50 protein-coding genes and 2 pseudogenes (2 of these 52 cut by a window edge) are annotated in these 57,204 nt (G+C 72.3%); 32 read left to right on the top strand and 20 right to left on the bottom strand.

Translation table 11 applies throughout. The features are described 5' to 3' along the window. Positions 1-226, top strand: the end of a protein-coding gene (locus ACZ6CV_RS07670; protein ID WP_469250024.1) for a DUF4132 domain-containing protein. The gene continues 2,348 nt to the left of window position 1, outside the view; 226 of the gene's 2,574 nt are visible here — the last part of the coding sequence; its start codon lies off the left edge, out of view; it ends in the stop codon at positions 224-226. Between the two features lie 39 nt (positions 227-265). Here the strand turns inward: ACZ6CV_RS07670 and ACZ6CV_RS07665 are convergent, their stop codons facing one another. The 7 genes from ACZ6CV_RS07665 to ACZ6CV_RS07635 all read right to left on the bottom strand — a co-directional run bounded on the left by ACZ6CV_RS07665 (position 266) and on the right by ACZ6CV_RS07635 (position 5,586). Next, entirely contained in the window at positions 266-676 is a 411-nt protein-coding gene (locus ACZ6CV_RS07665; protein WP_469250304.1) for a VOC family protein, read from the bottom strand. Positions 677-823: 147 nt separating this feature from the next. Then, positions 824-1,180, bottom strand: coding sequence for a hypothetical protein (locus ACZ6CV_RS07660; RefSeq protein ID WP_469250023.1), 357 nt, complete (start codon positions 1,178-1,180; stop codon positions 824-826). Positions 1,181-1,369: 189 nt separating this feature from the next. Further along, on the bottom strand, positions 1,370-2,140 hold the full coding sequence (locus ACZ6CV_RS07655; RefSeq protein WP_355803623.1) for a succinate dehydrogenase iron-sulfur subunit: 771 nt from the start codon (positions 2,138-2,140) through the stop codon (positions 1,370-1,372). Continuing rightward, positions 2,140-3,894, bottom strand: coding sequence for a succinate dehydrogenase flavoprotein subunit (gene sdhA / locus ACZ6CV_RS07650; protein ID WP_469250022.1), 1,755 nt, complete (start codon positions 3,892-3,894; stop codon positions 2,140-2,142). The genes ACZ6CV_RS07655 and sdhA overlap by 1 nt, the downstream gene beginning before the upstream one ends. A 16-nt stretch (positions 3,895-3,910) precedes the next feature. After that, positions 3,911-4,405: a succinate dehydrogenase hydrophobic membrane anchor subunit gene (locus tag ACZ6CV_RS07645; RefSeq protein WP_469250021.1), complete on the bottom strand. Its 495-nt coding sequence runs from the start codon at positions 4,403-4,405 to the stop codon at positions 3,911-3,913. Positions 4,406-4,413: 8 nt separating this feature from the next. Then, a complete protein-coding gene (gene sdhC / locus ACZ6CV_RS07640) occupies positions 4,414-4,794 on the bottom strand; it encodes a succinate dehydrogenase, cytochrome b556 subunit (protein WP_362363744.1) in 381 nt (126 codons plus the stop codon). 147 nt (positions 4,795-4,941) lie between these two features. Then, positions 4,942-5,586 (bottom strand): 2-oxo-4-hydroxy-4-carboxy-5-ureidoimidazoline decarboxylase, encoded by a 645-nt coding sequence (locus tag ACZ6CV_RS07635; protein WP_469250303.1) that lies wholly within the window; start codon positions 5,584-5,586, stop codon positions 4,942-4,944. A 284-nt stretch (positions 5,587-5,870) separates the two neighbouring features. Between ACZ6CV_RS07635 and ACZ6CV_RS07630 the strand changes: the two genes are divergently transcribed. The 4 genes from ACZ6CV_RS07630 to ACZ6CV_RS07615 all read left to right on the top strand — a co-directional run bounded on the left by ACZ6CV_RS07630 (position 5,871) and on the right by ACZ6CV_RS07615 (position 9,636). Further along, positions 5,871-7,481 (top strand): beta-N-acetylhexosaminidase, encoded by a 1,611-nt coding sequence (locus ACZ6CV_RS07630; protein ID WP_469250020.1) that lies wholly within the window; start codon positions 5,871-5,873, stop codon positions 7,479-7,481. A 77-nt stretch (positions 7,482-7,558) separates the two neighbouring features. Continuing rightward, on the top strand, positions 7,559-8,305 hold the full coding sequence (locus ACZ6CV_RS07625) for a DUF4328 domain-containing protein (protein WP_469250019.1): 747 nt from the start codon (positions 7,559-7,561) through the stop codon (positions 8,303-8,305). A gap of 102 nt (positions 8,306-8,407) precedes the next feature. Next, positions 8,408-8,914, top strand: coding sequence for a hypothetical protein (locus tag ACZ6CV_RS07620; protein ID WP_469250018.1), 507 nt, complete (start codon positions 8,408-8,410; stop codon positions 8,912-8,914). An 86-nt stretch (positions 8,915-9,000) separates the two neighbouring features. Continuing rightward, entirely contained in the window at positions 9,001-9,636 is a 636-nt protein-coding gene (locus tag ACZ6CV_RS07615) for a hypothetical protein (protein ID WP_469250017.1), read from the top strand. 31 nt (positions 9,637-9,667) lie between these two features. Here ACZ6CV_RS07615 and ACZ6CV_RS07610 read toward each other — a convergent pair whose 3' ends face one another. Then, positions 9,668-10,003 (bottom strand): hypothetical protein, encoded by a 336-nt coding sequence (locus tag ACZ6CV_RS07610; RefSeq protein ID WP_469250016.1) that lies wholly within the window; start codon positions 10,001-10,003, stop codon positions 9,668-9,670. Positions 10,004-10,246: 243 nt separating this feature from the next. Between ACZ6CV_RS07610 and ACZ6CV_RS07605 the strand changes: the two genes are divergently transcribed. The 4 genes and pseudogenes from ACZ6CV_RS07605 to ACZ6CV_RS07590 all read left to right on the top strand — a co-directional run bounded on the left by ACZ6CV_RS07605 (position 10,247) and on the right by ACZ6CV_RS07590 (position 15,638). Then, positions 10,247-10,684 (top strand): hypothetical protein, encoded by a 438-nt coding sequence (locus tag ACZ6CV_RS07605; protein ID WP_469250015.1) that lies wholly within the window; start codon positions 10,247-10,249, stop codon positions 10,682-10,684. A 148-nt stretch (positions 10,685-10,832) separates the two neighbouring features. Then, a pseudogene (locus tag ACZ6CV_RS07600) lies at positions 10,833-11,423 on the top strand (RNA polymerase sigma factor); the annotation flags it as partial. A 315-nt stretch (positions 11,424-11,738) separates the two neighbouring features. Further along, entirely contained in the window at positions 11,739-13,949 is a 2,211-nt protein-coding gene (locus tag ACZ6CV_RS07595; protein ID WP_469250014.1) for a hypothetical protein, read from the top strand. A 90-nt stretch (positions 13,950-14,039) separates the two neighbouring features. Continuing rightward, on the top strand, positions 14,040-15,638 hold the full coding sequence (locus ACZ6CV_RS07590) for a type 1 periplasmic-binding domain-containing protein (RefSeq protein ID WP_469250013.1): 1,599 nt from the start codon (positions 14,040-14,042) through the stop codon (positions 15,636-15,638). An 85-nt stretch (positions 15,639-15,723) separates the two neighbouring features. Here ACZ6CV_RS07590 and ACZ6CV_RS07585 read toward each other — a convergent pair whose 3' ends face one another. Next, on the bottom strand, positions 15,724-18,357 hold the full coding sequence (locus ACZ6CV_RS07585) for an FG-GAP-like repeat-containing protein (RefSeq protein WP_469250012.1): 2,634 nt from the start codon (positions 18,355-18,357) through the stop codon (positions 15,724-15,726). 305 nt (positions 18,358-18,662) lie between these two features. Between ACZ6CV_RS07585 and ACZ6CV_RS07580 the strand changes: the two genes are divergently transcribed. Next, positions 18,663-19,496, top strand: a complete 834-nt coding sequence (locus ACZ6CV_RS07580; protein WP_469250011.1) for a hypothetical protein — start codon at positions 18,663-18,665, stop codon at positions 19,494-19,496. Between the two features lie 48 nt (positions 19,497-19,544). On the opposite strand, the pseudogene ACZ6CV_RS07575 reads toward ACZ6CV_RS07580, so the two are convergent. Continuing rightward, positions 19,545-20,125: pseudogene (locus ACZ6CV_RS07575) on the bottom strand (Uma2 family endonuclease). 315 nt (positions 20,126-20,440) lie between these two features. Between ACZ6CV_RS07575 and ACZ6CV_RS07570 the strand changes: the two are divergent. Both ACZ6CV_RS07570 and ACZ6CV_RS07565 read left to right on the top strand, forming a co-directional pair. Continuing rightward, positions 20,441-21,106 (top strand): RNA polymerase sigma factor, encoded by a 666-nt coding sequence (locus tag ACZ6CV_RS07570; RefSeq protein ID WP_355803598.1) that lies wholly within the window; start codon positions 20,441-20,443, stop codon positions 21,104-21,106. After that, the gene (locus ACZ6CV_RS07565) at positions 21,106-22,377 is read left to right on the top strand and encodes a hypothetical protein (RefSeq protein WP_469250010.1); all 1,272 of its coding nucleotides are present in this window, start codon (positions 21,106-21,108) and stop codon (positions 22,375-22,377) included. The genes ACZ6CV_RS07570 and ACZ6CV_RS07565 overlap by 1 nt, the downstream gene beginning before the upstream one ends. A 289-nt stretch (positions 22,378-22,666) precedes the next feature. On the opposite strand, the gene ACZ6CV_RS07560 is transcribed toward ACZ6CV_RS07565, so the two are convergent. After that, complete coding sequence (locus tag ACZ6CV_RS07560) at positions 22,667-23,560, bottom strand: L,D-transpeptidase family protein (protein ID WP_469250009.1); 894 nt, start codon at positions 23,558-23,560, stop codon at positions 22,667-22,669. Between the two features lie 62 nt (positions 23,561-23,622). Here ACZ6CV_RS07560 and ACZ6CV_RS07555 point away from each other — a divergent pair, with 62 nt between their 5' ends. The 3 genes from ACZ6CV_RS07555 (at position 23,623) to leuE (ending at position 26,608) form a co-directional block, all read left to right on the top strand. Beyond that, a complete protein-coding gene (locus ACZ6CV_RS07555) occupies positions 23,623-25,203 on the top strand; it encodes an acyl-CoA mutase large subunit family protein (protein WP_469250008.1) in 1,581 nt (526 codons plus the stop codon). Between the two features lie 95 nt (positions 25,204-25,298). Beyond that, entirely contained in the window at positions 25,299-25,877 is a 579-nt protein-coding gene (locus tag ACZ6CV_RS07550; RefSeq protein ID WP_469250007.1) for a Uma2 family endonuclease, read from the top strand. 77 nt (positions 25,878-25,954) lie between these two features. Next, positions 25,955-26,608, top strand: coding sequence for a leucine efflux protein LeuE (gene leuE / locus ACZ6CV_RS07545; protein WP_469250006.1), 654 nt, complete (start codon positions 25,955-25,957; stop codon positions 26,606-26,608). A gap of 38 nt (positions 26,609-26,646) precedes the next feature. Here the strand turns inward: leuE and ACZ6CV_RS07540 are convergent, their stop codons facing one another. Together ACZ6CV_RS07540 and ACZ6CV_RS07535 are read right to left on the bottom strand one after the other, a co-directional pair. Then, entirely contained in the window at positions 26,647-27,528 is an 882-nt protein-coding gene (locus ACZ6CV_RS07540; protein ID WP_469250005.1) for an SDR family oxidoreductase, read from the bottom strand. Between the two features lie 89 nt (positions 27,529-27,617). Further along, complete coding sequence (locus ACZ6CV_RS07535) at positions 27,618-29,105, bottom strand: FAD-dependent monooxygenase (protein WP_469250004.1); 1,488 nt, start codon at positions 29,103-29,105, stop codon at positions 27,618-27,620. A gap of 38 nt (positions 29,106-29,143) precedes the next feature. Here ACZ6CV_RS07535 and ACZ6CV_RS07530 point away from each other — a divergent pair, with 38 nt between their 5' ends. Beyond that, positions 29,144-29,785 (top strand): TetR/AcrR family transcriptional regulator C-terminal domain-containing protein, encoded by a 642-nt coding sequence (locus ACZ6CV_RS07530; protein ID WP_469250003.1) that lies wholly within the window; start codon positions 29,144-29,146, stop codon positions 29,783-29,785. A gap of 69 nt (positions 29,786-29,854) precedes the next feature. On the opposite strand, the gene ACZ6CV_RS07525 is transcribed toward ACZ6CV_RS07530, so the two are convergent. The 3 genes from ACZ6CV_RS07525 to ACZ6CV_RS07515 are packed head-to-tail and all read right to left on the bottom strand — an operon-like array spanning position 29,855 to position 33,365. Continuing rightward, positions 29,855-31,009 carry an acyltransferase family protein gene (locus tag ACZ6CV_RS07525; RefSeq protein WP_469250002.1) on the bottom strand — a complete coding sequence of 385 codons (1,155 nt, stop codon included), beginning with the start codon at positions 31,007-31,009 and terminating at the stop codon, positions 29,855-29,857. Next, a complete protein-coding gene (locus ACZ6CV_RS07520) occupies positions 31,006-32,391 on the bottom strand; it encodes a polysialyltransferase family glycosyltransferase (RefSeq protein ID WP_469250001.1) in 1,386 nt (461 codons plus the stop codon). The genes ACZ6CV_RS07525 and ACZ6CV_RS07520 overlap by 4 nt, the downstream gene beginning before the upstream one ends. Then, positions 32,388-33,365, bottom strand: coding sequence for a glycosyltransferase family 2 protein (locus ACZ6CV_RS07515; protein WP_362363801.1), 978 nt, complete (start codon positions 33,363-33,365; stop codon positions 32,388-32,390). The genes ACZ6CV_RS07520 and ACZ6CV_RS07515 overlap by 4 nt, the downstream gene beginning before the upstream one ends. Before the next feature lie 198 nt (positions 33,366-33,563). On the opposite strand from ACZ6CV_RS07515, the gene ACZ6CV_RS07510 reads away from it, so the two are divergent. Genes ACZ6CV_RS07510 through ACZ6CV_RS07495 form a run of 4 tightly spaced genes read left to right on the top strand, consistent with a single transcriptional unit; the run spans position 33,564 to position 38,438 of the window. Further along, the gene (locus ACZ6CV_RS07510) at positions 33,564-34,913 is read left to right on the top strand and encodes a DUF6716 putative glycosyltransferase (RefSeq protein ID WP_469250000.1); all 1,350 of its coding nucleotides are present in this window, start codon (positions 33,564-33,566) and stop codon (positions 34,911-34,913) included. 26 nt (positions 34,914-34,939) lie between these two features. Beyond that, complete coding sequence (locus ACZ6CV_RS07505; RefSeq protein WP_469249999.1) at positions 34,940-36,316, top strand: cytidylyltransferase domain-containing protein; 1,377 nt, start codon at positions 34,940-34,942, stop codon at positions 36,314-36,316. 14 nt (positions 36,317-36,330) lie between these two features. Continuing rightward, positions 36,331-37,290 (top strand): N-acetylneuraminate synthase family protein, encoded by a 960-nt coding sequence (locus tag ACZ6CV_RS07500; RefSeq protein WP_469249998.1) that lies wholly within the window; start codon positions 36,331-36,333, stop codon positions 37,288-37,290. A 38-nt stretch (positions 37,291-37,328) separates the two neighbouring features. Then, positions 37,329-38,438 (top strand): hypothetical protein, encoded by a 1,110-nt coding sequence (locus ACZ6CV_RS07495; RefSeq protein ID WP_469249997.1) that lies wholly within the window; start codon positions 37,329-37,331, stop codon positions 38,436-38,438. 20 nt (positions 38,439-38,458) lie between these two features. Here the strand turns inward: ACZ6CV_RS07495 and ACZ6CV_RS07490 are convergent, their stop codons facing one another. Both ACZ6CV_RS07490 and ACZ6CV_RS07485 read right to left on the bottom strand, forming a co-directional pair. Further along, a complete protein-coding gene (locus ACZ6CV_RS07490) occupies positions 38,459-38,905 on the bottom strand; it encodes a protein-tyrosine phosphatase family protein (protein WP_469249996.1) in 447 nt (148 codons plus the stop codon). Positions 38,906-40,639: 1,734 nt separating this feature from the next. Next, positions 40,640-41,839: a serine hydrolase domain-containing protein gene (locus ACZ6CV_RS07485; RefSeq protein WP_469249995.1), complete on the bottom strand. Its 1,200-nt coding sequence runs from the start codon at positions 41,837-41,839 to the stop codon at positions 40,640-40,642. Between the two features lie 245 nt (positions 41,840-42,084). Here ACZ6CV_RS07485 and ACZ6CV_RS07480 point away from each other — a divergent pair, with 245 nt between their 5' ends. From ACZ6CV_RS07480 to ACZ6CV_RS07430, 11 genes are all read left to right on the top strand, one after another. Beyond that, positions 42,085-42,630 carry a hypothetical protein gene (locus ACZ6CV_RS07480; protein ID WP_469249994.1) on the top strand — a complete coding sequence of 182 codons (546 nt, stop codon included), beginning with the start codon at positions 42,085-42,087 and terminating at the stop codon, positions 42,628-42,630. A 131-nt stretch (positions 42,631-42,761) separates the two neighbouring features. Further along, on the top strand, positions 42,762-44,012 hold the full coding sequence (locus ACZ6CV_RS07475) for a M20 family metallopeptidase (protein WP_362365132.1): 1,251 nt from the start codon (positions 42,762-42,764) through the stop codon (positions 44,010-44,012). Between the two features lie 260 nt (positions 44,013-44,272). Continuing rightward, positions 44,273-45,355, top strand: a complete 1,083-nt coding sequence (locus ACZ6CV_RS07470; protein ID WP_469250302.1) for a BMP family lipoprotein — start codon at positions 44,273-44,275, stop codon at positions 45,353-45,355. A 284-nt stretch (positions 45,356-45,639) separates the two neighbouring features. Then, on the top strand, positions 45,640-46,692 hold the full coding sequence (locus tag ACZ6CV_RS07465) for a BMP family lipoprotein (protein ID WP_362363819.1): 1,053 nt from the start codon (positions 45,640-45,642) through the stop codon (positions 46,690-46,692). A gap of 256 nt (positions 46,693-46,948) precedes the next feature. Beyond that, on the top strand, positions 46,949-48,559 hold the full coding sequence (locus ACZ6CV_RS07460; protein WP_469250301.1) for an ABC transporter ATP-binding protein: 1,611 nt from the start codon (positions 46,949-46,951) through the stop codon (positions 48,557-48,559). Next, positions 48,556-49,698: an ABC transporter permease gene (locus tag ACZ6CV_RS07455; RefSeq protein ID WP_469249993.1), complete on the top strand. Its 1,143-nt coding sequence runs from the start codon at positions 48,556-48,558 to the stop codon at positions 49,696-49,698. The genes ACZ6CV_RS07460 and ACZ6CV_RS07455 overlap by 4 nt, the downstream gene beginning before the upstream one ends. Next, entirely contained in the window at positions 49,695-50,960 is a 1,266-nt protein-coding gene (locus ACZ6CV_RS07450) for an ABC transporter permease (protein WP_469249992.1), read from the top strand. The genes ACZ6CV_RS07455 and ACZ6CV_RS07450 overlap by 4 nt, the downstream gene beginning before the upstream one ends. Next, positions 50,957-51,394, top strand: a complete 438-nt coding sequence (locus ACZ6CV_RS07445; protein ID WP_469249991.1) for a cytidine deaminase — start codon at positions 50,957-50,959, stop codon at positions 51,392-51,394. The genes ACZ6CV_RS07450 and ACZ6CV_RS07445 overlap by 4 nt, the downstream gene beginning before the upstream one ends. Before the next feature lie 120 nt (positions 51,395-51,514). Beyond that, entirely contained in the window at positions 51,515-52,792 is a 1,278-nt protein-coding gene (locus ACZ6CV_RS07440; RefSeq protein WP_469249990.1) for a thymidine phosphorylase, read from the top strand. A gap of 139 nt (positions 52,793-52,931) precedes the next feature. Beyond that, complete coding sequence (locus ACZ6CV_RS07435; RefSeq protein ID WP_469249989.1) at positions 52,932-53,516, top strand: Uma2 family endonuclease; 585 nt, start codon at positions 52,932-52,934, stop codon at positions 53,514-53,516. 66 nt (positions 53,517-53,582) lie between these two features. Continuing rightward, complete coding sequence (locus ACZ6CV_RS07430) at positions 53,583-53,963, top strand: STAS domain-containing protein (protein ID WP_469249988.1); 381 nt, start codon at positions 53,583-53,585, stop codon at positions 53,961-53,963. On the opposite strand, the gene ACZ6CV_RS07425 is transcribed toward ACZ6CV_RS07430, so the two are convergent. Then, complete coding sequence (locus ACZ6CV_RS07425) at positions 53,874-54,857, bottom strand: sigma-70 family RNA polymerase sigma factor (RefSeq protein ID WP_362363839.1); 984 nt, start codon at positions 54,855-54,857, stop codon at positions 53,874-53,876. The genes ACZ6CV_RS07430 and ACZ6CV_RS07425 overlap by 90 nt on opposite strands. Before the next feature lie 215 nt (positions 54,858-55,072). Further along, positions 55,073-56,356, bottom strand: coding sequence for an MFS transporter (locus ACZ6CV_RS07420; protein ID WP_469249987.1), 1,284 nt, complete (start codon positions 56,354-56,356; stop codon positions 55,073-55,075). Positions 56,357-56,418: 62 nt separating this feature from the next. Between ACZ6CV_RS07420 and ACZ6CV_RS07415 the strand changes: the two genes are divergently transcribed. Beyond that, on the top strand, positions 56,419-57,204 hold the 5' portion of the coding sequence (locus ACZ6CV_RS07415) for a LysR family transcriptional regulator (RefSeq protein WP_469249986.1). It continues 186 nt past the right edge of the window; only the first 786 of its 972 coding nucleotides appear in the window; it begins with the start codon at positions 56,419-56,421; the stop codon falls past the right edge of the window.

The raw sequence follows: 57,204 nt of genomic DNA, 5'->3' as shown, positions 1-57,204 counted from the left end.
CGTCCTGCGCACGCCGTCGGATCAGTACGTCTGCATCGTCCCGTCGGCCGGAGGCGGGTCGGCCGGAGGCGGGCCGGCGGGAGGTGCGTCGTCGGCGGGTGGGGCGGCCGCGCCCGGCTATCTGCCCTTCGAGGGCGACCGCACGCTGGCGGTCGTCCTCAGCAAGGCGATGATGCTGGCCAAGGACAAGGAGATAACGGACCCGACGATCCGAAGCCAGCTCTGACGCCACGCCACCCCGCGCCCCTCCCGAACCGGGCCGCGCTCAGGCACTCCGGGCCAGCTCCGGCCGCTTCAGGTAGTCCGTGAAGCCGACGACGTTCCCCCACGGGTCGGCGATCTCCACGGTCCAGCCGGTGGCCACCGAGAAGGGCTCGGCCAGCAGGGGGACTCCCGCCGCCGTCAGGGCCCGGCCCTTCGCGCGGGCGTCGCGGACCTCCAGCCAGATGCGGGGCGAGGGCCACGGCGGCGTGCGCGGGATGATGCCCTCCTCCACGCGCAGCAGCACGCCCGGGGTCTCCTCGCCCACCTTCAGGATGGCGAGGCCGATCTCGTCGAGCCGGAACGTGACCGGGAAGCCGGCCCGCTCGTAGAACTCGACGGCCGCGCCGAGGTCGCCGACGGGAAACAGGACGTTGTCGAAGCCGAGCAGCGCCGCGGACGGGTCGTCGAGCAGCGCGGTGGACTGGTCAGCCGACAGGCCGACCGACTGGTTGTCTGACATTCCGTCAGGGTAGGCCGGGGCCCGCCACGTGGGGGCAGGCGCGCGTGCGCCCGTGCGGCGCGGGTGCGATTCTTCGTCCGTACGGCGGCCCGGGCGTCGTCACCGGCTGACCGGCCGGACCTTCGCGAGGAAGACGCGGACTTCGCCGAGGGTCGTGCGCCACTCCGAGATCTCGTTGCCGTCCTCGTCGACCGTGCCGCGCGGCTCCATCGAGCGCCACGGCTGCGCCGGACGGAACTCCTCGGCGAGTTCGCCGAGGAAGATGACCGAGTTCTGGACGTACACGTCCGTGCCACGCCGATGGAGCGGCCAGCCGAAGACGAAGTTCGCGGTCGCCGGATCCGTGATCGAGGTGACCAGGTACGAGTCGACCTCGTCCCGCGCCGCCTCCACGCGGCGCAGAGCGCGCACCCAGCTCTCCCGGTAGTCGTCGGCGCTCCAGTAGGACAGATCCATCGGAAAGTCCTCCGAGAAATCGCCCACCGTGATCCTGCCGACGGCCTCCGCCGCCGACGGCTCCGCCACCACCTGGACCGAGAAGACGTCACACCCCCCATGGCACCCACGTCACAAGAGCCCCCAAGCCCGTGGGCCCCGCTCCGGTCCGGAGCGGGGCCCACGAGTACGTGCAGGCAAGAAACCCGATCAGAAGCGGCGCGTGATCAGCGCTCGCTTCACTTCCTGGATCGCCTTCGTGACCTCGATGCCACGCGGGCACGCGTCCGTGCAGTTGAACGTCGTGCGGCAACGCCACACGCCGTCCTTGTCGTTCAGGATCTCCAGGCGCTGCTCGCCCGCCTCGTCACGGCTGTCGAAGATGAAGCGGTGCGCGTTGACGATCGCGGCCGGGCCGAAGTACTGGCCGTCGTTCCAGAAGACCGGGCACGAGGACGTGCACGCGGCGCACAGGATGCACTTGGTCGTGTCGTCGAAGCGCTCGCGGTCCTCGGCGGACTGCAGACGCTCGCGCGTCGGCTCGTTGCCCGTCGTCACCAGGAACGGCATGACGTCGCGGTAGGCCTGGAAGAACGGGTCCATGTCGACGACCAGGTCCTTCAGGACCGTCAGACCCTTGATCGGCTCGACCGTGATCGGCTTGGCCGGGTTGATGTCCTTGATCAGGGTCTTGCAGGCGAGGCGGTTCTTGCCGTTGATCCGCATGGCGTCCGAGCCGCAGATGCCGTGCGCGCAGGAGCGGCGGAACGTCAGCGTGCCGTCCAGCTCCCACTTGACCTTGTGGAGGGCGTCGAGGACACGCTCCTTGGGGTCGATCTCCAGCTGGAAGTCCTCCCACGTGGCGTCCGCCGAGACCTCGGGGTTGAAGCGGCGCACCCGCAGGGTGATCGTGATGTACGGGGAGTCGGCGAAGCCCGCCTCGGGCTTGGCGTCTTCCTTGTCGAGGGTCGGGGTAGCCATCAGTACTTACGCTCCATCGGCTGGTAGCGGGTCTGGACGACCGGCTTGTAGTCGAGACGGATCGTCTCCGTGCCGTCGTCGCCGACCTCGCGGTACGCCATGGTGTGGCGCATGAAGTTGACGTCGTCGCGGTTCGGGAAGTCCTCGCGGTAGTGACCGCCGCGCGACTCCTTGCGGGCGAGCGCGGACTGCGCCATGACCTCGGCCAGGTCGAGCAGGTTGCCCAGCTCGATGGCCTCCAGGAGGTCGGTGTTGAACCGCTTGCCCTTGTCCTGGATCGAGACGTTGAGGTAGCGCTCGCGGAGCTCCGCGATCTTCTCCACCGCCGTCTTGATCGTCTGCTCCGTGCGGAACACCATGACGTTGGCGTCCATGGTCTCCTGCAGCTCCTTGCGGAGCTCGTGGACCCGCTCGGTGCCCGTGGCGTCGCGCAGCCGCTCGACCTGGGAGACGACGAGCTCCTCGGCGTTCTCGGGGAGCTCGACGAAGTCGTTCTTCGCCGAGTACTCCGCCGCCGCGATGCCCGCACGCCGTCCGAAGACGTTGATGTCCAGGAGCGAGTTGGTGCCCAGGCGGTTGGCGCCGTGCACGGAGACGCAGGCGACCTCGCCCGCCGCGTACAGGCCCGGGACGACGGTGGTGTTGTCCGCGAGGACCTCACCCTCGACGTTGGTCGGGATGCCGCCCATGGCGTAGTGCGCGGTCGGCTGGATCGGGATCGGGTCCGTGTAGGGCTCGATGCCGAGGTACGTGCGCGCGAACTCCGTGATGTCCGGGAGCTTGGCGTCCAGCTGCTCCGGCGGCAGGTGCGTGAGGTCGAGGTAGACGTGGTCGCCCTCGGGACCGCAGCCGCGGCCCTCACGGATCTCCGTGTAGATGGAGCGCGAGACGACGTCACGGGACGCGAGGTCCTTCATGACCGGCGCGTACTTCTCCATGAAGCGCTCGCCGTCCTTGTTGCGGAGGATGCCGCCCTCACCGCGGGCGCCCTCCGTGAGAAGGATGCCCATGCGCCAGATGCCGGTCGGGTGGAACTGGAAGAACTCCATGTCCTCCAGCGGCAGTCCGCGCCGGTAGCAGGCCGCCTGGCCGTCACCGGTGAGCGTGTGCGCGTTCGAGGTCACCTTGAAGAACTTGCCGGTGCCGCCGGACGCGTAGATCACGGACTTGGCCTGGAAGATGTGGATCTCGCCGGTGGCCAGCTCGTACGCGACGACGCCCGCGCTCTTCTTGACGCCGTCGACCTCGACGATGATCTGGTCGAGGACGTAGAACTCGTTGAAGAACTCCACACCCTCCTTGACGCAGTTCTGGTACAGCGTCTGGAGGATCATGTGGCCGGTGCGGTCCGCGGCGTAGCAGGAGCGGCGCACGGCGGCCTCGCCGTGGTTACGGGTGTGACCGCCGAAGCGGCGCTGGTCGATGGTGCCGTTCGGGGTGCGGTTGAACGGCAGGCCCATCTTCTCGAGGTCGAGGACCGCGTCGATGGCCTCCTTCGCCAGGATCTCGGCGGCGTCCTGGTCGACCAGGTAGTCGCCGCCCTTGATCGTGTCGAAGGTGTGCCACTCCCAGTTGTCCTCCTCCACGTTGGCGAGCGCGGCGGCCATGCCGCCCTGCGCCGCGCCCGTGTGGGAACGCGTGGGGTAGAGCTTGGTGAGCACGGCGGTGCGGCTGCGCTTCGTCGCCTCGATGGCGGCGCGCATGCCGGCGCCGCCCGCGCCGACGATGACGGTGTCGTACTTGTGAATCTTCACTGGGGTCGCCTCGGCTTTAGCGGATGTTCGGGTCGAAGGTGAAGATCACCAGCGTGCCCAGAAGGATGGTGAACACCGTGGCGGTGTACAGCAGGCCCTTGAGCCACAGACGCGTGTTCGGGCGCTCCGCGTAGTCGTTGATGACCGTGCGCAGGCCGTTGGCGCCGTGCAGCATCGCGAGCCACAGCATCAGCAGGTCCCAGACCTGCCAGAACGGCGAGGCCCAGCGGCCGGCGACGAACGCGAAGCCGATCTTCGAGACACCGCCGTCGAGCACCAGCTGGATCAGCAGGTGGCCGAGGACGAGGACGACCAGGACGACGCCGGACAGGCGCATGAAGAGCCATGCGGCCATCTCGAAGTTGCCGCGGGTCGAGCGCGGGGTCTTGGCGGTGCGCTTGCGGGGCGCCTCGATGACCGGGGCCGGGTGGTCGGAGTCGTAGAGCGAGGCGCCCTCGACGGGGCCGATCCCGGACGTTCCGGACTTCTCAAGCGTGGTGTCAGCAGACATGTCTGGCGTCAGCTCCCGAAGAGTTCGCGGACGGCGTGGCCGAGGACGGGGTAGATCGCCCCGACCATCAGGACGAGCCAGATGCCGACGACGGTCCAGAGCATCTGCTTCTGGTAGCGGGGACCCTTCGACCAGAAGTCGACGGCGATGACGCGCAGGCCGTTGAGAGCGTGGAAGAGGATGGCGGCGACCAGGCCGTACTCGAGGAGTCCGACGATCGGCGTCTTGTAGGTGCTGACGACATCGTCGTACGCCTCCGGGGAGACGCGGACGAGAGCGGTGTCGAGCACATGCACGAACAGGAAGAAGAAGATGAGGACGCCGGTGACTCGATGAGCCACCCAGGACCACATTCCTTCCCGGCCGCGGTACAGCGTTCCAGCCGGCACGGAAGAACCCTCCGGGAGCGGGGATTGGGGCCGGCCGGCTTCTTGTCGGACGAGCCCGGCCGGGTACGGTCCACCGGCCGCTCGTCATCGTATCGACGAGTTGTCGGTGTCCTCGCCCCGGGTCCACAGGTGTGATCAAACAGGCAATCAAACAGGCACGTACGGGCTATCGGGGCGCGATTGCGGGCGACTCTCCCGGGCGGCGTGTTGCGGGGCCGGTGGGGCGGCGTTCTCGGCGGCCTGGCACAGGGTGAGCCGGGTGAGTCGGCCCCGGGCGAGGCGGCGCAGTTCGTCGGCGGCGACGGCGCGCTCGTCCTCAGGATCGTTGCCGAGGCGTGACCGGATGCCGGAGAGCAGCTGGTCCAGCGCCTCGTCCGGAGCGACGTCGTCGAGGCAGATCACGAAGGAGTGCCCGAAGCGGCTCTCGTACGCGGCGTGGGCGGCGCGCAGCGCGGTGTGGGCCGCGGTGTACGTGGTGTGCCCGGCGCCCCGGTGCGGTCCGGGGGGACCAAGGGGGCCAAGGGGGTCAAGGGGGCCAAGGGGTTCGCAGGCCAGCGCCTCGGCGAGGTCGGCGGGCGAGAGGTCGTACGTCGCCTCGTCGGACGCCGCGAGCAGCGCGTCGAGGTCGGGGTAGGGCCGGTGGGCGGCGACCCGGCGGGCCCAGCGGCGGCTGCCGCAGCAGGTGAGCAGGTCGGCCTCGGCCGCTGCCGGGGTGGCGGTGTTCAGCCGGTGCGGCGCGAGGGTGGCGCGCGCGGCGGAACGGACGGGACTGGGAAGACGGTGCGGGAACAGCGTGCGCTCCTGGGCAGGGGGCGGCAGGGGTGGGCACAGCGGTGTGGGGGTGGCGCCACGCTACCGAGGGGCGGGATGAGCTGTCCGATGGATGAGCGAATTTCACTCGAATGGGAGAGTTTGGCCTTGTTTTGTGGACGCACCGTCCGAGGTGCCGCCCGCCGATCCGCCCGACGCGCCGTCGCGGAGAGGCCGTCGTAGCGTGGCGGTATGGCTCTGGCTCTGACTGCAGGTGCGGACGTCGCCCCCGCGCGGCGAGGTGACCGAATACCGCGAGGTGACCGGTGAGGCGCGGCCCGGTGGCCGCCGCGGGCGGCGTCGCCGTCGCGGGGGCCGTGGTGCTTACCGTCGGACTCTGGCCCGGCGGGGACGGCGCCGGGCCCTCGGGCGCCTCGACCGCGGACGGCACGTCCGCGTCGGCCGCCGCGCCCAGGCCCTCGAAGAGCTACCCGCTGTCGAAGGCCCCGGAGACCGTCCCCGCCGTACGCGAGCACAGCGCCGCCCGCGGCCCCGGCTGGCGCCCCGCCGAGGGCAAGGGGCGCGTGGTCGTCCGCGACAAGGACCTGGCGGACGAGGGACGGCTGCTCGCCGGCGAGCTGAAACTGGACTACGGGGGCGACGCCCGCCCGAAGAAGGGTGACGTGGAGCTTGCGCTCACGGACCCGAAGGACAAGGGCGGCGAGAAGGGTGGCGGCGGCGCGGAGTCGTACACGCTGACCGTCAAGGGCGAGCAGGTGCGGATAGCCGCGCCCGCCGAGGCCGGTGTCTTCTACGGGACCCGCACCCTCAAGCAGGAGGTCAGCGGCGGCCGGACCGCCCCCGAGGGCGAGGTCAGGGACCGCCCGGCCAAACCGCAGCGCGGCTTCATGATCGACATAGCCCGCAAGCACTACGACGAGAAGTGGCTCGAGGACCGCGTACGCGAGCTCGGCGACCTCAAGTACAACCAGCTCGGCCTGCACTTCTCCGACGACCAGGCGTTCCGGATCGAGTCGGAGTCGCACCCCGAGATCGTCTCCTCCGACCACCTCACCAAGGACCAGGTCCGCCGCCTGGTGAAGCTGGCCGAGAGCCGGCACATCACCGTCGTGCCCGAGATCGACTCGCCGGGACACCTCGGCGCCGTCATCGCGAAGCACCCCTCGCTGCAGCTCCGCAACACCGCCGGCAGCGCCACCCGCGGCGCCGTCGACATCTCCGAGCCCGAGGCGGCGAAGATCGTCGACGACCTGCTCAAGGAGTACGCCGAGCTCTTCCCCGGCCGCTACTGGAACCTCGGCGCCGACGAGTACCAGGCCCTCACGGTGAAGGACCCCGAGGCCTCCTTCCCGCAGCTGGCCGCCGCGGCCCGCGAGCGCTACGGCGCCGGCGCCCGCGTCCAGGACCTCGCCACGGGCTGGCTCAACGACCGGGCCGACACCGTGCGCCCGCTCGGCAAGAAGCTGAAGGCCTGGAACGACGGGTTCTTCGCGGGCGGCACCGCCAAGGCGGCCGACGACCTGGAGGTCGCGTACTGGACGGGCAAGGAGATCGGCGCCCGCGAACCCGACGCGTACCTGAAGGAGGGCCGCGAGCTGACCAACTACAACGACGAGTTCCTCTACTACGTCCTCGGCCAGCCCAACGACTTCCGCTATCCGACCGGGCAGCGCATCTACGAGAGCTGGACCCCGCTGGTGGTGCGCGGCACCCGGCCGGTGAGCGAGAAGTACGACGACCAGATCCTCGGCGGCACGTTCGCCGTGTGGGGCGACATCGCGGGGGCGCAGACCCAGGAGCAGGTGGCGCGGGGCATCCGGCTTCCGCTGGCCGCCACCGTGCAGAAGCTCTGGGACCCCGAGAAGCCCACCCGGTCCTGGAGCGACTTCGTCAAACTCGCTGATAGCGTCCGTTAGCCGCCGTCGCGCCCTGGGGAGGGACGCGGGCGGATCCGCTCGTCCGTCGAGAACCACCCGTGGGGGGTCGCGCCATCATGCTGTCCAAGGATCATCCGCCGCCGCACGTTCCGGCGGGCCGCCCGGCCCACCTGCGCTCGCCGGTCGGCCTCAGCCGCGCCGTCATCGCGCTGCTCGCCGTCGCCGTCGCCGCCGACCTGTACTCGCTGTGGGCGGGCACGGTGATGCGCGGGGTGATGGACGACCTGATCTCCGGCGACTACGGCGCCGGGATCGAGCGCGAGGCGGACCGCGCCGACACGCTGTACGCCGCCTCCGGCTTCCTGCAGACCGGGGCGCTGCTCGCGACCTGCGTCGTGTTCCTCGTATGGTTCCACCGGGTGCGCGTGAACGCCGAGGTGTTCGAACCGTTCATCCACCGCAAGACGCGCGGCTGGGCGGTCGGCGGCTGGTTCGTGCCGGTGGTGAACCTCTGGATCCCGCGGCGGATCGCCCTGGACATCTGGGACGCGAGCGGCCCGCGCTCGGTGGCCCTCGACCGCACCATGACCCTCGACGCGCGGGCGGGTGCCGTGCCGCACCGGCTGCTCAACGCCTGGTGGACGCTGTGGGTGGTGAACCTCCTCGCCGGGCGGTGGTCCACCCAGTCGTACTGGCGGGCCGAGGAGCCCCGCGAGATCAGGGACGCCGTCGGCAACCTGATGTTCTCCGACGTCGTCGACATCGCATCGGCCGTCCTCGCCGTGGTCTTCGTGCACCGCCTCACCCGCCTCCAGGACGACAAGGCCAGGTCGGGCCCGCCGCGGGACCCCGCCCTGCCGTAACCGCGCACCCCTGCGTGATTTCGGCTTTTTGGTGGCGAAACCACCGATGTCTGTGGTGTATTCGGCCTCGAAGTCCAGTACGAGCACACGGGGGGACGCGCCATGGGTTACTGGGGGTACTACGTCGTCGGCAAGAGCGAGCAGCCGCTCGCGGAGCTCTCCGCGGTGGCCGCCGTACGGGACGAGCTGTCCCTCCTCGACCGCAGGTCCGACGGCTGGCAGGTGTGGGAGGTGCCGGGCGGCGAGGGCGCGCGGGACGTCGGGAACATGAACGCGCTGGCCGAGGAGACGGGCGCGCCCGCCCTCTTCGGCTATGTGATGGACAGCGACTGCGTGGTCGTCGAGGCGGCCGCCCCCGAGAGCGGGGCGTGGACGACCTGCCTGGACCGCGCCGCCATGGCCGGCTACCTCGGCGACGCCGAACTGACCGTGGAGGACTACTTCCTGGAGCCCCGCGACGCGGCGCGGCGCGCGGTGGCCTGGGCGGCGGAGTCGGGCCGTACGGTCACGGCGGGGCCCCTGTTCGACGTCCTGAACGCGGACGCCGAGCCCTCGGCCGAGGAACTCTTCTTCCGCTTCCTCGACCGCCTCGGCGTGGTCCCGCAGTGACGTTCCGGGGCCGCCGCACGCAGTAAGGGTCAGTGCGGGGCCCGTGCGGGGCCGGTGCAGGGTCCGTGACGGGGGAGACGTACAGCATGAGCCTGGTGGAGCTGATCGCGCAGGCCGACGAGAGAGGCCTCGCGGCGAGCGGGCTCGCCTGCCTCGACCGGTGCGTGCCGGTGCTCGGCGGCGACGACGACCTGTTGCGCCCGCTGTGGACGCGGCTCGCCGAGGGCGGCGACTGGGTTGGCCCCCTGGCCGAGGCGCGCGCGGCGCTGGACGGGGCGTCGGGGGAGCGGGTCCGAGGGGGCGGTGCGCGGGGTGGTGCTGCGGGCGGCGCGCAGGGTGGCGCTGCTTCCGGTGAGGCGGCGGTGCTCGCCCGGCGGATGCTCGACGCGGTCCCGGGGTCCTGCGGGGGCGCCGAGCTCCGCGAGTGGGCGGACGCCTGCTCGGTCGCCGCGCTCCAGGTGCACCGGCTCCTGGACACCGCGCCCCCGGGCGGCGGCCGCTCGGTGACGGCACGCCGCGAGGGTCGCACCGACGGCATGACCCCGCTGGTCGCGGCCGAACTCCGCCGCCAGGTACGGATCCTGGAGCTGCTCGGCAACAAGGGCGCGGGCCCGGCGGGCGGCCTGCGCCAGGCCCTGGACGTCTCCATGGAGGGCCGCCGGGTGCTGCGGGCGGTGGTGTCGCGGCGGGCGCGGGGGCGGGGGCAGGACCAGCAGGTCTGAGGGACGTCCGGCCTGATCCGGACGGAGGACCCTAAGGGCCTTGGTCCGCGTGCGGACCCGCGCCCGTGTCCGTGACGCGGTAGGGCGCCGAGGCGGTGCGCGCGGGGCGTTCCCCGGAGGTACCGCCGGGGTCGTCACCCCCGCTGTCACCGCCGAGAAACCCGTAGGCGATGAATGCGGCGCAGATACCGATGAGTAGGGCGCCGACGATCACTACGCGGCGGTCCGGGATTTCCCCCACCACCGTCGGATCGTCGGGATCCTCGGGTACGACGACTTCTCCCAAGTCCCCTGCGTCGAACTCCCCCCAGCCGAAATCTGCTAAGCCACCGCTTTTCTCGGCGTCCCTCATGCTTTCGCCCTTCATCTCCCCGCTCCCCAAATCCGGCTGGTTATACAACACCCGGGGCCCGGTGCACCAGAGGTGGAATAAAAAGGACATTCGCCCGACGCGTGAAACCGGTGAATGGTTGTACGGGAAGGGCGGTGTTCGGCGCGTGACAAGGGACACGCCCGAAAGCCGTCACAGTGCGGCGGTGATCCGCGCTCTGTGAGGCGAGGGCACGCGTGTGCTCTCGCGGGCGCGGGGTGAGTGAAAGGGGTGGGAACCATGGACGGTGCGGGAGGGCAGGCGCCGAGAGCGGCCGAGATGCGGGGCCGGGCACGGGAGTTCGTGGACCGTGCGACCGCAGGGAACCGGCTGCCGCTCGACTTCTCCGTCGCCAGCCTCCGCCTCGTGGACTTCCTCGTCGAAGGCCTTCGCAAGGGAGGCCGCGAACGGAGTGAGATCGCCGGGACGCTGTGCGGGCTCGGCGCCTATCTCGGGGAAGTGCTGGTGCGCCGGGCCGGCGCCGTGTGGGTCGACTTCGACGCGGAACAGCGGGAATTGTTCGGGCAGTCCGTCGGCGTCCGGATGCCGGACGGCCGGTTCTGGAATCCCCTCGGCAAGGTCGTCAATTGCCTGGAGCGGGGCGGAAGGGAAGGCTCCGAACCATCCCTCCAGGATTTCTACCTCACACTGCCGGGGCGGACGCGCGACGCGGCGTGAAAAGTTCGCGGCGTGATATCGCCGCCGGGAGATATAAAGCCTTCTTCTGTTACGGGGAGCTGCGGCAGAGTGAGCCGCACAGTGCGGGACGCGGGGGCGCGACGGGCACGGGCACGGTGGGCGGTGTCGACGGGGTGAAGAGGGAAGCGTGGCGCAGGGTGCGGAACATCGCCGTCCGGCGACGGGGGACGAGGAGCTGACGCGGGCGCTGGGTCAGGCGCGGGCGGGGGACGAGGCGGCCTTCGCCCACGTCTACCGGAGCGTGCACCCGGGGCTCCTCGGCTCCGTGCGCGCACGCGTCGGCGACGACGCGGAGGACGTGGTCTCCGAGGCCTGGCTGCAGATCGTCCGCGACCTGCACCGGTTCCACGGCGGCGGCGCCGACTTCCGCCGCTGGGCCGCGACCGTCGCGCGCCACCGCGCCCTCGACCATCTGCGACGGCTGCGGACCAGGCCCCGGGCCGCCGCGACGGCCGAGCAGGACGTGGCCGACGTACCGTCCCTCGACGACACGGCGGCCCGCGCCCTGGAGACGCTCTCGACCGCGCACGTCCTGGGCCTCGTCGCCACCCTGCCACCCGACCAGGGCAGGGCGGTGCTGCTGCGGGTGATCGTGGGCCTCGAAGGACCGGCCGCCGCCAGGGTGCTCGGCAAGCGTCCGGCGGCGGTGCGGTCCGCCACGTACCGCGGTCTGCGGCGCCTGGCCCGGGAGGCGCGGGGCACCGCGATCCCGCCGGACGAGCACATGCCAGAGCCCCCTGCGGCGCCCGCCGCAGGGGGCTCTTCACGGCTGTCGCGGGCGCGCCGGAGCCGGTCCCGTCCGTTGCACCGGTCGGACGGGACGGTGGTCGCACCACCCTCGGCACCCCGCAGGGTGGGGGTGTTTCCGGCCACTTACGGCCTTCTCCGTACGGGCGCCGACGATCTCGCCACCCGCCATGGTCAACTCACCCCATGGCAAAGGCACTTGTGTACCCTCCCCAAACTCCCGCTCCTTGGTTAACCTGACGAGCCATCATCCGACGACCCGGCCGTCACGGCCACGGAGCGGCCCGTGCCTGAGGAACTCGGATTCGACGAGCTGCTGGACGACGGCGGCCTGGTCGCCCGGCTGCTCGGGAAGACCTCGGCCGGGCGCAAGAGGGAACCGCTCTACGGGCCCGACCTGCCCGTCGTCCTGCTCGTCGGCGGCCCCGGCATGGGCAAAGGGCGGCTTCTGCGGTGCATACGGCGGGACTTCGGGCCGCGCGTGCCCGTCGCCCACATCGACTGCGCGCTCACCGACTGCCGGGAGCAGGCGGAGGCGCGGCCCGGCAGCCGTTCGGAGATGACCGAGGTGCTGCGCAAGATCGCGCTGCAGTACGGCGACTGGGGCGGCGACGGCGGCGGGATCGCCGTGCCACGGCTGTACGCCGGCCTCGCGGCCGTGGCGGCGAGCGACCGGCTCGCCAGACCCGCGCCGCTGGTCCGGGAGGTGAGCAGGCTCGACGGGATCCTGCCGCCCGGCTCCTTCTGGCGCGGCGTGCTGAAGGGGACGGCCAGGAACTACGTCGGATACGTGGCCGGGCTCGTCGGCCACCCGCTGGCCGGGCCCTTCCTCAACGCCCTGCTCGACGGATTGTTCGCCCGCGTCTCGGCCGAGGGCAGGGCCGCCCTCACCGCCTGCTACGGCGAGTACCCCGGCGCCGGGGGCCACCCGTCGGCCGGACTGCGGGCGCTCGGCGAGGACTTCCAGCAGGGCGGCGAGGCCCGGCGGATCGCCGAGGGGTTCCTCTTCCGGGCGCTGCGGCAGGACATCGACGCCGCGTACCACTCCGTGCGCGGCCGGATGTCCCGCGTGGGACGGCCCGCCCTGCTCCTCGACCACGCGGACAACGTCCTCGGCCGGCGCCTGGTGAAACCCGCCCTGGAGGACCGCGAGCGCGGGCACCACGACCGCCTCGTCGTCTTCGCCACCGCCCGCCGCGAGGACGGCGGCCGCTTCCTGCACCGGGCGGGCTCCAGCCACGACTCCGTGGCGAGCTGGCAGCCCTTCACCGGCACGCTGCCCGCGTGGCACCGCCCGGCCGGCGGCGTGCCCGACCACGCGCCGCTGTGGCGGGGCGTCCTCCTCGTCCGCATGCCCGTCCTCACCCGCGACCGGCAGCGGGACGAGCTCAGCCGGTTGCGCGGCGGCCACGACCCGCTCGACAACGCCGTACGGCTGCGCATCCACAGCGGTGTGCACCGGCTGAGCGGCGGCCGGCCGCTGTTCGTGACCCGGCTCGGCGAGGCGACCGCCGCGACCGCGTTCCCGACGCCCGACGAGTGCACCGACTGGGCCATCCTGGACGCCCGGGTGCCCGCGGGCGAGGACGACCGGGGCCATCCCGTCGCGGACCGGCCCGTCGCCGACGTACTCCTCGACGAACTCGTCGTCCGCCAGCGCCCCGAGGAGTTGCCGCCCGAACACCGCGCCCACTGGCTCGACCTGCTCACCCACCTCTGTGTCGCGCACGACGTGGAGTGCGCCCAGACCCTGATGCGCGCGGTGCAGGAGGGGCGCACCGAGCAACTGAACGCCTACCGCATCGCCGAACTCCTGGAGGACACCGGCTGGCCGCGCTGCCCCCGGCACTTCATCGGCGACCTCGGCCTGCGCCGGCTGCTCACCCGCAGACTGCACCGGCTGCGCGACGGCGGCGCGGCCTGGCACGCCGACCACGCGCTGCTCCAGGGCCACTACCGCGACCTGGGCGACCGCCACCCCGACCCGCTGTTCGTCACCGCCGCCGCGCACCGCATGCACCACCTGCTCGCCTCCGACGGCGCGGAACTCGTCACCCGCCACCTCGCCGACGCGTTCCACACCCGCCCCACCGACGAGTGGTGCGCGGAGCTGCTCGCGATAGCGGACGCCGCGCTCATCGGCGCCCCCGACGACCGCTACGCCCGTGCGCTCGGCGAGCGGCAGGTGCGCGGCGACACCCGGCGGCGCCAGATCGACCGGCTGCTGCACGCCGTCTGGCTCACCGAGGACCGCACCCGGCCGCTGGAGGAGATCGTGCCCGGCGTGCTGCGCGGGCCGCTGCGCGAGCTCAGCGAGGAGCTGGCGCGGATCGCCGACGACGCGGTCCGCGACCAGGGCCCCGAGGGCGCCGACGTGGCCAGGGCAGCGGACGGCGCCGCGCTCCTCATCCGGATGGCCCGCGACTGGGGCGACCGGGCCGAGGACAAACAGCCGCTGCAGCGGTGCGTGTGCACGGAGCACATCGGGTTCGGCTGAGGCCGGCTTGGCAGCGGTCCGGACGAGCACACCGGGTACGGCGCTCAGGCCGGCCCGCACGAGGGCGTCACCGGCAGAGGGAGGGCAGCGTTGAGGCAGTTCGGGAACTGGCTGTACAACACGTTCTTGGCCAACTGGATGCGCAGGATCCTCACGCTGCTCGGCCTCGCGGCCGCCGGCGTGCTCCTGTACGTCTTCCTGCCCCCGATCGGCGAACCGGAAAGCTGCGCCGCCGGGGTCGAGGAGCACGCCGGCGAGTGCATCGGCGTCAACGGCACCGGATACGCCTTCGGCACACCGGAGATCGACAAGGTGGCCCGCGCCATCGCGCGGGAGAACGAACGCGTCGTCGGCGACAAGCCGCACGTCACCGTCGCGCTGATGCTGCCGCTCCAGCCCGACATCGCCGCCGAGCGCAAACAGCTCCGCAGCGAGGTCCAGGGCGCCTATCTCGCCCAGTACCGGGCGAACCGCGCGGAGAGCACGCCGCTGCTGCGCCTGGTGCTGGCCAACCCCGGCGACGCGTACGGGCAACAGGCGCGCGTCGTCGACCAGTTGGGCGCGATGGCGCGGGACAAGAAGGACAACCTCCGGGCCGTCACCGGCTTCAACCTCAGCCTGGACGCCACCGAGAAGGCCATCGCGCGCCTCACCCACGACCTGCACATCCCCGTCCTCGCCAGCCGCGTCAGCGCCGACGGCCTCGCCAACCCGGAGAAGGCCGCGGGCAAGGACCCCTATCCCGGCCTCGCCCGCATCATCCCCACCAACCGCCAGCAGGCGGACGCGCTGGCCAGCTTCCACGGACAGCTCAAGGACGAGCAGACCGTCCTGGTCAAGGACGAACGGCCGCACGACATCTACAACAACTCGCTCGCCGCCGCCTTCAGCCGCGACGAGGACGGCCCGCCCGGACCCAAGGACCAGACCTTCGAGTCGCCCTCGATCACCGAACAGGGCGACACCGGCAACGACTTCTCGCTCATCGCCCAGAACATCTGCCAGTCCTCCGCGCGGTACGTCTACTTCGCGGGCCGCCCCGTCCACCTGCGGCTCTTCGCACTGAAGCTGGCCGAGGTGCCGTGCCGCGGCAAGAAGTACACGGTCATCAGCGGCTCCGGATCGGCCACCCTCGACCGCTACCTGAAGGCCGACGACTGGGCGAGGCTGCGCGGCGGCGACGGCAAGGAACCCGCCGTCACGGTGCAGTACGCGGCCCCCGGGCACCCCGACGCGTGGGACCGGGAGCTGCGCCGCAAGGACCTGGGCAAGCGCCGCCCCGCCTACCTCACCCAGCCCCAGCAGGAGCTGCGCACACTGAGCGAGCTCATCACCCGGCGCACCGCGGGCGACATCGGCCCCGTCCGCCTGGGGGACTCCCGCACCATGCTCGTCCACGACGGTGTGCACACCATCGCCAAGGCGGTACTGCTCGCCAACGCCCAGACCGAGGGCACGGTGCCGCCCCTGAAGCGGGTCTCCGACATGTGGCAGCGCCTGGAGGCGGTCAACAAGGTCGCGGGGACCAGCGGCTGGATCTGTCTGACCAACGCGGGCAACGCCTACGACAAGCCGGTCGCCGTCGTCGAACTCGACCCGCGCACCCGGGGGTTGGAGTTCGTCGGCATCGGCTGGCCCAACGGCAGGCCGCAGCCCGAGGACTGCCGGGTGCCCAGCGACACCGGGTGAGCCCCGCCGGACAGCTCCCGGGCACCCCCCGGACAATTTGGACGCGCCGCTCCCCGTGCCGGGGAGCGGCGCGTCGGTGCGGGTGCTACGGCGTCAGCGCCTGCCCGAGCCGGGCGCCCGCGGGCGTCCCCAGCACCGTACGCCCGTAGTAGACGCCGCTCGATCCGGGCACGCTGCCCGAACTGCCGCTGTCCAGCTGCAGGATGGTGCCGTCGCCCGTGTCCTCGCCCTCGACGCCGATGGCCAGGTCCGCGCGGCCGTGGCCGGAGATGTCCGCGAGGGTCACCGACGAGCCCAGGCGGTCACCGGACTCCGTGGAGCCGGGGACGTCCGGCTCGTCCTGCGAGAAGGCCTTCGCGCCCGTGCCGGTCAGGCCGGAGGACGAGCCCTTCAGGAGCAGGGAGGTGCCCGCGTCCTTGCGGTTCTTCTCGGCGCGGGTGATGTCCTCGTCCGGGGCGCCGGTCAGGACGTCCGCGTATCCGTCGCCGTTGTAGTCGCCGGCCGCGACCGACCAGCCCATCGCGTCGCCCGCCTCGGCGGCGCCGGGCACGCCGGACGTCGCCTGGTGGACCGTCTTCATGCCGGTCGTCGTGAACCCGGTCGACGTGCCGGGGACCACCGTGACCTGGCCGCCCGCGTGGGCGCCCGACTCGGCGGTGTACGGCTGGCCGATGACCAGGTCGTCGTAGCCGTTGCCGTTGACGTCGCCCACGGCGACGGACCGGCCGCCGGGGACGGACAGCACGCCGACCCGGCTCAACCCCGAACGGCCGCCGCGGAACCAGGCGACCTTGCCCTTGCCGGCCTGGTCGCGGTAGGTCAGCGCCACGTCCGCGTAGCCGTCGCGGTTGAAGTCGCCGGACGCGGCGTCGGGGTAGGCGATGGCGGTGTCGCCCGAGGTGAGGCTGCCGCCCGACTCGTGCTCCGCGTCGAGCCGCGCGGCCCACGAGCCGCCCGTGCCGGTGGCCGCGGCGAACACGTCGGCCCTGCCGTCGGCGTTGAAGTCGCCCGAGGCCACCGCGGAGCCGAACTTCGCCCCGGGGTAGTGGAAGTCGGGCGAGAGCTGCATGTCCGTGCCGGACGTGAACTTCGGGCCGTACAGCATCGTGACCGCGCCGCGGTCGGCGTGGCCCGCGGTGTCGTCCTCGCCCGGAGCGCCGATGACGAGGTCCGCGTATCCGTCGGCGTTCAGGTCGCCCCACGCCGTGGCCGCGCCCCAATTGTCACCGGTCTCCGAGGAGCCGGGCACGCCCGCGCCGGCCTGCGTCAGGGAGATGCGGGACGCGCCGACCGGGCCGTCGAGACCGCCGGGCACGACCGTGACGCGGCCGCGGGACGACGATGCCTTCGGGGTGGCGGCGATCAGGTCGGCGATGCCGTCGCGGTTGTAGTCGCCGGACGGGATCGCGGAGTTGCGGCCCGCCGAGCCCGCGTAGCGGCGGATCTCACCGAGCTTGCCGTACAGGTTCTTGCCCGGGCACAGGGTGGCGAAGCCGTCGCGGTGGCCGGAGACGGTGTTCAGGGTGGCCTGCTCGCCCTTCTTCCACACGCCGGTGTCGTCGGCCGCGGTCAGCGTGACCTTGCCGGTCGGGTCGCCGTCGTACTGGCCGAGCTTCCAGGCCGCGACCCGGGCCACCGACTCCAGGGCGGCGCGGGTCGGCTTGCCCGCGGGCTTGTCGGTCGCCGGGTCGCCCTCGAAGTCGCCGAGGACGGCGATGCCCGCCGAGTCGCCGTTGAAGCCGTAGGTGTGCGCGCCGCGCACGGGCAGGTCGATGCCGCCGGCGCGGCCCTCGAATATCTGGCCGCACTTGTCGACGAGGAAGTTGTAGCCGAGGTCGTTCCACTTCTCGACGTCCACGTGGTACGTCAGGACGCCGCGGACCAGCGCCGGGGACTCGGCGCAGCTGTAGTCGTTGCTGCCGACGGTGTGGTGGACGAAGACGGCCTTGACCTTCTCCAGGTACTCCGGCGGGTCCTTGACGAGGGACTCGTCGGCGCCCCAGGCGGCCCGCTTCACGACGGGCGGCTGGGTGACGGTGGACGGCGGGGGCGTCGGCCTGGTCGGGGTGGGGTCCGGGTCCGGGGCGGCGTGCGAGGGGTCCGACGGGTCGGCCGGGTCGGGGGTCTCGTCGGCGGCGAAGGCCGCGGGGTCCATGCCGTTGCCGGTGCCGGAGCTGTCGTTCGCAGCCGTCCCGCCGTCGAGGGACGGGTTCCCGGCCTCCTTGGCCGTGACGCCCGGGTCCACGAGGTTGACCTCAAGTCCCTCGGGCAGCCCGGACTTCGCGGTGCCGTCGGCCGCGACGACGCGGACCTCGACGCCGTCCGACGGTCCGACCCACAGCGGATCGGACGCGGCACGCGTGCCCGCCTCCGGCTTCTCCGCGGGGTGCGTCTCCAGGTCGAGGGAGTGCCAGCCGGTCCAGGCGCCGGAGCCGATGGCGCGGGTGCGGACCTGCGCGGTGCCCTCCAGCTCCGTGGCGGCGCCGCCCCACGAGACGCCGAGCAGCGAGAACTGACCGGTCGACGTGCGCGGCAGCTCCCGCTTCGCCGCGCCGTCGGCCCGCAGCGCCAGATCGTGCACGCTCGGCGCCCGCCTGGCGCGCGGATCGGCGCCGGAGCCCGAGCCGTCGGCGGGGTCGGCCATCGCGTACGTCACGGCCCCCGCGCCGCCGAGCACGACGGCGCCCACCGTCAGCCATGCCCGGCGCTTCAGACTCAACGGACGGTACGCGTGCGTGGTACGCGCCTTTTCACGCGTTTTGCGCGGCCTCAATTACCCCACCCCTCAGCGAATTTCAGGTGAACTCAGCGAGTTCGTACGACTGATCGAGGGGTCAAAGGGTTGTAGCGGGGCGGGTGTTTTGTCGCGTGATGTATGACGCATCCATCGGGCGTGACGGATGGGCGGGCCGGTGCGCTGGGTCATGTGAGAGTTGTGCGGTTGATGTGAGGGTGGGGCCAGGGGTGGGAGTACGGGTGGGGACTCGGGGCGGGACTCGGACGGGAGCCCGGACGGGGCGCCGGATGAGGGCGGACAAGGGCTGGATACGCGCCGGTGCGGTCTGCCTCGCGGTGGGTGCGCTCGCGTCCTGCGGTGCGGAGGGCCGGGTGTCGTACTCCGGCGGCACGCTCGAAGAGGTCGTCCCCGCGGACGAGCGGCGCGGCAAGGAGCTCGCCGTCGAGGGCATGCGGCTCCTGAAGGAGACGGAGTCGGTACGGATCCGCGTCGACATGACCACCGCCAAGGGCACCCAGAAGGGCTCCCTGCGGGTGGACCGCGACGGCAACTGCACGGGCACCTTCGACAGCGGCCCGATGGCGCGCGGCGAGATCCTCGTCGTCGCGGGCGACGGGGCCTACGCGCGGTACAGCGACGCGACGCTCGACGCGCTCATCGCGACGGCGGCCCGGCGCGGACCCGAGGCGGCCGCACGCGCCCGGCAGCGGGCGGGGCTCGCGCGCGGCAAGTACCTGAAGCTCCCGGAGGGCTCCCGCCTGGGCTCCGCGCGGGCCACGGGACCCGCGGCCTGCGACCTCGACGACTTCACCGCCGAGATGCCGGCGGCGCCGAAGCCCGGCGAGACCTTCAAGTCCCTTGCGCGCACCCACCGTTACGGCCGGGACGTCATCCCGGTCATCGGCCGTCGGAACGGTGAGCGGACGACCATGTACGTGGCCGCGGGGGGCAAGCCGTACGTCGTCGCCATCAGCCAGGTGGAAAACGGCGAGGCCATGATCCTGCGCTTCTCCGAATACGACGAGCCGGTCCACGCGAAGCCCCCGCCGGCCGACCGCACACTCGACATCTCCGACTTCGCCCCGGGCGGCGGAGCCGACGGCTCCCTCTTCGAGGTCTGAGCACGCCGTCCTCCGTCCCGACCAGGGTGCTCTCGACCGCTCCGGCCCTCAACTGCTCCGGGGCGGTGTGAGCTTGTCCAGGTCGAGCGTGATCTCGAAGGGGAGCGGGCGCCGCAGGGTTCCTCGGAAGATGCCCGCGGGCGCGTAGGCGCCGGTCGGTTCGTCGAGCTCGTACACGTGGACGGCCGGTGCGCCGTCCTCTTCCTCGACGCGCCAGTAGTGCGGGATCCCAGCCTCCGCGTACTTGCGGAGCTTGACCGTGCGGTCGCGGTGGGCGGACTCGGGGGAGACGACCTCCACGACGAGCTGCACGTCGTCGGGGGCGTACCAGGTCCGGTCGGGGTCGTAGGGCAGGCTCGTCAGCAAGAGGTCGGGCTCGGGGCGGTTGCGGGCGTCCAGGCGGATCGTCATCTCCCGCTCGACCTCGGTGCCGGGTGGTGCCTGCGCCATGAGTGTGGCGGTCAGGGCAGTGACGACACGGCCGTGCCAGGACCGCTGGGGCGACGACATGAAGACGAGGGCTCCGTCGACCAGCTCGGTGTGGCGCGGCGCCTCGGGAGGTGATCCAGGTCCTCCGCGAACCAGCCCTCCGCGCGGGGCAGGCGCATCCAGCCGGGCGGTGCGGTCATGGCTTCACGGTAGCGGCTGCGGCTGCGGCGAGCCGGGAGCTCTCCTACCAGCCCGCTCCAGAGCTCGCCGAAGAAGCCCACCGAAGAACCGGCCGGGGCCGCCACCCCCCACAGGAGAGGCCCCGGCCGGCACACGGTACGAACCGCGTGCGGTCCGTACTCCCTTCAGCGCCGTGGGTGCGTTTTCTGTCACACCGCGTTCTGTCACCTGCTAGTTGCACGTTGTACAAACATGGACGTAGGGCCTCCCCAGCCCGTAGCGTGCTGCTTCGCGCCGGGGCCGGGCGCAGATCTCCGAGTGGCAGGATTGTGAGAGTGCTGGGGGACGACGCGGAGCTGACCGCCGCGGTGCTTGCGGCGCAGGACGGGGACGAGACCGCCTTCCGGACTGTGTACCGCGCCGTGCACCCACGGCTGCTGGGTTACGTACGCACGCTGGTCGCCGACCCGGACGCGGAGGACGTCGCCTCCGAGGCCTGGCTGCAGATCGCGCGCGACCTCGGACGGTTCAGCGGAGACGCGGACCGGTTCCGGGGCTGGGCGGCGCGCATCGCGCGCAATCGCGCCCTCGATCACATACGGATGCGGGGCCGTCGCCCCGCCGTCGGTGGCGACGAGTCCGAGCTGACCGGCAAGCCGGGCGAATCAGACACCGCCGACGAGGCGCTGGAGTCCCTCGCCACCGGTGAGGCCCTCGCCCTGATAGCCCGGCTCCCGCAGGACCAGGCCGAGGCCGTCGTGCTGCGTGTCGTCGTCGGCCTCGACGCGAAGAGCGCGGCCCAGACCCTCGGCAAGCGCCCCGGAGCCGTCCGCACGGCGGCGCACCGCGGCCTGAAGCGCCTCGCCGAACTGCTCGGCGCGCAGAGCGCCGACCCCCAGGAGGCGCTCGGCGCCGTACCCCCACAGAGAGAGCCGCGCGGCTGCGCGGTGACGTCCGCCGGTGTGACGCAATCGCGTACGCGGACGCAGAAGGACATGTGATGGCCGACGAGCAGCACAGGTGGCTGGACCGCGACGCGGCGGAGCGTCTGCTGCGCGGCGAACCCCTCGAAGGCATCGACCCCCACGCGCAGGAGTGGGCGGACCGGCTCGCCCGGACGCTGGCCGAGTTGGCCGCGTTGGCCGAGCTGGCCGAGCAGAGCCGGGTTGTCGGCGCGGCGGAGGCGCCGGCGGCCCCCGGCACCTCGGGCCAGGACGCCCCGGCCTCGGACGTCCCGCACGAGGCCGGCAGCGTCCCCCTCACCGAGGCCGGCCGGACCGCGCCCGCGGGCTCAGGACACGACCGCCCCGCCGACGCCGATGCCCACGCCGACACAGCCGCCCCCCACCCCGTACCCGGCGAACTCCCCGGCGAAGCCGCCGCGTTGGCCGCCTTCCGGGCCGCCCGCGCGGAGCTCCCGCAGGGCGCCGGCGTCGGCTCGATGGCCGCGCCCTACGCGACGGCCGCCCACCGCGCCGCCGCGGACGAGACCGTACGGCTGAGCCGCGCGGGCACTCGCCCCGCCCCCAGCCGCTGGGGGCGCCCCGTCCGCCTCGGGCTCGCCGCGGCCCTCGCGGCCTGCATGATCGGCGGCGTCGCCGTGGCCGCGGGGACGGGCGTGCTGCCCTCGCCGTTCGGCGCGCACCACGAACCCGACCCCGCCGCGTCCGCCTCACGCGTCGCCACCCCGGACGAGCCGCGAGCCTCCGCCTCCCGCGGCGCGCCCGAGCCGAGCGAGGACATCGAGACGGACGAGAGCACCGAGCCCGGCGACGAGCCGACCGGGGAGCCCACGACCGGACCGGACGACACGACGCCCGGTCCCGGGACGGACGGCGAGACCCCCGCCGAAACCCCCTCGCAGCCGTCCGGCGAACAGCCGCCGCACCGGGACGAGGCCAAGGGCTGGTATCGCAAGGTGGTGACCGCCTGCCGCGCCTACCGCAGCGGCGAACTGCAGGGCGACAAGCGCCGACGCCTGGAGGAGGCCGCGAAGGGCCCGGCCCGGGTGGAGGCGTTCTGCGGCCGGATCCTCGACGGCTCGGGTGGCGGCGGCCATCAGGGTGGCGGCCACCAGGGTGGTGGCGGCGGTCAGGGCGGTCCCGGCGGCCACGACGAGGGCGGCGAGAACGGTTCCGGCGGCGACGAGGACGCCGGCGACTCGGGCGGCGGCGGAGACACCGGTGGCGCCCCCGTGCCGCCCATCTCGCCCCCGTCCGGCCCACGGGCGACGCCCACGGGCTCGTACAGCGCGCTGCCGTACCTCTCGTAGCGGTTCGCGCCTGCTGCAGCGGGCGCGGCCGGGGCGCGATGTCGAGGTGTCCCACAGATGTGTCCCACAGATCCCACAGAGGTGTCACGCACTGGTGCGACCCGGGGTGTGACGTTTTTCGGGACGGCGGCGCAGTATGAAGTGAGCCGACTGGTCATCGGCCCGCGCACGAGCCGGGGGTTCCCCCCGTACCTTCGGCTCCGTGCCCTCGGCGTGGGCGGGATACGTTCCCCCGATCCCGCCCACGCCGCTTTTCCGCCCTTCGCTTCTCCCTTGCAGATGGCGACTCTCACTTGTAGATGACGACGCGGTCACCCTTGCGCACCTGGGCGAACAGCCGCGCGATCTTCTTCTCGTCCCGCACATTCACACAGCCGTGCGACGCGCCGCTGTACCCACGGGCCGCGAAGTCCGACGAGTAGTGCACGGCCTGGCCGCCGCTGAAGAACATGGCGTACGGCATGGCCGTGTCGTAGAGCGTCGAGACGTGGTGCCGGGACTTCCAGAAGACGCTGAAGGTGCCCTCGCGGGTCGGCGTGTACTGCGAGCCGAACCGCACGTCCATGGTCGAGACGGCCTTGCCGTCGATCATCCAGGTCAGCGTGCGGGTGCTCTTGGCGATGCACAGGACCCGGCCGGTCAGGCAGCGCTTGTCCGGCGGGGCGGGCGGCATCCCGCCTCCCGCGTACAGCTCCTGCCGCGTCGGCTCGCGCGTCATGTCGTGCAGCTTGCCCAGGGTGACGGTGTCCGTGTCGCCGGTGCGGGGCAGACCGCGCTTGGCCTGGAAGCCCTTGACCGCGCTGACGGTGGCGGGCCCGTACGTCCCCGAGGGGGTGGCGAGGAACCAGGCGATCTGCCGCAGCCTGGCCTGCAGTTCCCGCACCTGTCCGCCGTGGTCGCCCGCCCGCATGAGCGTCATCGGACGGGGCGTCGGCGGGGCGGCCGTCGCGACGGGGGGAGGGGTGCCGGGGGACTGCGGAGTCCGCGCCGGGGGCGGGACCGTCGGGGTCCGCTCGGCGGGCGGCCGGGTGGCCGCGGCCTTCGGCCCGCCGTCCGCGCCGGAAGGCGCCCCGTCCGCGTCCACCGTCACCGCCTTGCACCCGGCGGTCAGTACCAGCACCGCTACGGCACCCGCGGATATCGCTTGCCTGCCCATCACGCCCCCAAGCCCTGGACAACACATCTGGAAGTGTTTCCCGGTTTGCCGCGAGTGACGCGTACGGGCCGCGGGCGCAAGCTGAAGGCATGACACACGAGTCAGAGTCCGGACTGCCCATCGAGCCCGTCTACGGCCCCGAGGACCTGGCGGGCTGGGACCCGGCGGAGAAGCTCGGCGCGCCCGGCGCGTACCCGTACACGCGCGGCGTCTACCCGACGATGTACACCGGCCGCCCCTGGACCATGCGCCAGTACGCCGGGTTCGGCACCGCCGCCGAGTCCAACGCCCGCTACCGGGAGCTGATCGAGCACGGCACCACCGGCCTGTCCGTCGCCTTCGACCTGCCGACCCAGATGGGCCACGACTCCGACGCGCCGATCGCGGGCGGCGAGGTCGGCAAGGTGGGCGTCGCGGTCGACTCCATCGAGGACATGCGCGTCCTGTTCGACGGGATCCCGCTGGACAAGGTCTCCACGTCGATGACGATCAACGCGCCCGCCGCGCTGCTGCTCCTGCTCTACCAACTCGTCGCCGAGGAACAGGGCGTCGCCTCCGAGGAGTTGACCGGCACGATCCAGAACGACGTCCTGAAGGAGTACATCGCGCGCGGCACGTACATCTTCCCGCCCCAGCCGTCGCTGCGGCTCGTCGCGGACACCTTCCGGTACTGCCGGGCCGAGCTGCCCCGCTGGAACACCATCTCCATCTCCGGCTACCACATGGCCGAGGCGGGCGCCTCGCCCGCGCAGGAGATCGCCTTCACGCTGGCCGACGGCATCGCGTACGTGCGGACGGCGGTGGCGGCGGGCATGGCCGTGGACGACTTCGCGCCGCGGCTCTCCTTCTTCTTCGTGGCGCGCACGACGATCCTGGAGGAGGTCGCCAAGTTCCGTGCGGCGCGGCGCATCTGGGCCCGGGTGATGCGGGAGGAGTTCGGGGCCCGCGACCCGAAGTCCCTGATGCTGCGCTTCCACACGCAGACGGCGGGCGTCCAGCTCACCGCGCAGCAGCCGGAGGTGAACCTGGTCCGGGTCGCCGTCCAGGGCCTCGGCGCGGTCCTCGGCGGCACCCAGTCGCTGCACACCAACTCCTTCGACGAGGCCATCGCGCTGCCCACCGCCACGTCGGCCCGGCTCGCCCTGCGCACCCAGCAGGTCCTCGCGTACGAGACGGACGTGACGGCGACGGTGGACCCCTTCGCCGGGTCGTACGTGGTGGAGAGCATGACGGACGACGTGGAGCGGGCGGCCCTGGACCTGATGCGCCGCGTGGAGGACCTCGGCGGCGCGGTGCACGCCATCGAGCAGGGCTTCCAGAAGGGCGAGATCGAACGGAACGCCTACCGCATCGCGCAGGAGACGGACAGCGGCGAGCGTGTGGTGGTCGGCGTCAACCGCTTCCGCCTCGACGAGGAGGCGCCGTACGAGCCGCTGCGCGTCGACCCGGCGATCGAGGCCCAGCAGGCGTCCCGCCTCACCCGCCTGCGCGCGGAACGCGACGGCCCCGCGGTGACCACCGCCCTGACCGCGCTCCGCGAGGCGGCGCAGGGCTCGGCGAACGTCCTCTACCCCATGAAGGAGGCGCTGCGCGCCCGAGCCACGGTGGGCGAGGTCTGCGACGCGCTGCGGGAGGTGTGGGGGGCGTACGTGCCGACGGACACGTTCTGAGGTCGAGGCCGCGCCGGCCTCGAACGGGTGATCCGGAGCGGAATGCCCGCGAGGGTGGTTACGCTCATGAAGAGTGCTCCCGAAAGGAGGCTGCCGTGGCCGTGATACTGAACGAGTCGTCACTCGCCGATGCTGCCGACCGCCTCTGGGAAGAGCTGCCCGGACACCGGGTGGAGATCCTGTACGGGAGCATCGTCGTGACACCACCGCCGGACGGTTCGCATCAGGAGACGTTGTCCTGGCTCACCGTCGCCCTCCATGACGCCGGAGCGCGTAAGGCGGGCCTCCGCTACCTGCAAGGCATTGGCCTCTGGTTGCCTACGGGTCTCGACGACTATGCGGTGCCTGATCTGTCCGTCGTCGACGACGACTACAAGGACGCGGTCGTCGAGAAGAACTGCTACGCGCCCCATGTCTTCCAGCTCGTGCTGGAAGTGACGTCGTCCAACTGGGGCAACGATCTGGTGACGAAGGTCGAGACGTATGCCAGGGCGGGTGTTCCGGTGTATGTCGTCGTCGATCGCAAGCACGGCCAAGTGCTGGTGCACTCCGGGCCGGTGGGGGACGGGTACGGGGCGCGCTCGTGTTATCAGCGCGGACAGACCTTCGCTCTGCCCTCGTCCGTCGGTGTGCGCCTCGACCTCTCCGTCGACACCCTCCTGGACGGTGACTGACAGTCGGCGCAGGGCCCGGATGTCCGCAGTCCGGACACCGTTCGAGGGGGTCCGTACGCCCGTGCGAGACTCCCGCCATGCTGGGTGTCACCGATCTTCCGACCTACCTCGCGGGCCTCGCCCTGATCATTCTGCTGCCGGGCCCGAACTCGCTGTACGTGCTCTCCGTCGCCGCACGCCGCGGCATACGCACCGGCTACACCGCCGCCGCGGGCGTCTGGTGCGGGGACACCGTCCTGATGACGCTCTCCGCGGCCGGCGTGGCCTCGTTGCTGCAGGCCAACGCGGTGCTCTTCGGGATCGTGAAGTACGCCGGCGCCGGCTATCTGGCCTGGCTCGCGCTCGGCATGCTGCGGGGCGCGGTCGCCCTGTGGCGTACGCGGCGCGAGAAGGACGTGGGTGCGCCCGTCGAGAGCGAGACCGGGGCCGCCGAGCGGCCCTTCCGCAGGGCCCTGGTGATCAGCCTGCTCAACCCGAAGGCGATTCTTTTCTTCATCGCCTTCTTCGTGCAGTTCGTCGACCCCGGCTACGCCTACCCGGCGCTCTCCTTCGTCGTCCTCGGCGCCTTCGCGCAGCTCGCCAGCTTCCTCTACCTCACGGCCCTCATCTTCAGCGGCACCCGGCTCGCCGACGCCTTCCGGCGCCGCAAGCGCCTCTCGGCGGGCGCCTCTTCGGCGGCGGGCGCGCTGTTCCTCGGGTTCGCCGTGAAGTTGTCCCTCAGCAGCGTCTGAGCGCCGGGCGGGGCGAGCCCCGCCACGGGGCTCATCGGTCAGGGCCGGTCAGGGTGCGGCGTCGCCCGGCCGCCCGCGCCGAGCAGGCCCGTCTCCGGGAGCCCGGTCCGGCTCAGGTCCGGGCCCAGTACCCGCGTGACGAGACCCGGCAGGGCGGCCCGCACCACCTGCGCGCCCCGTAGCCACCGCGGCACGTACACGCTGGAGGCGCGCCGTTCGATCGCCGACACCAGAAGCCGGGCCACCCGGTCCGGTGCCTGGACCCTGCGCGCCGGGGCGGGCAGCTCCGCCTTGAGCGCGGCCAGCGCGGACGACCGGCCGGCGTCACCGATCATGTCCGTGTCGATCCAGTTCAGATAGCCGACCCCCACCCCGACCCCGCGGGTGCGGACCTCCGCGCGCAGGGCGTGGCAGAACGCCTCCACGCCCGCCTTCGACGCGCAGTACGCCGTCATCAGCGGGGTGGCGCCGACGGACGCCAGCGAGGCGATCTGCAGATAGTGGCCGTGCGTGGCGAGCAGTTGCGGCAGGAAGGCCCGCGCGGTCACCGCGCTGCCCACGAGGTTGACCTCGATCACGCGCCGCCAGCGCTCCGGGTCGGAGCCCTCGAACGGTCCGGCCTCCGCCACACCGGCGTTGGCGACGACGACGGAGACCGCGCCCATCCGCTCCCGTACCTCGGCGGCGACCCGGGCCATGGCGAGATGGTCGGTGACGTCCACGTGCCAGTGGCGCGATGCCGCCGTCGCCGGGAGCGCGGCGCCGACCCGGGCGAGCTCGTTCTCCTCCAGGCCCACCAGCGCCACCTTCGCCCCCCGGTCCGCCAGCTCCCGCGCGACGGCCTCGCCGAGTCCGCGGCCGGCGCCGGTGACCACGGCGACCCGGCCCTCGAGAACACTCCGCCGACGACGACGCGACACGGGACGACCTCCGGTGGGACGGTCCCTCCACCGTACGCGCGGGCGGAGCGGCCCGCCCGGTCACCCGTTCGACCGAACGGGCCGTGCCGTCAACCGGCGCACCGAGCCAGGTACTCCGGCAGACCGTCCCGCGCGTCCGTACCCGCCCACCCCACGTATCCGTCCGGACGGACCAGGAAGAGCCCCTTGCCGTACGGCTCGTACGCGGGGACGTGGTGCACGTGCACCGACTCCGCGCCCAGCGGCGGCAGCTCGGCGTCGGTGCCGACCACCAGGAGCGTCCAGTGCGGGCCGCGGAACACGTCGAACAGCGTGCCCGCCCCGGACGCCTCGGACCCCTCGGACGCCCCGTCCCCCTGATCCGGCCCGCCCGCCCCGTACGGCCCGTCCGGCGCGCGGTCGCCCGCCCGCAGCTCGTCCTCCGCCAGCGCCGCGCGCGTCTCCACCGCCAGCGACGACGTGCGGTAGCCGATGCCGAGCTGCCGGGTGGCCGCCCCGCGCTGCGCCTCGCCGCGGTGGATGCGGGTGGACAGGCCGAGCATCTGCGCGGCGTTGGGCCGCCGCTCCTCCTCGTACGTGTCGAGCAGGGCCTCGGGCGCTCCGCCGCCCAGCACCGCGGCCAGCTTCCAGCCCAGGTTGTAGGCGTCCTGGACGCTGGTGTTGAGGCCCTGGCCCCCCGCGGGCGAGTGCACGTGCGCCGCGTCGCCGGCCAGGAAGACGCGGCCCGCCCGGAACCGGTCCGCGAGCGCCGCGCGCGGCCGGAAGTCGGAGGCCCAGCGCAGCTCGGTGACGTCGTCGCCGCTCAGGTGCGTGCGGGCCGCGACGAGGTCCCGTACGCCCTGGAGGGTCAGGTCGGGCGTGGTGCCGGGCGGGAACTGGGCGACCAGCTGGAAGTCCGCGGTCCCGGGCAGCGGGCAGATCGCCGTGTACGGGCCGCCTTCCTCGGCGGCCGGGAACATGTGCCAGTTGTCCCGGTCCAGCGCGGGAATGCGGACGTCCGCCACCAGGACCGGGTGCGGGTCGACGGTCTCGCCCGCCATGATGATGCCCAGGGCGCGGCGCAGGGTGGACCGGCCGCCGTCCGCCGCGACCGCGTACGCCGCGCGCACCGTCCCGCCCGTGGAGAGCCGCGCGGTGACCTCCGCCGCGTCCTGCGTCAGCTCCGTCACCGCCGCGCCGAAGACCACGTCGCCGCCCAGCTCCCGCAGCCGCGCGAGGAGGATCTCCTGGGTGCGCCACTGGGGGACCATCCACGGCACGGTGTACGGGGCGGTCGGGGTCGGCTCCGGCGGCTCGAACATCCGGTGCTCGCCCTGCCGCTCGCCGTCCCGCCACACCATCCCGACCGGGAGCGGGCCGCCCGACGCGAGGACCGCGCCGATCACGCCGAGGTCGTCGAAGACCTCCATGGTCCGGGGCTGGAGCCCCTTGCCGCGCGAGCCGGGGAAGAGGGCCGGGGCCCGCTCGACGACGAGCGGCCGCACGCCGCGGCGCGCCAGATCGCAGGCGAGGGCGAGCCCGGTGGGGCCCGCGCCCACGATGAGCACACCGGTTTCCTTAACGTCGTTAAGTTCCATGGTCCGGAGCATGCGCTTAACGGTGTTAAGTTGTCAAGGTGGCTACGACGAAGCTGGACCGCACCCGGGTGGCGAGCGCCGCGCTCGACCTGCTGAACGAGACCGGGCTCGAAGGGCTCACCCTGCGCGCCATCGCCCAGCGCCTGGACGTCAAGGCGCCCGCGCTGTACTGGCACTTCAAGGACAAGCAGGCGCTGCTCGACGAGATGGCCACCGAGATGATGCGGCGGATGGCCGACGCGCTCCTGAGCGCGCCGGACCCGGACTGGCGCACGGCCGTCACCACCGCGATGTGCGGCCTGCGCGGCCATCTGCTGCGCTACCGCGACGGCGCCAAGGTCTTCAGCGGCACGCGCTACACGGACCTGTCGTACGCGGCCCCCATGGAGGCGATGCTGCGCACGCTGAACGAGGCGGGGTTCGCCCCGGAGGCGGCCGCGCGAGCCTGGTTCACCGCGTACAGCTACACCATCGGGTACGTCATCGAGGAGCAGTCCACGCTGCCCGACCCGGCGCGCGGCGAGGAGGACGGCGAACTGGCCGCGCGCGCCGCGCGGCTGGCCGCGTATCCGCTGATCGCGGCGGCGGGCGACGAGATGTTCCGCGCCCACGACCGCGGCTTCGAGACGGGGCTCGCCGCGGTCGTGGCGGGGATCGGGGCGACACTCTTCGAGGGGTGAGGCCCGCGCGCGCCGGGCGCTGCGGGGCTTCGCGCGCGCCGGCCGGAGAGGGGGCTTCGCGCGCGTCGGTCAGCGGGTGAGTCCCCTGCGGATCAGCGGGGTCAGGCGCTCCTCCACGCAGCGGTGCAGGAGCCAGGCGAGGACCAGCATCGCGGCGATCGTCAGCCCGAAGGTGGCGTACGACGGCAGGCCGAGGTGCCGGTGCAGCGCCCCGACCGTCACCCAGCCGAGGTGCTCGTGCACCAGGTAGAACGGGTACGTCAGCGCGCCCGCCACGGTCAGCCAGCGCCAGTTCGCCCAGTGCAGGTGACCGAGGGCGATGACGAGCACTGCGGCGAAGCCCGCCGTCACCACGGCGATGATCACGGAGGCGGACCGGTAGGAGAAGAAGTTCGGGTTCGGCGCGTGCCACAGCCGGTCGACCGCGTAGTGCTGGCCGATCAGCCAGCTCACCCCGGTGATGCCCCACGCCGTGAGGTCGCGGCGGTCCCGGTGGACGAGGTAGATGCCGATGCCGCCGACGAAGAAGGGCGCGTACTCCGGCATCAGGACCAGGTCGAGCAGCGGCTGGTCGGCGCCCTCCGCGACGGCCGCCGCGAGCGTCCACACGGCGCAGAACAGCATGACGCGCGCGCGGGTCGCGCCGGGCAGCACCACGCACAGCGCGAACAGCGCGTAGAAGCGCAGCTCGGCCCAGAGCGTCCAGCACACGCCGAGCACCCGGTCCGCGCCGAGCGGTTGCTGCAGCATGGTGAGGTTCACCAGCGCGTCGCTCGGCGCGACCGTCCCGTACGCGACGACGGGCAGCGCGAAGACCGCCGTCACCAGCAGGATCGCCGCCCAGTAGGCGGGCAGCAGCCGGGAGGCGCGGGAGGCGAAGAACGAGCGCAGCGGCCTGCCCCATCCGCTCATGCAGATGACGAAGCCGCTGATCACGAAGAAGATCTGCACGCCCAGACAGCCGTACGCGAACCATTCACTGGCCGTCGGGAACTGCTCCCTGGGCGAGCTGCCCCAGGCCTGCGCTATCTCGCCGTCGCGGCCGCCGTAGTGGTAGGCGGCGACCATCAGGGCGGCGACCAGGCGCAGGCCGTCCAGGGCGCGCAGCCGGGGCTTCCCGCGGGTGGGCCGAGCGGGCCGGGCGGTGTGGCCGGCGGCGGGAGCGGACACCGCGGCGGATATCGCGGCGGGCCCGGCGGTGTCCGTGGGGGCGGGCGGCGTCATCCGAGCGCGGTCCGCTTGAGGGAGCGCTGCACCGAACGCGCGCGGCGGGCCACGCGGCGGACGGCCGCGTTGCGCGGGATGAACGCGAGCTGCGCGGGGACGCCGCCGGGCAGCGCGAGCGCGGTGAGGCGGCGCCGCTTGAAGTAGCGCCAGGTCGCGGGGGTGAGGTTCCGCGCGAGATAGCGCTCGGCGTCGGGGCGCAGGCCGGGGTATATCTGCGGCTGCATCGCGAAGCCGACGGCCTTGAGGAGGCGGGTCAACTCGCCGGTGCCCAGGGCGCTTTCCTGCGCCGCGACGGCTGCCCGGTCGGTGAGTTCGGGCAGCAGCGCGTCGACGATGGTGACCGGGACGCGGTTGCTGTTCTGGTACGGCGCGAGGCGCTCCAGGAGGAGGTCCGTGCCGGTGCGGGCGGTGGGCAGGCCGTACAGCGCGGAGGCCGTCAGGAGCGCCGTGGAGAAGCAGCCGACGACGAGCGCGGGCCGCATCCGCTGGTAGAGGACCTCGGCGAGTACGGGGGAGTCGAGCACCGTGAGCTCGACGCCGATCGTCCGGGCCTCCTTCTCCAGGGCGCGCGACCAGCGGGCCGGCGCCGTGGGGTGAGGCTTGAACACCACCTGGGTGTGGCCCAGTTCGGCCGCTCCGCGCACCATGCGGATGTGCAGCTCCTCCTCTTCCTCGGGGGTGAGGATGGAGAGCGCGGAGAGGTACTGGCCGAGGACGAGGGCGGGGCCTTCGAGGGCGGGGCTTTCGAGGTCGGGGAGCGGGCCCGCCGACTCGGCCTCGTCGTCCGCGAGTTCGGCCAGGACCCGTACGAACGCGTCGGTCGGCACGACCTCGGGCCGCACCCCGAACTCGGTGAGGAGCAGTGGGGTGAGCCCCGGCACCAGGTCCAGGTGGAGCAGGCGGCGCACCCGGGTGCCGACCAGCGGGTCGATCTTGTTGCGGGTGGGGCCGTAGCTCATCAGGCCGTCGGCGTAGACGTCCACCGGGGCGCCGGTGAAGATCTGCGCGAGCGCGAGCGCGGGATTGACCTGGATGGACTCGACGGCCAGTTCGACGTCGTCGTCACCGAGGTCCCAGAGCAGCCTGATGTACCGCTCCCACAGCACGACGTCGTCGCCGCGCGGCGCCCAACCGCCGGGGTGGAAGGGGGAGATGGTCTCGTTCCAGGACCGCACCTCGTCGAACCGCCCGCGCAGCCGCGCGAACCCCGGCATCGCGTCGAGCGACGGCGTCGTCTCGGGCGTCGCCGCGTTGTTGCTGACCAGCAGGATGCGCCGGTCGGCGGCGCCGAAGCGGCCGGCGTCCAGGGCGGCGGCGAGGGTCGCGGCGCCGTACAGCGTGGACGCGAAGAAGATCTGCGTCGTGCGGCGGGCGCTCACGCGGCCACCTCCGCCGTCACCGGGCGCCGCCGCAGCCTGCGCAGCCGGGTCGCCCGCTGGACGTCCATGGAGTCGAGCGCGTCGTCCAGCACGCCCTGCGGCATCCGCTTCAGCGCGGCCGCACTCATTGACTTCAATTTCCGCGCCACGGATGGCTCGAACCTTTCGATGGATCCCAAATGGTGGGAGATGATCGCGCAATACGTACGGACGGCCTTGGGCAGGAGTTCGTCCGCGTCCCGGTCCGCCGCGGTCTCCCGTACCACCTGGTCGAACGCCTTGATGAAATCGAGCTGGCGGACATCGCCGATCTGCGTCAGCGACGAGGCGACCCCGCGCCGGTAGAACACCCCGAGCAGGCCCACCGCCGCGAAGGACTCCGCCTCGCGGTGCAGCCGCCAGATCCACGGCCGGTCCTCCGCGGTGCGCAGCCCGTCGGTGAAGTGCAGCAGCCCCCGGTCGGCGAGCCGGCGGTGGTAGATGCCCGCCCAGGCGTACGCGTAGTCGACGGAGGTCGAGCGGTCGGCGGGCAGGATCACCTCGCGCGGGCTCATCACGACGCCGCGCCTGCCGTGCGGGACGCGGTGCACGGTGCGGGCCCGCGCGGTGCACTGCACATGGTCGGTGCGCACGAAGTCGCAGCCCAACTCCTCGATGGCGTCGACGAGTTGACCGTAGTAACCGGGAGCGAGCCAGTCGTCGCCGTCCAGGAAGGTGAGGTACTCGCCGCGTGCCGCGTCGAGGCCCGTGTTGCGGGCGGTCGCGAGGCCGCCGTTCGTCTCATGTCTGAGGTGGACGGCGCCGGGAAGCTCGCGCGCCGCACGCTCCAGGATGTCCGGGGTCTCGTCGCGCGAGCAGTCGTCGACGAAGATGAATTCGAAGTCGTCACGTGCGTTCGCACGCAGACTCCGCAAGGTGTCGGGGGCGTATTGCTGCACGTTGTAGAACGGCACGATGACGGAGAGCTTAACCACGTGGGTGACGTTAAGTGTCGGCACGTCATTCGGGTCGACCCGCGGTGGGATGACAGGTGAACGACGTATGGCGGAATGGTTAACCAGGACGCCGGAAAGGCCGTTCCCGGGCCGATTCGCCATTCGTCGGCGTGCTGTTAACCGTTTGTTGCACCCGAGTTGGGCCGCGAATCGAATTGCCTTCCTAGCGTCTGGGACGTGCCAGCAAGCAACCAGAACCCGCTGCGGGTCGCCGTCCTCGCCGACTCCGATACGCGATGGAAATGGGGCGCCCTCACGGCGAACCGCATCGTATCGGGAGCCAGGGCCGAGGGCCTCCGGCTCGACGGGTACCTGCTCCGCGGCCGGGCCACTCCCACCCCCCGGCAGCTCGACGAGGTGGGCGTGCGCGCGGACTCCCTGCGCGAGGTCACCGCCGTGGAGTTCCTGCGCGAGACGGAGCGGGACGCGCCCGACCTGATCGTGCTCGCCCTGGTGGGCGGCGCGGTCCAGGCGGTGTTGCACGGACTCGCCCGCGTCACCCGCGACGCCCGCCTCAGCGGCGGCCCGGCGCGCCGCCCCGTGGTCGTCACCGGCTACGTCGGCGTCGTCTACGAGAAGCTCGCCGACGGCCTCCTCCTGCGGCACGGTGCGGACGTCGTCCTCGCCAACTCCCGCCAGGACGCCGAACGCTTCCGCGCGGTGTACGAGGGGGTGGGCGCCGACGCCTCCGCGGTCACGGAGGCCGCGCTGCCGTTCCTCGGCGGCGCCCCGTACGAGAAGAAGCACGACCCGTACACCGTCGTCTTCGCCGCCCAGCCCTCCGTCCCGGAGACCGCCGCGCACCGCGGCTACCTGCTGCGCAGGCTCGCCGAGCACGCCCGCCGCCACCCCGACCGCGAGGTCCTGCTCAAACTGCGCAGCAGGCCCGGCGAGCACACCACCCACATCGAGGAACTGCCCTACCAGAAGCTGGCGCAGCGCCTCGACGGCGGACTGCCCGCCAACTGCCGCCTCGTCTACGGGCACATGGGCGAGGTCCTGGACCGCACCGACCTGCTGGTCACCGTCTCGTCCACGGCCGCCCTGGAGTCCCTGCACCGCCGCATCCCCACCGCGGTCCTCACCGACCTCGGGGTGCGCGAGGCGCTCGGCAACCACCACTTCACCGGCTCCGGATGCCTCGCCTCCTGGGACCAGCTGGACGCGGGCCACCTGCCCGTGCCCGACGAGCGCTGGCTGGCCCGGCAGGGCGTCGCCGCCGACGGGGCGTACGAGAGCGCCTTCGACGCGGCCCGCGAGCGCGTCACCGAGCTGCTCACCGAGGCGGCCGCCGGCGGTCTGGCGCCCCTCGCCCCTTACTACGGCCTCACCACGGCCCGCGGCTATCTGCCCGGCATCCTCGCCCGCCACCACCTGGGCCCGGACGGCGAACCGCTGCCGGGCGCCCCCGCGGCCGACCGGGACCCCGGCCCCGTACGGCAGATCGTGCGCCGCGCGGCCCGCGGGGCCTACCGGCACGGAGTGCAGCGCGTGGCCCCCGTCATCCGGCGGATGGGCGAGCTGTGAGCACCCACCCCCTCCAAGGAGCCCCCATGTCCCACCCCGGCCCGGCCGGTACGCCCGGCCCGGCCGGTACGCCCGGCACGACCGGTGCGCCCGGCACGACCAGTACGCCCGGTGCGCCCCGCCGCGTGCTCGCCGTCATCCCCGCCCGCGGCGGCTCCAAGGGGGTGCCCGCCAAGAACCTCGCCCCGGTCGGCGGCGTACCGCTGGTGGCCCGCGCCATCCGCGCCTGCACCGCCGCCCGGCACGTCACCGACGTCGTCGTCTCCACCGACGACCACGTGATCGCCGAGACGGCCCGCGCGGCGGGTGCCGAAGTGGTCCTGCGCCCAGCGGCCATCGCCGGCGACACCGCGACCAGCGAGGCCGCCGTCCTGCACGCCATGGACGCCCACGAGGCGCTGCACGGCGCGCGCGTGGACGTCGTCCTGCTCGTCCAGTGCACCAGCCCCTTCCTCACCCCCGAGGACGTCGACGGGGTGGCCGCCGCGGTCACCGAGCACGGCGCGGACACGGCCGTCACGGTGGCGCCCTTCCACGGCTTCATCTGGCGCGACGCGGCCGACGACGCCACGGACGCCGGCGCCGCGCTCCCCGCCCAGCGCACGGACGCCCGCGGCGGCACCGCGACCCTCGCCAACGCGGCCCGTACGCGCGGCGGTTACGGCGTCAACCACGACAAGTCGTTCCGCCCGCGCCGCCAGGACCGCCCCCAGGACCTCCTGGAGACCGGCGCCGCCTACGCGATGGACGCGGCCGGCTTCCGCACCGAGAAGCACCGCTTCTTCGGCCGCACCGAGCCGGTCCGCACCGACCCGGCGCGGGTCCTGGAGGTCGACGACCCGCACGACCTGGCCCGCGCCCGCGCGCTCGCCCCCCTCTTCGACGCGGCCCGCCCCGGGGACGAGGCCGCCCTCCCGACCGCCGCCGACATCGACGCGGTCGTCCTCGACTTCGACGGCACCCAGACCGACGACAGGGTGCTGATCGACTCCGAGGGACGGGAGTTCGTCTCCGTGCACCGCGGCGACGGACTCGGCATCGCGGCCCTCCGCAGGAGCGGCCTGGACATGCTGATCCTGTCCACGGAACAGAACCCGGTCGTCGCCGCGCGCGCCAGGAAGCTCAAGCTCCCGGTCCTGCACGGCATCGACCGGAAAGACCTCGCACTGAAGCAGTGGTGCGAGGAACAGGGCATCGCGCCCGAGCGCGTGCTCTACGTCGGCAACGACGTCAACGACCTCCCGTGCTTCGCCCTCGTGGGCTGGCCCGTGGCGGTCGCGAGCGCCCACGACGTCGTACGCGGCGCCGCACGCGCGGTCACCACCGCCCCCGGTGGTGAGGGCGCGATCCGAGAGATCGCCACCTGGATCCTCGGCCCCTCTCTCGACTCCCTCCACAGTTAAGGACTGTTCCTGCCATGAGCTCCACCAACACCGTCACCTCCATCGCCGCCGACTCCCGCCTGCGCCGCTTCGGTTCGAAGACGGCCGGTCCCGGCCGGCCCGTGTACATCACCGGGGAGATCGGCATCAACCACAACGGTGACCTGGAGAACGCGTTCGCGCTCATCGACGTGGCCGCCGACGCCGGCTGCGACGCGGTGAAGTTCCAGAAGCGCACCCCGGAGATCTGCACCCCGCGCGACCAGTGGGACATCGAGCGGGACACCCCCTGGGGCCGCATGACGTACATCGACTACCGCCACCGCGTCGAGTTCGGCGAGTCCGAGTACCAGGCCATCAGCGAGCACTGCGCCGAGCGCGGCATCGACTGGTTCGCGTCCCCGTGGGACACCGAGGCCGTCGCCTTCCTGGAGAAGTTCGACCTGCCCGCGCACAAGGTCGCCTCCGCGTCGCTCACCGACGACGAGCTGCTCCGCGCCCTGCGCGCCACGGGCCGCACGATCATCCTCTCGACGGGCATGTCCACCCCTCGCCAGATCCGCCACGCGGTCGAGGTGCTCGGCTCGGACAACATCCTGATGTGCCACGCCACGTCGACGTACCCGGCGCAGGCGGAGGAGCTCAACCTCCGCGTCATCAACACGCTGCAGGCCGAGTACCCGAACGTCCCGATCGGCTACTCCGGCCACGAGACCGGCCTGCAGACCACCCTCGCCGCGGTCGCCCTCGGCGCCACCTTCGTCGAGCGCCACATCACCCTCGACCGCGCCATGTGGGGCTCCGACCAGGCCGCGTCGGTGGAGCCGCAGGGCCTGACGAGGCTGGTGCGGGACATCCGCACCATCGAGGCGTCCCTCGGCGACGGCGTCAAGAAGGTCTACGCGTCGGAGCTCGGCCCGATGAAGAAGCTGCGCCGCGTGGCCGGTGTCGTCGCCGAGGCGGAGTCCGCCGAGGCCGAGCCGGTCGCGGTCTGACCGCGCGGACCGCGCTGACGGGAGACGGACACCCAACGATGAGCCCCCGAGTCGGCCGTGGCGCCGACACCACAGCCGCGCCGGCCGGTGCGGACTCCACGCTCGCCTTCGTGGAGAGCCCGGTCCAGCTCCTGAACGTCCTGGAATGGGCGCACGGGGCGGGCGCCACCGGCCCGGCCGGGGGCCTCACCGTCGTCGTCCTCTCCCCGAACGACCCCATGACGCGCGGCCAGTTGCGCCGCATGGCACAGCTCGCCCGCGACGAGGGCGTCGAGGTCCGCTGGGAGGAGGCGCGTGGCGGCGCCACCGCGCCCTTCCACACCGTCGGCGGGCTCACGGGCCCGCTGCGCAGGGCCGGCCGGATCGTCATAGGCGACCCGTTCTCCCGCTACGTACAGCTCCTGCTCACCATCACCCGGGCCCGCTCGCTGGTCGTCGTCGACGACGGCACGGCCACCATGGAGTTCATCTCCCAGCTGGCCCGCGGTGAGCGGCTGCAGCGCTGGCACCGCAAGGGCGGCCGCCCCGGCCCCCGGGACCTGGTCTTCGCGCCGGTCTCGGCCTCGGCGCGGCGCCGCCTCACGCCCGGCGGGGCCCGCAGGGTGGAGGTCTTCTCCTCCATGCCGATCGACAGCGCGCCGGACGGCGTGGAGGTCACGGTCAACGCCTTCGCCTGGACCAGGGAACGCTTCGGTCCGCCGCGTGTCGGCAAGGGCGCCGACCTGGTCGGCACGTCCCTCGTCGAGACCGGCGTGGTCGACCCCGACCGGTACGTGGAGGCGGTCCGGGCGCTGTCCCGCACCCACGGCGCCACCCGCTACTTCGCCCACCGCCGCGAGAGCTCCGAGAAACTCCACCGACTCGCGGTCGAGACCGGCCTCCAGGTGGTCCGCCCGGACCTCCCCCTCGAACTCATCGCCCGCCGCGGCCCCATCGGCCGTACGATCCTCAGCTTCCCCTCGACCGTCGTCCACACGCTGCCGCTCGCGCTGGCGGGTACGGAGGTGAAGGTGGCGGTCTGCGACATCGACCCGGCGTGGCTGACGGAGACGGCGTCGCCGCGCGCGCAGGGGTTCTTGTCCGGTGTCACGGGGACGGCGCGGGATGTGCACCGCCTGACGTCGGTACGGCACGTGGCGCCGGCGTAACCGCGGGGACCTACAGGGCCCTATGCGGCGAACCGCGCCACATACCGCCGCTGCCAGGGAGTCTCCACGGCGTGCCGGTCATAGTGGGCACGTACGTATGCGACCGCCTCGTCGGCGGGGACCCCGTCGAGGACGGCGACACAGGCGAGCGCGGTCCCGGTCCGCCCGCGCCCCCCGCCACAGGCGACTTCGACGCGTTCGTCGACGGCGCGCTCCCGCACTTCGCGCAGCAGGGTGCGCGCCTGCTCCCGGTCGCTCGGCAGCCGGAAGTCGGGCCAGCGCAGCCAGCGCGACTCCCACGGGACGTGGGGAGGCGGCTTCCCCAACAAATAAACCCCAAGGTGCGGCGGCTCCCCGCCTGCCACCCCACGCCGAAGCCCCCGCCCACGCAAGAGCCGCCCGGAGGGCAGGGACAGCACGCCGGGGGCACCGGGCTGCCAGGTGGCTGCGGCGCGGTGGCCGCTCATGGCCGATGGGCCTTATTGAGTACGGGGGTGTCCATGCGGGGGAGGATAGTGCGACGGAGCTGATGATCACCGGGCGGCCGCCCGAACTTTCGGGAGCGACGAACCGGGGCTCGCCCCGGAGGCCCCCTTCGCTGGCCCGGTGCCTTCGATTCGTACCGGGGCCGCCCGGGGTTTTGCGGAGTGTGGCGGTTCCGGGCCGGCAGTAAAGGGCGCCCTTCGGGCGTCGGCTCCGCCGATTCCGCTCCGCTCCACCCTTGACTCCCGCCCCTCCACCGCGACGTGACCTCCGACCCGGACGGCCAGGGGTGAGGCGGCGGACCTCTCCGCTCGGGCCATCAGCTCTCGCTGCCGGGTGCGGACCGGCCCATCGTGCGCCGACGCCCCGGTGCGAACTCGGCCCACGGCGGGTCTGGTCGGGTCCTCCGCTTGCGCGGCCGGGTGCGGTCCGGCCCATCGTGCGCGGGGGCCAGGGTTGCTGCTGGGCCGCCCACGCGGCGTCGCTGCCTGGGTCACAGGCTCGCGCTGCCGGGTGCGCCCCGGCTCATGGTGGGCCGATGCCACGGTGCGTGCTCGGCCAACCCGGCGGTCTCGCCGCTCGGGCCATCACCTCTCGCGGCCGGGTGCGGACCGGCCCATCGTGGGCAGGTGTCAGGGTCTGGGCTGGGCCAGCCGGCCGGGCACGCTGCTCGGGCCGTCACCTCTCGACGCCGGGTGTGACCCGGCCCATCGTGGGCGGACGTCAGGCTCCGGGCGCGGCCACCCACGCAGCCTCACCACTCGGGTCATCGGCTTTCGCGGCCGGGTGCGGTCCGGGGCGTCGTGCCTGGCTGTTTCGGTCGAGGGGGGGCGGGGGCGCGAGCCGGGTTCTCGTGGTCGGGCACCTACTTCGGGAAAGTTGCGAATCGAGACGCCGCGCGCCCCCTCACCACATCGAATGCGCCCCCCGGGGACCTAAGCATGCCGGGAGAGCCCGCCCTCTGATGTCAGGCCCGTCCCCACCCCATCCCTCCCCGTCATCCCTCCCCCTCTGGCACCTACTTTGGGAAAGTTGCGAAGCGGATCTCCGCGCGCCCCCCTGCCACTCCTCGCGCGCCGCCCGGCGGGTGCCCGATCGCAGGATCCTGTGCCTTCACCAGCCCCGGTAGCCCCACTGAACCCATCTGCCCCATTCCCTTTGGCGGATGGGGCGGTTCCGGGGGAGCTTGGGGCGTGACAGGGGGGCGCGCGGCATATTCATTCGCAACTTTCCCAAAGTAGGTGCCAGACCCCCCAGAGGTGGCAGCCCCCTGTCCCCGGGCAGCGCATTGCGGGTGACCTCAGCCGACGATGGACCGGACCGCACCCGGCCGCGAGAGCTGATGACCCAACCAGACAGCCCGTGGGCCGAGCTCGCACCGTGGCGTCGGCGCACGATGGGCCGGGCCGCACCCGGCAGTGAAGGTGATGACCCGAGCGGCGAGGCCGCCGGGCTGGCCGGGCGCGCACCGAGGCGCCCGGCCACGATGGACCGGGCCGCACCCGGCAGCGAAAGGTGATGACCCATCCTCCGGCACCCGTCGGCCCCACCCCTGGCCGTCCGGGTCAGAAGTCAACGTGCGGTGGAGGGGCGGGAGTCAAGGGTGGAGCGGAGCGGAATCGGCGAAGCCGACGCGTAGCGCAGCGGAGCGCCCTTTACTGCCGGCCCGGAACCGCCACACTCCGCAAAACCCCGGGCGGCCCCGCCCACCCCCAACGTCACCGCCCCACCGAAGTCCCCCCTCCCCAACCCGCCCCACACAGCCCCGACTCGACGACCCGGTCCACGCGGGCCCTGTCCGCCTCGTCGTCCAGTTGCCTCGTCACCGCCACATTCGCCGCCCGCCCATCCTCCGTGGCCCCGCCCCGCGTCTCGTAACCCGGAAAGCTGCCCCCATGACCCCAGTACAGGCCCCCGCACGGCAACGGCTTGCTCACGAGCCCCAGGCCGTAGCGCGCGCCGGGGCCGAAGGTCTCCTCCGCGGGGACCGTCCTCCGCATCTGGGCGAGCTGCGCCCGCGGCAGGAGGTCTCCGTCCAGGAGCGCGGTGAAGAACCGGTTCAGGTCCGAGTCGGTGGAGATGAGTTGACCCGCCGCCCAGCCCCACGAGGGATCCGTCTCCGTGACGTCGAGCAGCGGCGCGTCCGCCGACGCCCGGTAGTACCCCTTCGGGTGAGGGCCCCGGATCGTCGCGTCGCGGGGAGCGGGGAAGTACGTGTGGCGCAGGCCGGCCGGCCCGATTACGCGCCGCTCCATCTCCTCGGCGAGGGAGTGCCGCGTGACCTTCTCGACGATCAGGCCGGCCAGCACGTAATTCGTGTTGCTGTACTTCCACGTCTTGCCCGGCTCGGACTCGGACTCGTGCCGCAGCGCGATGTCGACGAGTTCGCGCGGCGCGAAGTACCGGACCTCCTCGCCCAGGTACGCGCTGTAGTTGGGGAGCCCACTGGTCTGCTGCAGGAGATGGCGCACGGTGATGACGCGCCCGTCGTTGCCGTGGCCGCGGACCAGGCCCGGCAGGTACGTGTCCACGGGGTCGTCGAGGCGGACCCGCCCCTCGGCGACCAGCTGCAGGACGACCACCGCGGTGAACGCCTTGGTGTTGCTGCCGACCCGCACCCGCCCGTCCCGCGGCACCCCCGCCCCGCTCACCACGTCACCGACCCCGGCCGTGTAGTCACGGGTACGCCCGTCCCGCCCCACGACCCCGGCAAGCGCCCCGGGCGAACCCCCCGCCCCCACCAGCGCGCTCAGCCCCCGCTGCACGGGGTCGGGCCGCCCGCCGCCGGCCGCCGCGGGCGGTGCGAGGGCGCCCGACGCCAGGATGCCGGCGGCCAGCACCGCCGCGGCCGGGACGGGCCCGCGCCAACCACCCCACCAATGAGGCGAACGGGACTTCCGCGATGTCTGGTCACGCACGGGTCAACTCCAGGGGAGGACGACGGGGGAATCACGGCGATCCGACGGCACGTTCGTTCCGTACCGCCTCTGCCGGTTCCAGCCTGTCCCCGGGCGCCCTCCCGAACGATCCGGCCACCCACCCGGCCGCGGGTGGGGCTACCCCCCGACGCCTACTGCGGCGCGCCCCGCCTCCCCCGTCCGGCGGAGCCGGATCGGCCTGGGTGCCGATGTACCGCCGGCCACATCGGCGACAGCATCGGACCATGCTGAAAATCACCGCACTGCCCGGCGTCCCACGCTGGGCCGCCCTCGCCGCGCACGCCGTGCCCCTCGCCACCCTCCCCTCGGGAGTGTGGCGGCTGGCCCTGGTCGCCGGGCTCCCCGTCGCCGCGGAACCGCAGCGGGGCGCCGGTGAGGCCGCGTACATCGTGATGCTCAGCATCGTCTCCGAGGGGCTGGCCCTCCTGACCCTCGGGCTGGTGCGGGGCTGGGGCGAGACCGTGCCGAAGTGGCTGCCCGTCCTCGGAGGGCGGCCCGTGCGCCCGCTCGCCGCCGTCGTCCCCGCGCTGCTCGGCGCGGCCGCGCTGTTCGGCATCCTGGCGTGGGCCTTCTACGCTCAGCTCACCGGCCTCGGAGCGGACGGCGGGGGAGGAGACGCCGGAGAGGGAGGGGTCACCGGCAACGCGGCGCAGACCGTCCTGCTCATCGCGTGCTACACCCCGCTGATCACCTGGCCGCCCCTGCTGACGGCGGTCGCCCTGGCCTACTACCGGCGCCGCACGGCCTGCGCATCCCCCGTGAGGGCGTAATTCCTTACCCACTCCGACCGACGGTCATGCGCCACGTCGCCAGAAAATCTTCCCCTAACGGGCTGAACTTTTGTTGATCGTGGGTCAGTTGGCCGGTTCGTCGCCTTACCCTTCAAAGGGTGAACCAACTGATGTCCCGTGCGTCCGAAGAGGTGTCCGACGACGTGTCCGAATCGGAGTCCGTACCGGCGGACACGCTCCCCGGCGCGCTGCCCGAAGCGCTCCGCGCCGAACTGGTCGCCTTCCGCCGCGACTTGCACATGCACCCCGAGCTCGGCAACCAGGAGTTCCGTACCACCGCGGCCATCAAGGCCCGGCTGGAGGAGGCGGGCCTCGCGCCCCATGTGCTCGCCGGGGGCACCGGGCTCATCTGTGACATCGGCATCGGCACCTGGGACGGCGTGCGGCCCATGCTCGCCCTGCGCGCCGACATCGACGCGCTGCCCATCCCGGACACCAAGCTCGGCGTGCCCTACCGCTCCACCGTGCCCGACCGCGCGCACGCCTGCGGGCACGACGTGCACACCACGGTCGTCCTGGGCGCCGGCCTCGTCCTCGCGGAGCTGGCCGAGCGCGGGGAGCTGCCCTGCCCCGTGCGGCTGGTGTTCCAGCCCGCCGAGGAGGTGCTGCCCGGCGGCGCCACCGACGCCATCGCGTCCGGCGCCCTCGACGGCGTCGGCAAGATCCTCGCCGTGCACTGCGACCCGCGCGTCGACGCGGGCCGCATCGGCGTCCGGCACGGCGCCATCACCTCCGCCTGCGACCGCCTGGAGGTCACCCTCGGCGGGCCCGGCGGCCACACCGCCCGGCCGCACCTCACCACCGACCTCGTCACCGCCGCCGCCAAGGTCGCCACCGAGGTCCCCGCCCTGGTCGGCCGCCGCGCCGACGCCCGCTCCGGCCTCTCGGTGACCTGGGGCCGCATCGAGTCGGGCCACGCGCCGAACGTGATCCCGCAGCGCGCCGAGCTCTCCGGGACGGTGCGCTGCCTGGACCTCAGGGCCTGGCGGGACGCGCCCGACCTGGTGCACGGCGCCGTCCAGGAGATCGCCGACCTCTACCGCGCCAAGTGCGAGATCAACTACATCCGCGGGGTGCCGCCGGTCGTCAACGACCCGCTCGTCGCCGAGCTGCTGCGCGACTCCATGTCGGCGCGGCGCGGCCCGCAGTCCGTCGAGGACACCGAGCAGAGCCTCGGCGGCGAGGACTTCTCCTGGTACCTGGAGCGGGTCCCCGGCGCCATGGCCCGGCTCGGCGTGCGCAGGCCGGGCGAGCGCACCGTCCGCGACCTCCACCAGGGCGACTTCGACGTGGACGAGTCGGCGATCACCGCGGGCGTCGAACTCTTCACCGCCGCCGCCCTGTTGGACGCGGGGCTCTGACGCAGGGAGATACCGGAGGGCCGGGTGCGTACGACCGTTCACGCGGACGCACCCGGCCCTCCGACGCTCTCCACGGCCTTCCCAAGCCCTCCGCACACATCAGCACGAAGAGGTAACAGCACCGCGAAAACCCGTTCCCCTCCCTTTCTACGCGCGTTAATGTGCGCCGAAATCAGCGCCGTACACGGCGCGTTGGCGATCAAGGGGTGCTTCCTGTGCGTCGTCTCTCTTCACAGATCTCTTCCCGGAGCTCTTCCCGGATCTCCCGGAAATCTCGCGCCACTCACATCACCGCCACCCTCGCCGTGCTCGTCCTCGCCGCGGCCGGCTGCGGCAAGACCAGCGACGAGGCCTCGCAGGACGACGGCAACGACAAGGGCTCCGCGGGCTCGTCCGCGTACAAGGGCAAGGGCATCGGCCTCGCGTACGACATCGGCGGCAAGGGCGACCAGTCCTTCAACGACGCCGCCTACGCGGGGTACGCGAAGGCCCGCAAGGAGTTCAAGGTCGGCGGCGTGGACATGGAGCCGGGCGACGGCGAGTCCAGCGCCGACAAGATCCAGCGCCTCGAACAGCTCGCCAAGCAGGGCTACGACCCGGTCGTCGGCGTCGGCTTCGTCTACGCGCCCGCCGTGGAGGCCGCAGCCAAGAAGTTCCCGAAGACCACCTTCGGGATCATCGACGACAACACCGTGAAGGCGGACAACGTCGTCGACCTGGTCTTCCACGAGGAGCAGGGCTCCTATCTCGCGGGGGTCGCCGCCGCGAAGACGAGCAAGGCCAAACACGTGGGATTCGTCGGAGGAGTGGACATTCCGCTCATCCACAAATTCGAGGCCGGATTCGTGCAGGGCGTGAAGTCCGTCGACCCGAAGATCGAAATCGAGAAGCGGTATCTGACGGAAAAGCCCGAGGAGGGCGGATTCTCCAGTCCGGACCGCGGCCAGAACGCCGCGAGCGGGCAGATCGAGGCCGGCGCCGACGTCATCTACCACGCCGCGGGCCTCTCGGGGCAGGGCGTCATCCAGGAGGCCGGCTCGCAGAAGAAGTGGGCCATCGGCGTCGACTCCGACCAGTACCGGCAGAAGGCCCTCGCCAAGTACAAGCAGTACATCCTCGGCTCCGCCTTCAAGGACGTCGGCGGCGCGGTGTACGACCTGACCAAGTCGGTCGTCGAGGGCAAGCCGATGAAGGGCGAGCAGCGCTACGACCTCAAGTCCGGCCGCGTCGGCTTCTCCGACTCCAACCCGAAGTACCGGGCGATGAAGGACGTCGTCGCCGCCGTCGAGAAGGCCAGGAAGGACATCGTCAGCGGGAAGGTCGAGGTCAAGATCGTCCCGTAGCGCGTGATCCGTACACGTTTGGCGCGTGATCCGTACACGTTTTACGTAGTACTCCAAGCGGCGACCGGGCGCCCCCACAAAGGGGGCGCCCACCCGTTGTTCGGGCGCCGGACGCCCGGTGGCCACAGCTCGATAACGGACGGGACAGAAGGGTTCTTATGTCAGGTCTACGCGCGTTACGCTGCGGCGAAATCAGCGCCACGTGAGGTGCTGACGCTTCGGGCGCGATCCCACGCCTGTGCTTGTACGTGCTTGTGCTTGCTTGACTCAAGGAGTTCGTCTCTATGCGCCGGGTGTCTCGAATAGCTGTCGCGGGCGCCGCGACCGCCGCTCTTGCCGTTTCCGTCTCCGCCTGTGGTGGCACGTCCAGCGACGCCGCCGCGAGCAAGGACGACAAGAACAAGGGCGTCGCCATCGCCTACGACGTCGGCGGCGCCGGCGACCAGTCCTTCAACGACGCCGCGACCGTCGGCATGAAGAAGGCCGCCAAGGAGTTCAAGACCGGCGAGAAGGCCGTCGAGCCGGTCGACGGCGAGTCGGACGCCGACAAGGCGCAGCGCCTGACGCAGCTCGCGAAGCAGGGCTACAACCCGGTCGTCGGTATCGGCTACGCGTACGCGCCCGCCATCAAGGAGGTCGCGGCGAAGTACCCGAAGACCACCTTCGGCATCGTCGACGACGAGACGGTCAAGGCCGACAACGTCTCCGACCTGGTCTTCAGCGAGCAGGAGGCGTCCTACCTCGCGGGCGTCGCGGCCGCCAAGGCCACCAAGTCCAAGACCGTCGGCTTCGTCGGCGGCGTCGACGTCCCGCTGATCCACAAGTTCGAGGCGGGCTTCGCGCAGGGCATCAAGGACACCGACCCCAAGGTCAAGCTGGTCAAGCAGTACCTGACCGAGAAGGCCGAGGACGGCGGGTTCTCCAGCCCCGACAAGGGCAAGACCGCCGCGCAGGGCCAGATCGAGAAGGGCGCCGACGTGGTCTACCACGCCGCGGGCCTCTCCGGTCAGGGCGTCATCGAGGCCGCCGCCGCCAAGAAGGTCTGGGCGATCGGCGTCGACTCCGACCAGTACAAGCAGGACGCCCTCAAGAAGTACAAGAAGTACATCCTGACCTCGGCGACCAAGGACGTCGCGGGCTCCGTCTACAACCTCGCGAAGGCCGTCGAGGACGGCTCGGCGAAGGGCGGCGTCGTCCGCGCCGACCTCAAGTCCGGCGGTGTCGCGCTCGCGGCCTCCAACCCCGAGTTCCAGCAGATGAAGGATGTCCAGGCCGCGCTGAAGAAGGCCGAAGAGGGCATCAAGAGCGGCAAGATCAAGGTCAAGACCACGCCGTGACGGCGCGGCGGCCGTGCGGGCCGCCCTGCCCGCTGCCGTGACGGCAGCGTGATTCTCGTGCGACGGGGTGTGGGGGACGATGGTTCACCCGCGCCCCGTTCGCGCGGACCCAAGCTCGAACGCCCGCGCCAGCGGGGGCGTTCCGAGACCGGGGAGCCCCGCCCGGGGACCCCCACGAGCAGGGGCACTGCGCGCGTAGGCGGCCCCTTTCCCTCCGGCCCTTTTCAGGCCTTCCGGCCCCCGAGGAGAGTGCGCCATCGACGCGTCCACCAACCCTCCGCCCATCACCAAGGCGTCAACCGCCCCCGATGGCACCGCCGTTGAGCTCAACGGCATCACCAAACGCTTCCCGGGCGTCGTGGCCAACCACGACATCCACCTGACCGTCCGCAGGGGCAGCGTGCACGCCCTCGTCGGCGAGAACGGCGCGGGCAAGTCGACCCTGATGAAGATCCTCTACGGCATGCAGAAGCCGGACGAGGGCACCATCAGCGTCGACGGCGAGCAGGTCGCCTTCGCCAGCCCCGCCGACGCGATCGCGCGCGGCATCGGCATGGTGCACCAGCACTTCATGCTCGCCGACCAGCTGACCGTCCTGGAGAACATCGTCCTCGGCAGCGAGAAGCTGCACGGCATCGGCGGCGCGGCCCGCCGCAAGATCGCCGAGATATCCGAGCGGTACGGGCTCGGGGTGCGCCCCGACGCGTACGTGGAGGACCTCGGCGTCGCCGACCGGCAGCGCGTGGAGATCCTCAAGGTCCTCTACCGCGGCGCCACCACGCTGATCCTCGACGAGCCGACGGCCGTGCTCGTGCCGCAGGAGGTCGACGCGCTCTTCGACAACCTGCGCGAGCTGAAGTCCGAGGGCCTCGCGGTCATCTTCATCTCCCACAAGCTGGGCGAAGTCCTCTCCGTGGCCGACGACATCACCGTCATCCGGCGCGGCACGACGGTCGGCACGGCGATCCCGTCCGAGACGACGCCGCGCCAGCTCGCCGAGCTGATGGTGGGCAGCGAACTGCCCACCCCCGAGACGGCGGAGTCGACGGTCACCGACCGGCCGATGGTCCAGGTGGAGCGCCTCAAGCTGCTCGCCGACGGTGATTCGGGCCGCGCGCTGCTCGACGACATCTCCTTCACGATCCACGAGGGGGAGGTCCTCGGCATCGCGGGCGTCGAGGGCAACGGGCAGACCGAGCTGATCGACGCGCTCATCGGCCTCAAGCACGCCGACTCCGGCGTGATCCGCATGGCGGGCGACGACATCACCGCCGTCCCCACCCGCAAGCGCCGCGAGACCGGCATCGGGTACATCCCCGAGGACCGCCACCGCCACGGACTCCTCCTGGAGTCCCCGCTGTGGGAGAACCGCATCCTCGGCCACGTCACCGAGAAGCCCAACGCCCGCGGCTTCTGGCTGGACCCGAAGGCCGCGCAGGCCGACACCCGCCGCATCGTCGCGGAGTACGACGTCCGTACGCCCGGCATCGACGTGACCGCCGCCTCCCTGTCCGGCGGCAACCAGCAGAAGCTGATCGTCGGCCGCGAGATGAGCCACAAGCCGCGCTTCCTGATCGCCGCCCACCCCACCCGCGGCGTGGACGTCGGCGCGCAGGCGCAGATCTGGGACCAGATCCGCGAAGCCCGCCGCGAGGGCCTCGCGGTCCTCCTCATCTCCGCCGACCTGGACGAGCTGATCGGCCTCTCCGACACCCTGCGGGTGATCTACCGCGGGCAGCTCGTCGCCGACGCCGACCCGGCCACCATCACGCCGGAGGAGCTGGGGTCGGCGATGACGGGCGCCGCCTCCGGACACCTGGAACACACCGAGTCCGGTGACGGCTCCGAGGAGGACGAGACCCGATGAAGAAGTTCGACAAGGAGCGGGTGCTCCTCGCGGTGGCCGGACCGGTCATCGCGCTCGTCGTGGCCGTGGCACTGACCTCGGTCGTGCTGCTCGCCTCGGGCAAGAACCCGATCGAGCCGTACACCCTGATGCTGGAGCAGATCTCCTACTCCGACGTGCAGGTCCTGACGATCAACCAGGCCGGCATGTACTACCTGGCGGCGCTCGCGGTGGCCATCGGCTTCCGCATGAACCTGTTCAACATCGGCGTGGACGGCCAGTACCGCCTCGCCGCGATGATCACCGCGGTCGTCGGTACGCACGTCGCGCTCCCCGCGCCGCTGCAGATCCCGCTGCTGATCGCCGTCGCCATGCTCACCGGCGCCTTCTGGGCCGGCATCGCGGGCATCCTGAAGACCACCCGCGGAGTGAGCGAGGTGGTCGCCACGATCATGCTCAACTCCATCGCGACGAGCGTCATCGGCTACCTCACCCTCACCGACAACTTCGGCGTCCCGGTCGGCAACAACCAGACCACCGGCGTGATGGAGGAGTCCGGCTGGTTCCCCGGCATCGGCATGGGCGCGTCCGGCGAGATCTACGGCTTCGTGTTCGTCGCCGTCCTCGCGGGCGTCCTGTACTGGCTGGTCCTCAACCGCACCCGGTTCGGCTTCGACCTGCGCGCCACCGGCGCCTCCCAGTCGGCCGCCGCGGCCTCCGGCGTGAACGCCAAGCGGATGGTGCTCACCGCCATGCTGCTGTCCGGCGCCATCGCGGGCCTGTCCGGCCTGCCGATCCTGCTCGGCGACACCCACACCTACAGCCTGAGCTTCCCGGCGGGGCTCGGCTTCACCGCCATCGGCATCGCGCTGCTCGGCCGCAACAACCCGGTGGGCATCGCGCTCGCCGCGCTGCTGTGGGCGTTCCTGGACAAGGCCTCGCCCGCCCTCGACTACGCGACCCCGGTCTCGTACGACAAGGAGATCGCGGTGATCATGCAGGGCCTCATCGTGATCGCGGTCGTCGTCTCCTCCGAGTCCGTCCGCCGCTGGGGCCTGCGCCGCCAGCAGCGCCGCGTCGGTGAGGAACTGGCCGCCGCCGCCCGCGCGAACGGCAAGAACGGCAACAACGACTCCGTGAAGGAGGTGGCTGCCCGATGAGTACGGCATCCGTGGCCAAGCCCCCGGCCAAGCAGCCCGCCCCGGCCGGCCGCAGCCGCATCTCGCTCCCCGTCCTCCTGCTGATCATCGCCGGCGTCCTGGTGCTGACCTCCGTGGTCCGCATCATCACCGGCGCCGACGGCATCACGTCCACCGGGCAGATGTCGACGGCCCTCAAGCTCGCCGTGCCGATCGGCCTCGCCGGACTCGGCGGCCTGTGGGCCGAGCGCGCGGGCGTCGTCAACATCGGCCTGGAGGGCATGCTGATCCTCGGCACCTGGTTCGGTGCCTGGGCCGGCTTCCAGTGGGGCCCGTGGGTCGGTGTCCTCTTCGGCGTCCTCGGCGGTGCGCTCGGCGGTCTGCTGCACGCGATCGTGACGGTCACCTTCAACGTCAACCACATCGTCTCCGGTGTGGCCCTGAACATCCTCGCCCTCGGCGTCACGCGCTACCTCGCCACCTTCGCCTTCGAGGGCGAGGAGGGCGGTACGTCGAAGCAGTCGCCGCCCGTCGAATCGCTCGGGGACTTCTCCGTGCCGGGGCTCTCCGACTGGCTGATGGACCTCAACGGCAAGCACTGGTTCCTGGTCTCCGACCTCGCCGGTCTGCTCGGCGGGCTCTTCACCAACCTGTCGCCGCTGACCGTGGTCGCCGTCGCGATGGTGCCGCTGAGCTGGTGGGTGCTGTGGCGCACCGCGTTCGGTCTGCGGCTGCGCTCCTGCGGCGAGAACCCGGTCGCCGCGGAGTCGCTCGGCGTCAACGTCTACAAGTACAAGTACCTGGCCGTCGTCATCTCCGGCGGCCTCGCGGGCCTCGGCGGCGCGTTCCTCTCCCTGGTCGCCTCCAACATCTACCTGGAGGGCCAGACCGGCGGCCGCGGCTACATCGGCCTCGCCGCGATGATCTTCGGCAACTGGATGCCGGGCGGACTCGCGCTCGGTGCGGGCCTGTTCGGTTACACCGACAGCCTGAAACTCCGGGGTGGCGGCACCAACGTCCACGCGCTCCTGCTGCTGCTCGCGATCCTGCTGGTCATCGGCGCGGTCTACCTCGCCTGGCGCAAGCGGTACGTGCCCGCGGCGATCACCGCGGCCATCTCCGCGCTGATGTTCCTGTGGTACGGCTTGACCGACGAGGTGCCCAACCAGGTCGTCACCGCCACGCCGTACGTGGTGACCCTGCTGGTCCTCTCGCTCTCCGCCCAGCGGCTCCGGATGCCGAAGGCGGACGGAATGCCCTACCGAAGGGGACAAGGCAAGTGACGGTTCCGCCCTCCGAAGCCGAAGCCGAAGCCGAAGCCGACGCCGTCACCGACGCCGACTGGGACGCCCTGCGGGAGGCGGCGCGCGAGGCCATGTCCCGCGCGTACGCGCCCTACTCGGGTTTCCCGGTCGGTGCCGCGGCCCTGGTCGACGACGGCAGGACGGTCTCCGGCTGCAACGTGGAGAACGCCTCCTACGGCCTCGGCCTGTGCGCCGAGTGCGGCCTGGTCTCGCAGCTCCAGCTGACCGGGGGCGGCCGGCTCACGCACTTCACCTGCGTGGACGGCAAGGGCGACATCCTGATGCCGTGCGGCCGCTGCCGCCAGCTGCTGTACGAGTTCGGCGGCGCGGACCTGCTCCTGGAGACCTCGTCGGGCGTACGGCCGCTGGGTGACCTGCTGCCGGACGCGTTCGGACCCGAGCACCTCAACTGAGGCCAGGCCCCGCCCCCTTGGAGATCGTGGGCGCGGGGCCGTCTTCAGCTCCCGGCTCTATGCGCGTAGAGTCGCGGCATATCTACGTACGTACACCGTTGTACTGCTGGAAGGACCGCCATGGACGTCATCTCTGTCATCCGGACCAAGCGCGACCGGGGCGAGCTCAGCGACGAACAGATCGACTGGGTCATCGACGCGTACACCCGCGGCGCGGTCGCCGACGAGCAGATGTCGTCCCTGGCCATGGCGATCCTCCTGAACGGCATGAACCGCAAGGAGATCGCCCGCTGGACGGCGGCGATGATCGCGTCCGGCGAGCGCATGGACTTCTCCTCGCTCTCCCGCCCCACCGCCGACAAGCACTCCACGGGCGGCGTCGGCGACAAGATCACGCTGCCGCTCGCCCCGCTGGTCGCCGCGTGCGGCGCGGCCGTCCCGCAGCTGTCGGGCCGCGGGCTCGGCCACACCGGCGGCACCCTGGACAAGCTGGAGGCCATCCCCGGCTGGCGCGCGCTGCTCTCCAACGAGGAGATGCTGAACGTCCTCGAAGGCGTCGGCTCGGTCATCTGCGCGGCGGGCGACGGCCTGGCCCCCGCCGACAAGAAGCTCTACGCGCTGCGCGACGTGACCGGCACGGTGGAGGCGATCCCGCTGATCGCCTCCTCGATCATGTCGAAGAAGATCGCCGAGGGCACGGGCTCGCTCGTCCTCGACGTGAAGCTCGGCACCGGCGCCTTCATGAAGAACCTCGACGACGCCCGCGAACTGGCCTCCACGATGGTCGAGTTGGGCACCGACAGCGGGGTGCGCACGGTGGCCCTGCTCACGGACATGTCGACCCCGCTGGGCCTGACGGCCGGCAACGCGCTGGAGGTCCGCGAGTCGGTGGAGGTCCTGGCGGGCGGCGGCCCGGCCGACGTCGTCGAGCTGACCCTCGCCCTGGCCCGCGAGATGCTGGACGCGGCGGGCCTGCCGGACGCCGACCCCGCGAAGGCCCTCGCCGACGGCTCCGCGATGGACGTGTGGCGCCGCATGATCGCGGCGCAGGGCGGCGACCCGGACGCGGCGCTTCCGGTGGCCCGCGAGCAGCACGTGGTCCGGGCCCCGTCGTCCGGTGTCCTGACCCGCCTCGACGCGTACGACATCGGCGTCGCCGCCTGGCGCCTCGGCGCGGGCCGGGCCCGCAAGGAGGACGTGGTCCAGGCGGGCGCGGGCGTCGAACTCCACGCCAAGCCGGGCGACTCCGTCGAGGCGGGCGCGCCGCTGCTGACCCTCCACACGGACACCCCGGACCGCTTCGCGTACGCGCTGGAGTCGGTGGAGGGGTCGTACGACGTCGCTCCCGCCGGCACGGACTTCACGCCGGGGGCGATCGTGCTGGACCGGATCGGCTGAGGGCCGGCGCGGGCGCGCCCGCGGCCCCTCGGCAGGGCTCTGGCCAGGGCTTTCTCGTACGGGTGAACGGGATCGGTGGACCGCCGCCGGTCCCGTTCGGCATGCTGGGATCGGTGACGTACCGAAAGAGGAGACCGCCATGAGCGCACTCACCGCCAGCCGTTGGCCTGGCCAGAGCTGGGAGGACTTGCTCCGGCTCCGGGAGGAGATGGAGTGGCCCGAGGGCAGCAAGGTGGAGATCATCGATGGGGTCATCACCGTGTCACCCAGCCCTGCCAACCAGCACAATGTCATTGCGGAGAAGGTGCAACGTCGCCTGTATTCCGTGCTTCCGGAGGACTGGGGCATCTACCAGACGCTGTCCGTATCGGTACCGCTGAGTCTGGGAATGTTCATTCCGGATCTTGTCGTAGTGCCTGTCGCCGAAGCCGGAGCGCCGGGTACCTCCATTTCCGCGAGCGCCGCCGAACTCGTCGTCGAGGTGACCTCGCCGTCCAATGCCCACCACGATCGCGTCGGTAAGCTCGCGGGCTACGCGGCAGCAGGGGTCCCTCTCTACCTCCTCATCGACCGCTGGGCCCCAGGTGGCCCCAAGGTCACCCTGCACGGCAAGCCTCACGACCGCGTCTACCGCGTCCTGCGCGCCTGCAAGTTCGGCGAGCCCATCACGCTTCCCGAGCCCTTCTCCCTGGAGATCGACACCAGCGCCTTCCCGGTGGACTGACGCGCACATGCCGGGCCCCGGGCGCGATCACCGATGAATTCCGCCCGCCCCGCCGGTCCACCCTGCGTGGCCGAATCAGAAGAGCACCTCATCCGCATCGAGGGCCCCCTGCGTCCGGGCGACATCCCGCGCCTGTGCGAGCAGGTGGCCGCCGCCCGGCACGGGCCCGGTGGGGGAGGGGGCGGCGACATCGTCTGCGACGTCGGACGTGTCACCACCGCCGACCTCACCACCGTCGACGCCATAGCCCGGCTGCACCTCGCCGCCCGCAGGGCCGGGCGGCGGATCCGGCTCAGGAACCCCGCCCCCGCCCTGCAGGCGCTGCTGCGCCTCGTCGGCCTGGTCGAACTCCTCGGGCTAGTCGTCGAGACGGGCGGCCAGGCCGAAGAGCGGGAACCACCGCTGGGTGTCCAGGAAGCAGTGGAAGCCGGCGATGCGGCCCTCTGAGATCTCGATGACCTGGATCGCCCACGGCGTGTAACCGCCGTTGTCGGGGTCGGGCTTGTAGTGCGCGAAACCCGGCGTGCCGTTCACGTCCACCGGGAACAGGCGGCTGTTGGCGCAGCCCGCGCCGATCGTGGTCATGAAGCCCGTGATGTCCGCGGTGCCGCGCAGCCACAGGTCGAACGGCGGCATCGTCATGACGGCGTCCTCGGCGAGCAGCGCCGTAAGGGCCGCCATGTCGTACCCCTCGAAGGCCGCGACATAGCGGTCCAGGAGCTTCTGCTGCTCCTCGTCCAGCGGATCGGAGACGGCCGTGTCGTCCGCGGGCCGCTCGGCGAGGGTGGCGCGGGCCCGCTGCAGCGCGCTGTTCACCGAGGCGACGGAGGTGTCGATCAGTTCGGCGACCTCGTTGGCCTTCCACGCGAGCACCTCGCGCAGGATCAGCACCGCCCGCTGCTTCGGCGGCAGGGACTGCAGCGCGGCGACGAAGGCCAGCCGCACGGACTCCTTGGCGACCGCGGCCTCCGCCGGGTCGCCGGGCGTCGGCAGGACGCGGGCGTCCGGCACCGGCTCCAGCCAGGTGTTGTCGGGGCGCGGATTGAGCGCGGCCTGCGCCAGCGGGGCGGCCGCGGTCAGGTCCATCGGGCGGGCCCGGCGGTTGCCCGCGTTCAGCATGTCCAGGCAGACGTTGGTCGCGATGCGGTACAGCCACGAGCGGACGCTGGAGCGGCCCTCGAACTTCTCGAAGCTCCGCCAGGCCCGCACCATGGTGTCCTGCACGGCGTCCTCGGCCTCGAAGGCCGAGCCCAGCATCCGATAGCAGTACCCCGTCAGCTCGACGCGGTGTTTCTCCAGCGTGACGTCCAGATCGGTCGTCGTCCCTGCGATGTCGCTCATCCCAACCCACCCCTGGCTTCCGAGCGCGCGGCCCCCTGTGAGACCCAACACACCGGAAGCTACCGCAGCCCACTGACAACGGCCCCCGGAGTGGGAAAACCCGCAGGTGAAAAGGGGCCGGACCGGCGGGACAACCGGGCGCCCGGCGCCTCAGCCGCCCGCCTCCGCCGCCCCTCGGCCGGACCCGCCTCAGCCGCCCCTCGGCCGGACCCGCCTCAGCGCGCCGCCACCAGCCCGCGCCGCTCCTGGACCCGCGCCGCATGCGAGCCCCACACCGTGACCGACACGACGCCGAGCACCGCGAGGATCCCGAGGCCCACCGTCCCGGCCCAGCCGCCCGCGTGGAAGGCGACCGCGCCGAGCGTGCCGCCCGCGCTGGAGCCCAGGTAGTACGCGGACTGGTACAGCGCCGACGCCTGCGCACGCCCCTCGGTGGCCGTCCGGCTCACGGACGAGGAGGCGACCGCGTGCCCCGCGAAGAACCCGGCGGTGATCAGCACAAGCCCCAACAGCACCAGGACCAGCGACGATGACAGGGAGAGCAGCAGCCCGCCGGCCGTCGTGCTCACCGCCAGATACAGCGCTCCGCGCCGCCCGAGCCGGGCCACCAGGCGTCCGGCGGCTGCCGAGGAGACCGTACCGACGAGGTAGACGAGGAAGATCGAGCCGATGACGCCCTGCGGGAGCGAGAAGGGCGCTTCGGTGAGGCGGTAGCCGATCACCGTGTAGACCGCGCCGAAGACGGTCATGAAGAGCGCGCCGATCGCGTACAGGCGGCACAGGAGCGGGTTCGACAGATGCGAACGGACCGTACGGGCAAGGGACGTGGGGCTCAGCGTGCCCGCGGTGAAGTGCCGGGGCGCGGGCAGCAGCACGCGGAACGCGACCGCGCACAGCACCGCGACGACACCGACCACGCCGACCGCCGCGCGCCAGCCCCACGCCTGCGCGACCCAGCCGGTGACGATGCGCCCGCTCATCCCGCCGATGGAGTTGCCCGCCACGAACATGCCGATCGCGGCGACCAGCGCCTTGGGCCGCACCTCCTCGGCGAGGAACGCCATCGCGGAGGCGGGCAGACCGGCGAGCGCGGCGCCCTGCACCGCGCGCAGCACGATCAGGACCTCGACGGAGGGCGCGAACGGGACGACGAGTCCCACGACGACGGCGACGGCCAGCGAGGCGGTCATCACCGCGCGCCGCCCGAACCGTTCGCTGAGCGCGCTCAGCGGGAGGACGAAGAGGGCCAAGGCGCCGGTGGCGCCGGACACCGTCCAGCTCGCCGTGCTCGCGCTCACGCCGAAGTCGGCGGAGACGAGCGGGAGGAGGGCCTGCGTGGAGTAGAGGAGGGCGAAGGTGGCGACGCCGGCGAGGAAGAGCGCGAAGCTCATCCGGCGGTAGCCGGGCCCGCCCGGGGTCAGCCGAGTGTCGGTGGCAGGGGACGACGGGGCAGGGGCGACCGCATGGGTGGCGGACGCCCCACTACTGGCAGCAGGCATGCCTCGAACCTACGACCGGACTTTTGATGCGTCCAATGCATGGAAACCCCATAATCGATCCCATGCAGCATCAGTCGAGGTCACAGCCGCGCCCGTCACACGACAGTGACGCGGAGGACATCGTCACGCTGCTCGCCCCTCGTCTCGCGTACTTCGCGGGAGTCGCCCGCACCGAGCACGTCACGCGCGCCGCGCACCAGCTGGGGATGCCCCAGTCGACGCTCTCCCGCGCGCTCGTCCGGCTCGAACGGGACCTGGGCGTCGACCTGTTCGTCCGCCGCGGCCGCACCGTCTCGCTCACCCCGGCGGGCCGCACCTTCCTCGGCTCGGTCGAGCGGGCGCTCGGCGAGGTGGAGCGGGCCGCGGAGTCGGTGCGCGCGGACGCCGACCCGGAGACCGGCAAGGTCGCCTTCGGCTTCCTGCACACCATGGGCTCGGAGACGGTGCCGGGCCTGATCCGCGCCTTCCGCGCCGACCATCCGCGCGTCCGCTTCAGCCTCGTGCAGAACTACGGCGAGGCGATGATCGAACGCCTCCGCGCCGGCGAGCTCGACCTCTGCCTCACCTCACCGGTGCCGGACGCCCCCGACCTCGTCGCCCGCCGCCTCGACGAGCAGCGCCTGCGCCTGGTCGTCCCCGACGACCACCGCCTTGCCGCCCGCAAACGGGTCCGGCTCGGCGAGGCGGCCGACGAGGCGTTCGTGACCCTGGAGCCCGGGTACGGCCTGCGCCGCATCACGGACGACCTCTGCCGTGACGCGGGCTTCCGCCCCCGGATCGCCTTCGAGGGCGAGGAGGCGGAGACCCTGCGCGGCCTGGTCGCGGCGGGCCTGGGCGTAGCCCTCCTG

This window comes from Streptomyces sp. NPDC041713 (assembly GCF_055591085.1).
The sequence above is the reverse complement of the archived record's forward strand: the minus strand, read 5'-3'. Positions and strand labels throughout refer to the sequence as shown.

Excerpts from the sequence above, each read along its gene's own strand:
- ACZ6CV_RS07425 (WP_362363839.1), bottom strand. The coding sequence starts at position 54,857 with ATGAGCGACATCGCAGGGACGACGACCGATCTGGACGTCACGCTGGAG.
- ACZ6CV_RS07625 (WP_469250019.1), top strand. The coding sequence starts at position 7,559 with ATGCTGTCCAAGGATCATCCGCCGCCGCACGTTCCGGCGGGCCGCCCG.
- ACZ6CV_RS07500 (WP_469249998.1), top strand. The coding sequence starts at position 36,331 with ATGAGCTCCACCAACACCGTCACCTCCATCGCCGCCGACTCCCGCCTG.
- ACZ6CV_RS07455 (WP_469249993.1), top strand. The coding sequence starts at position 48,556 with ATGAAGAAGTTCGACAAGGAGCGGGTGCTCCTCGCGGTGGCCGGACCG.
- ACZ6CV_RS07660 (WP_469250023.1), bottom strand. The coding sequence starts at position 1,180 with ATGGATCTGTCCTACTGGAGCGCCGACGACTACCGGGAGAGCTGGGTG.
- ACZ6CV_RS07475 (WP_362365132.1), top strand. The coding sequence starts at position 42,762 with ATGTCCCGTGCGTCCGAAGAGGTGTCCGACGACGTGTCCGAATCGGAG.
- ACZ6CV_RS07435 (WP_469249989.1), top strand. The coding sequence starts at position 52,932 with ATGAGCGCACTCACCGCCAGCCGTTGGCCTGGCCAGAGCTGGGAGGAC.
- ACZ6CV_RS07620 (WP_469250018.1), top strand. The coding sequence starts at position 8,408 with ATGGGTTACTGGGGGTACTACGTCGTCGGCAAGAGCGAGCAGCCGCTC.
- ACZ6CV_RS07465 (WP_362363819.1), top strand. The coding sequence starts at position 45,640 with ATGCGCCGGGTGTCTCGAATAGCTGTCGCGGGCGCCGCGACCGCCGCT.
- ACZ6CV_RS07605 (WP_469250015.1), top strand. The coding sequence starts at position 10,247 with ATGGACGGTGCGGGAGGGCAGGCGCCGAGAGCGGCCGAGATGCGGGGC.
- ACZ6CV_RS07505 (WP_469249999.1), top strand. The coding sequence starts at position 34,940 with ATGTCCCACCCCGGCCCGGCCGGTACGCCCGGCCCGGCCGGTACGCCC.
- ACZ6CV_RS07450 (WP_469249992.1), top strand. The coding sequence starts at position 49,695 with ATGAGTACGGCATCCGTGGCCAAGCCCCCGGCCAAGCAGCCCGCCCCG.
- ACZ6CV_RS07490 (WP_469249996.1), bottom strand. The coding sequence starts at position 38,905 with ATGAGCGGCCACCGCGCCGCAGCCACCTGGCAGCCCGGTGCCCCCGGC.
- ACZ6CV_RS07580 (WP_469250011.1), top strand. The coding sequence starts at position 18,663 with ATGAGGGCGGACAAGGGCTGGATACGCGCCGGTGCGGTCTGCCTCGCG.
- leuE (WP_469250006.1), top strand. The coding sequence starts at position 25,955 with ATGCTGGGTGTCACCGATCTTCCGACCTACCTCGCGGGCCTCGCCCTG.
- ACZ6CV_RS07495 (WP_469249997.1), top strand. The coding sequence starts at position 37,329 with ATGAGCCCCCGAGTCGGCCGTGGCGCCGACACCACAGCCGCGCCGGCC.
- ACZ6CV_RS07480 (WP_469249994.1), top strand. The coding sequence starts at position 42,085 with ATGCTGAAAATCACCGCACTGCCCGGCGTCCCACGCTGGGCCGCCCTC.
- ACZ6CV_RS07645 (WP_469250021.1), bottom strand. The coding sequence starts at position 4,405 with ATGTCTGCTGACACCACGCTTGAGAAGTCCGGAACGTCCGGGATCGGC.
- ACZ6CV_RS07555 (WP_469250008.1), top strand. The coding sequence starts at position 23,623 with ATGACACACGAGTCAGAGTCCGGACTGCCCATCGAGCCCGTCTACGGC.
- ACZ6CV_RS07610 (WP_469250016.1), bottom strand. The coding sequence starts at position 10,003 with ATGAAGGGCGAAAGCATGAGGGACGCCGAGAAAAGCGGTGGCTTAGCA.
- ACZ6CV_RS07525 (WP_469250002.1), bottom strand. The coding sequence starts at position 31,009 with ATGACGCCGCCCGCCCCCACGGACACCGCCGGGCCCGCCGCGATATCC.
- ACZ6CV_RS07565 (WP_469250010.1), top strand. The coding sequence starts at position 21,106 with ATGGCCGACGAGCAGCACAGGTGGCTGGACCGCGACGCGGCGGAGCGT.
- ACZ6CV_RS07655 (WP_355803623.1), bottom strand. The coding sequence starts at position 2,140 with ATGGCTACCCCGACCCTCGACAAGGAAGACGCCAAGCCCGAGGCGGGC.
- ACZ6CV_RS07440 (WP_469249990.1), top strand. The coding sequence starts at position 51,515 with ATGGACGTCATCTCTGTCATCCGGACCAAGCGCGACCGGGGCGAGCTC.
- ACZ6CV_RS07535 (WP_469250004.1), bottom strand. The coding sequence starts at position 29,105 with ATGGAACTTAACGACGTTAAGGAAACCGGTGTGCTCATCGTGGGCGCG.
- ACZ6CV_RS07615 (WP_469250017.1), top strand. The coding sequence starts at position 9,001 with ATGAGCCTGGTGGAGCTGATCGCGCAGGCCGACGAGAGAGGCCTCGCG.
- ACZ6CV_RS07560 (WP_469250009.1), bottom strand. The coding sequence starts at position 23,560 with ATGTGTTGTCCAGGGCTTGGGGGCGTGATGGGCAGGCAAGCGATATCC.
- ACZ6CV_RS07420 (WP_469249987.1), bottom strand. The coding sequence starts at position 56,356 with ATGCCTGCTGCCAGTAGTGGGGCGTCCGCCACCCATGCGGTCGCCCCT.